Consider the following 57,671-nt stretch of genomic DNA (forward strand, 5'->3'; position numbering starts at 1 on the left):
AAGACTAAGTAGGGGTAACTTAGCCTTTTTAAAGGGGGATACATATTATTTAAGAGCAAGTTCTAGGAATCGAACCTAGACTAAACACCAGCACCTGCATGATGAGTGCGGTTACCAAGCCCCACTCTTTCAGACAATTGAATTAAATTCCGTTTTAATCCAATATATCTACATATAGTGTATTAATAAAACCTTTTGAACATAGTTAGAATTGAACTAACAGCGTCCTCACGCCCTGCCTAGTCTGTTCATAGTGACTAGGGCAATCCCTTAACCCTAGCCTAATATATATTTAGTTTTGAGAGGGAAATCTTTCATTTCCACAATATTATTATCTCATGTTTCAAGACTTCATGTCGGACATAAAACGGACATAACTTCTTATTGTATTTCTAATAAATTGAATATTGGTTCTTGCTCTGTAAGTGCTTGTCTGCCAAACATAGCTATTGAAATAGATGCTATAGCTATATCCCTTCTTCTTCTTAATTGTCTTTCTTCCATAAACAATTTATCTGATATTTGAAACCATTCAAATTTATTTATATATCTAAATTTTATTATTTCTCTTTCCACATATCTTAAATTATTTATAGCTATATCCAAAGTTTTTTTTATTGCCATCATTGTGTATAATTCAATTTCCTTTTCAGTTTTTTTATCTTCAATAGAAACTAATTTATCCTCAATTTTGTTATTTATATTATAAGTTTTACTTGTAGGAATGCTATCATAGCTTATTGCCTTAGTTAAATCTCCAACAGAACATTTATCTAAATTATAAATATCCCCTTTCAGTTTGTTTATATTAGCATCCATTTGATTATATTCTTCAAGAAACTTCTTAGTTGCATTAAAAAACTCTTTTTTAGTTTTAGACATACTCACACACTCCTATCAATTATTTATGTTATAATAATGTTGTAATGACAGTTTTAGATTTTTGACAACTGGAGTGTGGGAGCACTCCTTCTTCTTTTTTCTTAACTTACTATTGATAATTGACTGTTTAATAATCTTATTTCTTCCTCAAACACTATAGGTAATTTATAATTATCTACAATCTCTAATACTTTTTCTAACTGACAACGCTTTATAGCCTTATAACTATCTACCCCAAACTCTCGTTTAATTTGATGGTATATATCACTATAAACTTTACCTCTTAGAGACTTATTTTTATAAGCCCTACTGCCATGACCTCCAAGTGATTTTGTTGCTACTCTCTTAACTTCTTTAACAATACACTCACACTCAATGTTAAAAAGTGGTGCATCATCCATGAAATTCTCTAATTTCTCATTAACACTCTCTATTTTAGTTTCTAAGACTTCCTGTTTCTTATCTAGCATAAATATAGCTTGTAACTCCTTTGATGCACTTAAAAGAGGATTATTTAATTCTTTTCTCATAGAGAAGTCTCCATCAACTATTTTCTCGTATTGTTCCCAAGCCTTGTCGTCTTCCAGTATCTTTAGTAGTTTTGAATAACCTCTCTCAGATAACAAGTAAATGTTATTTGCATTTGCATAAGATTGATTAGAGTAACCCATTTCTAAACTCAGTGATTTTAAATCACTCACTTTTAAATCTAATATATCTATCATATCTTTAAATCTTTTTCTATTATTATTTATATTTTTATTTATCTCCTTCAGTTCTCTATTATGTATCTCAGCTATATTCTTTATTTAGCTTTTTCACATTTTTATGAAAAACTAAGGACCTAATCTAACAAACGAATTTTTCCATTGGTTAAATAACATCTTCCAATACAACTTCAATCCTTGGCTTATCACTATAATACTTACTAGCTACTACCTCAACTATCTGTGTATCATCCTTATACGCTATCTCATTAAGTGCATCAGCCACAATCTTAACAACATTATCAATATCTGGTTTCTTACTAGGTCTTAACACATTATTTCTTTTCTGCTCTTTAACCTTTTTACTGTTACTTTTAGCTATAGAATAACAGCACCTTAAAGTCATTTTTATATAACCTGTAAAATGATACTTAACTTTAGATTGATATAGCCACTTTATAAGATTCTCATAATTTTTAGTTTTCTGTGGAGTATGAGTTCTTTTAGTAGCCGAATTAAATCTTGGTCTCTCTTTGCCAACTGGTTCTCCATCTATTACAAGAAAAACTTTCATTACTCTCTCCTATTATTTAAATAAACTAAGTTGCTTATTAGTTTCAAAATTGGTCCACAATACTTCTTTTCTTAATCTGCCTTGTTCTGCGTATGCCCTAAATTCTAATTTGTTCCAACTTTTAAGCATACAATTATACAAGTTAGAATCATATCCACTTATTATTGCAGGACCAGCGTGATTTAAAAGCACTTTTAATAATTTTTCATGTTCTTCTGTTTCCATTTCGATATTGTACATTTTCTGACTTCTTGTTTTTAGCAGATAAGGAGGGTCTGCATATATTAAAGAATCGCTTTTGTTATATTTTTTTATTAAGTCTATAGCATCTCTGTTTTCTATTTCTGCATCTTTTAATCTTATAGCTGTATTTAAAATATAATCAGGTAAATCATTCCACTTACCTATAACTTTTTGAAAATTAGTTTTACTTAGTTTAGGTCCTGCATGTCTCCACCCAGTCTTATATTTTTGTAGCCCACCTCGAGACATATTAGTTCTTACTATAAATTTTCTAGCTTTTTCTATATCATTATCAGTTTCCTTAAAATTGCAATTGCTTATATACTCATCTCTTGCATATGGAGTAAAGTATATAGCATTTGCTAATTCAACTGGCTTATCTCTTATACATTTGAATAAGTTTACAATCTGTCCATCTGCATCATTCAATATCTCTGTGTTACATATTTCTTTATTAAAAAATACCGCTCCACTTCCAAAAAAAGGTTCTAAGTATATATTATGTTTTGGAAGTATACTTATTATGTTATGTGTCACACTCCATTTCCCACCTGGCCAATTCAAAACCTTATTCATTTTTTCACCTTCTTAGCCTTCTTCCTACATTCTTTACAACAATAAACACCCTTAGATTTTTCATCAAGATAAAATAACTTACCACACCAACTACATCTTATTCGTTTCATAAACTCACTCCCTAGTCACAAAACATTTATTTTATTCCTAAAACAACATATCCATTTTGAAGATAATCGCTATTATCAAGTACATAAGTAATTTCTTTTCGTGTCTCAAGACCTGTATATTCCTTTCCATCAAACTCCTGTAGTACCAACAAATCACCTTTTTTAAAGTTTCTATCATTCTTTCTAACCTCAAAAGTTTTGTTCCCATTTACAACTTCTTTAAAATATTGGGGTAGTATTTTTAATTCATGTATCATACAATCACCTCTTTATAAGTCAAAGTAAGTCTATAGACTTTTAGTTTCATTCACAAACTTACCTTGACTATTTATTTTACAATTATTTAGTTGGAACTGCATTATCCTCTATTTCCCAAAGATGAAAGCAATTTTCATGTAAATTTATATATTCTTCTTTTGGTGGTAATATCTGTACTATAGTCTTATTTGGTTTCATTAATTTATATCTAACATACTTAATTTCATTCCAATTAGGAAATCTTTTTTCATTTGATATAGTTAGATGCTCTTTTCCATTTTCAACTGAATATATAACATTGCTCCCAGTATCCATATTATATATTTTCACATTTTTAGCCCCTAATCTTTCAAGCGATTCTTTTGCAAGAATGGACCTATCATTTTTATTCTCAACTAATAACATTTTATTCCCTCCAAATTTTATAAATAATTTTCTGCTTCCTTCTTCAACCATATTTTATGTGCTGTATCACAATCTTTACTTTCACAATCTCTCTTATTATTTTTACAGCTTTTACAAATTTCTTTACTAAATTGCTGATAACTTTCTTTCTCTGTGATATTCTTTGACTGGCACATTTCTTTGCTACCATATGTGCAGTGAATTCTTTTATTTTCTAACAACAATCCCATTTGCCATCTTAGTATATATTCAGACATTTGTTCCACCCTCTATCTTAATAATTTTCTCTATTTGTCAAGTTATAATCATCCGAACTATTGCCTAAATCTAAAATTATTTTTGAACCATGAGCAAATATTTTAAATAATAAATCTCCAAAACCATCAAATCCACTTATTATATCCTTAGATGATATTTCTCTATTTTCGTGTCTATATGATGCAATAGTTCCGTCTTCTCTCAATAGTATGGAGTGCTCGCATCTGTATTTACTTTTATTTGGTTCTTTATCAATTTTAATCCACCCTGAACCATATTTATTTTCATCAAGAATAAATGTTATGCAATCTTCATCACCTTCATATTCATTAATATCATATTTATCCATTTTTAACATTTTCAACAATTCGCTCATTTTGTATTCTTTTTCAGCACCTACAAGCATGTTATCTAAATTTCTTTTTAAGTGTTCAATAGCTTCTACCTTCATTGTCATATCAATCTTTTCTTTTACTGTAGTTGCTACAAGCACATTATATTTTTGTATATCTAATTTATCTAAATTTATATTTATATTTTCACTTAGATGTTTTTCAATCTTTTTACTAAAATCACCCCAATTTCCAAAACCTCATTCACAACTCTTTTTATCGTTTCTTCTAATTGTTTTTTAACTGTTTCCTCTACAAATCCACTTTCTTCTAATTCCGCTAGTGCATCATTCATAATTTTATTTAAATCCATTATATTATTCCCCTCTCTATTTTCATTTTTAAGAGTCATAAAACACTTAAACAATATTTATATTAAGATAAATTTTGCAACTCTCTAAACTGTTTTTGTTAGATATTTTCACTTATATTTCTTCTAACATTTCCTCGAGTTTATTTTTTAATAAATCATATTTTTCTTTAGTTTCTAAATCTAATATTCTAACTCTTCCTTGCTCTGCTATAATAGCCATATTTGAACTTTCACATATCATCTGTATATAATTTACAGAAGCATTTATCATTTCTAATCTATCATTCATTATTAAACCCTCTCATGTTATCACAATTTTCACACTCTTTTAGATTCAATCTATACTCATAAATCCTGCCTACTACAATGCCTATCCCTAACAACATTAACCCTCCTAAGATATTCATTTTTCAACACCTTCTCTATTTTTATAATATTTTCTTCTTCTATCTAAAATGTTTTTGTAACACTTTTTATCACATGTATCAATTTCTTTTGAGCAATACTCGCATAACTCATTAGACTGTATAAATTTCCTCATACTTTCACATTTTTCACAGTTTTTAGCTCTCAGATGATTCTCATAAATCCTACCAGCTATAAAACTTCCTACTATAAGTATTAAACCACCTAAGATATTCATTTTTCTAACATCCCCTCATATTCGTATCTACTTAATATTTTTATAGCTATATCAATAGCTTTATTTACAGAACACTTTTTCTTTTTTATTATCTTTTCTGCTAATTTAATTACTTGTTCTACATTTGCTAATACCATCTGTCACTCCTATATTTCATTCCATCTTAGTTTTGCGTACTTAATATCATATTTACCTTCATATAACGTATTTTTATTCAAACAATAACTAATTGTAGTAGGTGAACATTTAAGTATTTTAGATAATTGAGACATATTCCCTAGTCCAATTCTTCTGTTTGTATTTATATCAACAATTTCTACATTCTTCTTTTTAATTCTTTCCTCTACAAAACTCAATACTGCATCTTCAAACTCAAAATAATGTTCATCATTTTTAAAACCTTTTCTTCTATAAACCTGTGATTTTATAAAATACTCTAAATCACTACCCCATACCATTCCTTCATTTACTAATTGATAAGCTATTTCAGAAGCTCTCTGTCTAGCTGTTTTACTCAACATTTCCTTAACCCCTATTCAACTGGCATTTCAAACACTTTTTCTTTGTAATACCTAACTCCATCTTTATTTATAATGTCAAACTTAGTTGCTGCAATAATAGCATCCTGTATTTCATTTAATACTTCAAAAGCCCTTTTTTCATCCTCATACTTGCCTATTTCTTTAAAATTATCTATATCTCCAAACATTGCATATATATATTCCTTATCAACATTTATCCAATTAGCTTTTACTAAATCAGTTTTATCTTGGCTTCTAATTATTATCATTCCCAATACCCCCATCATCACATTTTCTTAATAATTCTTCTAAGCAACTCTTACATATAGTAATTACAAATTCTCTGCCATACAAATCCATGACCTTAGCATTTGTAAATTTATCATCGTAACTGTCAACTAAAAACTCTCCACAAACGCTACATATAGCTGTTCTGCTCATTCCTATCCCTCCAACACTTTAGGCTTTCTTATCTTTTCTAACATCTCAGGATTTTCGTATATATTTCCAATAATCTTAAAATTAATGACGTGGCCAGCTAAGCTTTTTTTAGATAAAGAAATTTTTTCTTCCAATAAATCATTTGTAGCAATAAATCTACCATCTAAAAACTTAACCTCACATAAAAATTTAAATTCACGTATTAAATCATTACACAAAACAATATCACCCTCATACATTTTTCTTTCGCTGCAATCTTTCAAATCTGCATAATTATACATTTCCTTGCAATTTTTATTCCATTCTCTGAATTTTAATTCCATCTTTTATCCCTCCAATTTTTAACTTCTAGGAAGTTAATAGTTATATTAACTTCCTAATAATTTCTATATTTTTAATCGCAGAAAGTTTTATTGCAATGTGGGCATCCAGTTATAAGTTCTTTACCAGCTATATTAGCATATCCTTTTGAGTTTCTAGTTTCTTTAAAAAACCTTATCTCATAGTTTTGATAAATATTTCTCCCACATCTACAAATCCCATCCTTTGGTGCAAAATGAGGGTAATCTTTTTTCTTTGCAAGTTCTTTTTGTGACTTTATACATTTTGCTATTTCTTTATCCGTTATTTTTACTAATTCATTCATATTATTTACCTCCAATATTTTTAACTTCTAGGAAGTAATATTGTATAATTACTCCCTAGATTATTTAACTCAACTGAACTTCTCCTTCTGACTTTTCTTAATAATCTCGTCTAGCTCATCACTGGTATATTGAGTAAATGTTTCATCAAAGTTTCTAAATTTATTCTTATTAACTTGCTCGATATCCTTCTCTATAAAGTTTCTATTATCTCTATAAATTTTTTCTAGGAAACTGAATGCTTCACCCTTTTTCTCTATAAATATATCTACTGCTTTTGATAGTCTATTTTCATCCCAAACAGATACTTTCTTTTGCATATTATTACTTAACTTTAAATGTGTATTTTCTTCAATCATTTCTTTATTTTTATTCACTACAACACTTGTCTGTGTAGTATAGTTACAGGGTATAGTAGAAGGATATAGTAGATTAGTTTTTCGTTCCGGATTTATATCCGTTTGGGTCGGATTTATATCCGAAGGGTACGGATTTATATCCGAGCAGTCGGATTTATTTCCGACCTGTTGATAACTATCACTAATCAACTCTATGTACCTATATCCTAATTTGTAGTAACTCCATGTACCACCTTGCTTTAATGTAGCATGCTCTAATATACCTATTTTATCTAGCTTTTTGAGTACTCTATAAATAGTGTCATGCTTCTCTGTATAAAGAATTGGTAGCTCTTTAATAACTCCAGAATAATCAACCCAATAATATTCAATTCCATTAATAAGTTTTCTTGTCATCCTGCCACTACCTAGAAAATCTACAAACCATCTCAATATAAGTAAATCCTTTGTGTTTAATCCTAATTCTACTGCCTTTTTCTGACTGAATCCTAATATTGTATATTTCAAGGTGACTCACCTACTTAATCAACATTTATAGCCTCTTCTAAATTTACTTGACTACCTACATCTTCTATATCTTCTTTTACTTCAAAATCAACTTCTAAGTTATCACTTTCATCTATAACTAAGCTCATATCCTCATCTATTTCAGTTTTTATTGTCTCATCACCTACCATAGCCTTTTGCAACTCTATACTAAGTGGTGCATATTTTAATAACTGTTTTATAACTGTCTTTTTTGCCATTGAATCAAAATCGGTTTGCCATGGTCCACTACTGTAACTTTTACTTTTATTCTTAGCAAACTCTATGATTTCATCTTTAGTCATAAAAGAGAAACTATGTCCTCCTGTATCCAAATGATATACTGCATAATATCCAATTATTTCCCCTCTATCACCGTTTAGCTTAGGTTCATGAACTAAATCTTGATGAAGACCATATTTAATCTCAAACTTGTCATTCTCTCTTATTTTATGAGCATATATAGTTTTTATCTTTCCACTTCTTTGTGCTAATTCTAGAAGACCTTTGTATCCAATTTGGAATTGTACCTTCTTTCCGTATGGTATCAAATATGCTTGACCCAAAGGTGTATTAGGTTCAAGTCCTAATTGAGCTGATTCCATCATTGCTGCTATAAAACTCATAGGTTCACATGATTGTAATCTTGGATTGTTACTAAAAGCTGTTAGAGCAACTCTTTGAAATCTCTCACTTGAAATCATGCTAGGCAATGCTTTTTTTATCTGACCTGCCATCTTATTCATAAGTTGTTCCATACCTTTACTTGGGCTTGCCTTAACTGTGTTTGTTCCTGTAACTTTCTTTTCTAAAGCTCCTTTTGCTTTTTCACTAGCCATATGTATTACCCCCTATTTTATTTTGAATGTTCTGTATGAACTTATATTTGTATATTTTTCTGCTATATCAGGCATTTCTTCTTTTAATCTTTTTGTATCAATGGACCTTTTAGTGGTTCCTTTCCAAGTTATCATTCTTCCGTCTAATGTAGCTAACTCATACTCTTTCATTTCACTTTGTATCTCCTGCTCTATTAGTTGTTTCTCTCCTTTTAATTCCTTCATTTGAGAAACTATATCATCATATCTTTTTAACTTTGAAATACCATCTTCAAGTAGATTAAGTTCTATTTTCTCTTTAACTGAGTTTTTATATCTTGCCTTTAGAAATTCGCTATAAGCATCTGAACCATCAGGAATTGGTAAAATATCTTTTAATACATTCTTTTCCCAGAACTCAGACTCTATCTTCATTAGATTTTCAATTACTTCTTCATCTCTATTTATCTTGTGCCATACAAACTTTTCATTTCCAAGAAGTGCTGCTATATAACAATGTGTAGCTCCTGTGACAGCCATATAGTGTAAACATTGTATTTCATAATGAAGTGGAACTCCATTTTCCCATTCTTTTATAGAAAAACTATTTGTTGTCTTACATTCTAGAAAAGCTTTTTCTCCCACTATAGCTCTGTCTATATTAGCTATTGCAAAAGGATACTTTTCATTTTTCAACATTCCGTTTACATTACGGACCTTAAGACCAGTTTCTTCTGTAAAAAGTTCTGCAACTAATCCTTCTAATCTATTGCCTAATTCCATTCTGAAACTTTTAGTTTCTATTGGTATTTCTTCTTTCTTTTCTATATATACTTGAACAGAAGTTTTCCAGGGATTTAATCCTGCTACTGCTGACGCATCGCTACCTCCTATTCCTAATTGTCTATTTTTAAGCCAATCAGTTTTATCTATATTTTTAGTATCAGTTACTACAAAAGCATCTAAATATTTTCTACGACTTGAATTTTTATTCATTTTATGGTATCCTCCTAAGTAATCGTTTTTTAGTTGTGTTGGTTACTTCGACCAGCACTTTTTTTATTGAAATAATTCTACTAAATATATTGCAAATAAACCTACTATTGTTAAAGCTGTCATTTTATTTCCTCCTAAGGTAAAACTTTAATCTTATAATAGTTATCTTGAATATCTTCTACTGTTAATGCTTGATACTCAATACAACCCATCTCTTTATCAAGATAAGCTAAGTTTAATTCATTTTCAGTTGCTACAACTATAATGCAATCTCTTTCGCCTTCATATAATGAATTTATTCTTATTGTTTTACCTACTTCAAGATTTTCTAAATTAAAAGTAATTTTTAAAACTTCCATGTTTAATCCCCCTTAAAGTTCAAGTCCTCTTTGCTTACATTCTTCCATATATGCTACACACTCTGCATAAAATCGTGGTGTAGGCACTCTTTTATGTTTTTTACAGAATCTTAGAAACCATCTTAGAGTCAATTAAATCACCTCCTCTCTAGCTTTTTTATTTGATTGTTTCTTATATAAAAATCGTTCTTCTAAGTAAGTCTTTGGAACTTTTCCTGCAAAAGTATAGTATCCTTTTTTCTGTAATTCTTTGTTTAAATCTCTTATTATTCTATATGCTGTGCTTTCAGCTACATCTAAAAGTTGCATCACTTCTTCGACTCTGTAATATCCCGAATTATTTGCTTTTTTAGCCAACTATCTCACTCCTTTTTAAGAATATTCTGTATTTAATTTTTATCAAGAAAGTTATAAAATAGTGCATCAAGCATGTATAATAAGTGATTATCTTTATCTATTGTCAATACTTCCTTATCTTCTATGTAAAACTTAATTAAATCTTCATCTAAACAGTGAGTAATACAAGAATTATCTTCTCCATTTATTAACATTCCAACTTCTTTCAATATCCCTTGTTTATTTTTAATATGAACCTCTGCTATTTCATCAAGAGTACTTTTTATACCATAAAATATATCTTCGTTCATTGTCTTTACCTCCATAATTTTTAATTTTAAAAGTTCTAACTTAACATTGATATTTGTTTGCTACTTTTAAATTTATTAATGAAATAAACCTGACCCTTTCCAGTGATTTTTGGTGTTTTAGTTACACTTATGTATCCATTTGGATGAACTCTTGTACCTTCTTTAGTTTCTATAACTCCCAAATTCACGCTTTTTTGAGTTGGTGTATTATAATCCTCACCTTTGCGTTTTATTAAGTACCCATTATCTCTTAACCATGCAAACAATCTTTTTTCTCCTGTATTAATTCCGTTTTGTTTAAGTAACTTTGCTAGTTCTCCAACTAGGATTGAATTGTCAGAAGATGCTACCGAATCAGCAAAAAGTACTTTTGGTTGTTGTAACTGAATTACCTTATCTTTTTCCTCTATTTCTCTACTTTTCTTTTCTATTGTCTTTTGAGCTACTTGTAATGCTCTTGCCATTATTTCATCATCTGACATATCTTCTGTTGTATGTATATATCCACCAGTTTTACGTATTTCTTTTAATATCTTTTTAACTTCTTTTTTAAATTGTTTTGCGATTGGTTTTCTACTTTGCATTAAAACCTCATACAATCCATCTTCTGTTAAAAATAATTTATTTCCACCACTATTACTATTTGTAATAGTCATTTTTTCTTCTTCATCTATACTCATTAGCATTTTAGAAGTATTATAGTATCCTTCACTTGTCTTACTGTAATCTATCCATTCAGCTACATCCCTAGCTAAAAATAGCGGATTTTCTAAAGTTCCATAAACTCTAAATTCTTTACCTAATAATTCTTGTTCTTTAATTGTTTGTAAATTATTCATATCTAAAGCTCCTTTCTTGTAATCTGAGTCCTTTTATGCTATTATTCATTAAAGAGTTTTTCACAATCAGTGTTTAAAATTCTAGCTATCTTTAAAGCTGTACGAATGTTTGGGAGACGTTCGCCAGCTTCATAATATTGATAGCTTCTCTCTGTTATTTTAGCTTTTTTTGCAACCTCTAATTGAGTTAAGCCAACTTTTTCACGTTGTAATTTTAAATTATTATTTATTTTCACCCTCTCCTTTTTATTTAACACGCCAATATTGTTCGTGCTATGTTTTATATATTACACGCTAATATTGTTCGTGTCAAGAAATTTATTTATTTTTTTATTGGAGCGTGTAGTTATGACTAAATTCAAAGATAATATTAAGCTAGTAAGAAAGCAAATGAATATGACTCAAAAGCAATTTGCTAGTTTGTTTGGTATCTCAGAACGTGCATATCAGTATTATGAGTCTGGTTCAAGAGAACCAAATATAGAAACTTTAATATTAATTTCTAATAAACTTAATGTTTCTACAGATTTTTTGTTAGGTCTTTCACCTAACCAAAATAGAAATTAAGATTCAACTTCCGTCTGCTATATGGCAGGCGTATTGTTGTTTGCTCTATTTGCATCTAATCACCTCTTTTTGAATATTTATATAAGCACTTTCTATGAAAAAATATTGACTCCTCAAATTTGATGAGTCCTCTAAAATCTTCTTGTATTCTCTTATATCTCTTAACAAATTATCATGCTTCTTTTCTATTAATTCTGCAACTTCTCTACTCTCAACTAAAAATTGATTATTTTGATTAATTATTGTTAAATTATTCATGTTTATCTAACTCCTTTTTATTCACATTTTGCGAATTATTTATTTAAAAAAATATCTCTCAAATCTGTATTAAAAAAATCTGATATTTTTATTGCTTCACTTACTGTGAATCGCCTATCGCCATTTTCTTTACTTGAGTAAGTACTGGGATTCATTCCTAATATTTTTGCTAAATCTCTTTGTCTCAATCCTTGTCTTACTCTAAGAGATTTCAATATATAATTTTTCAATATATATCACTCCTTTTATTCTCAATTTGAAGTTTCTATATTTATATAATATACTCCGTTTTGTGAATTGTCAACACGTTTTTTGTTTTTTTCTTCCTTTTTGCGAATTAAAATCACAAAACGCGTATTTTGTAGTAGAATAAGAGTAATTACATTCGTTATAGTTTTTAAGAGGGGGACAATTGCAATGTATAAAGATGAAAGCAATATATTTTCTAAAAGATTAAGAGAAGAGAGAGAAGAACTCGGATTAATGCAAAAAGAGATGGCTAATAAATTAAGTTTACCAGCAAATACTTATAACGGATATGAAACTGGTAAAAGAAGCCCAGCGCTTGATGTTGTGAGACATATAGCTGATACTTTAGATATATCAACTGACTATTTATTAGGTAGAACTAATATCAAGATTAATATTTCTAATATCACAGAAAAGGAACTTATTCAAAAATTAAATCCATCTGATGATATGAGAGAAATACTTAATATTTTTAGTGAACTTGATGATGATTCTAAAAATAAAGCTTTAAAGATAGCAAAACTTTTTTTGGAGGAGCAAAATACTAAAAATAAAGAATAAGCATAAAAATATATAAAAAAAGAGGATTCAATCCTCTTTTTTTATATGCTTAAACTCTGACTTTATTTCTTCTTTACAATTATAAAATTTAGCTTCATCAATAGTCTCTAACATTTTCATAATTTCATAAAATGCCAACATTTTAGAACAATCTGAATCTCCCACTTGCGTCACCCTCTTATAATTTATAATATTTATTCCTTACCCCTTAAATATGTAAAATATTTAGCCAATCACCTTCTTTTTATAATATTATATTTTATATCCCTTTTCAGAACTTATGTTCGTAAAAAATGGTATAAAAATTCCTTAACTTATAGACTTGATGTATTTATTTCAACAAATATAATATTTAAAATTTCTAAAATTTTCTTTGTAAATATATTATATATAAATTTATATTATCTTGCAACTTGACTAATATAGAGATTTTAGTTTTGATTTTAAAAATTCACTTCTATTTTTTTATTTCTAGTATTTTAGACTATCTGTATATTTCTATTTTTAGTTAGTCACCTAGCTTTATTTTTCATAACTTTAATTTTTATTTTTTTATTGCATTTTTTACATTATTCTTAGATTTAATTTACAAATTATTTACTTTATACTTATAAGCTTTTAAATAAAATTTATTCTTTCTTTAAATTCTAGCATCTCAGCACTATTCTTATAGTGCTTTTAATGTGCTTTTCTTACTTACATTTTAACACATTTTTCCACCAAAAAATGTTCTAATGAGGAACATTTATTACAATAAATTACACAAACTATTAATTATAAAAATAATCAAAAAATAATTAAAAGGTGGATTTTAATAAATGTTGAAAAAATTAAGAAAAAAGAAAAGAATGACGCAATTAGAACTAGCAGAAAGAATGGGTCGTAATAGAAGTTATATATCAAAATTGGAAAATGGAGAATATAAGGATATAGGAATATCTACAATATTAGATTTATCTATAGCACTAGAAGAAGATTTTACTGAATTATGTAAATATTATAAACTTCAAGAAATAAAAAGAAGAAAAAAACAAAACAACTAGTTAGAATATATATATATAGCATGTTATAATTGTAATATTAAGATAACATAATTGAGGGGGTGTCTAAAATTCCTGCTTACAAAGATGAAGAAAGAAAAACGTGGTTTGTTAGCTTTTACTTTACAGACTTTCATGGGGAAAAGAGGAAAAAAACTAAACGGGGTTTTAAAACAAAAAAAGAAGCTCTAGAGTTTGAAAGGGAATTTTTAAATAAATCTAAAATGAGTACTGATATGACTTTCAAGAGTCTTACAGAGGAATACATGCACGATATGTCTTCAAGGTTGAAACTCTCTACGCTAGATAATAAAAAGTATTTAATAAACCTAAAAATTTTACCTTTTTTTGAAAAAGTAAAAATAAATGAGATTACTCCTGCTCATGTGAGAAAGTGGCAAAATGAATTATTAAAAAGCGATTATAGCCAAACGTACATAAAAACAATAAATAATCAGCTCGTTGCTATACTAAATTATGCAGTTAAATATTATAATTTACCTTCCAACCCTGCTCACCTTGCAGGAAGCGTTGGCAAAAAAAATGCTGATGAAATGCAGTTTTGGACTTTGGACGAATTTAGAAAATTTATGGAATTTGAAAATAAATCAGAACCTCGATTGGCTTTTGAAATTTTATTTTGGACAGGACTGAGGCTAGGCGAATTAATGGCTCTTACTCCAAAAGATGTGTTTGAAAACAAAATAAATATTGATAAAAGTTATATAAAATTAAATGGAGAGGAAATTATTTCTTATCCTAAAACACCTAAAAGCAAACGCATTGTCCCTATCCCACATTTCTTATATAATAATATAAAAGACTATTTATCTAAACTATATGATTTAAAAGAAGATGAAAGAATATTTAAATTTGCTAAAAGCTATCTTTCTAAAGAATTAGATAGATGTTGTAAGTTGTCTAACATAAAAAGAATTAGAGTGCATGACTTGCGACACTCTCATGCTTCACTATTAGTAAACATGGATATAAATATATTAACTATAGCTGAGCGACTTGGACATGAAAAAGCAGAAACAACTTGGAATACATATTCTCATTTATATCCGAATAAACAGCTTGAAGTTGCACAAAAACTAGATAATTTAAATATATAGTATCATTTTAGTATCACAATCAAATTTCAAAAAGTCACAAACCTTGAAAATACAAGGTTTATGACTTTTTTGTTTACTATTCCCATTCTATTGTTCCAGGTGGTTTAGAAGTTATATCATAAACTACTCTATTTACTCCATCAACTTCATTAATTATTCTATTAGAAATTTTTTCTAACACATCATAAGGCATCTTATACCAGTCAGAAGTCATTCCATCAGAAGAAGTAACTGCTCTTAAACCAACTAAATAAGCATATGTTCTTTCATCTCCCATAACTCCAACAGTCTTAACATCTGGTAATGTTGCAAAAGCTTGCCATATTTCTCTATATAAACCAGCTTTTCTAAGCTCGTCCATATAAACAGCATCTGCTTCTCTTAATATATCACATTTTTCTTTAGTTACATCACCTATAACTCTTATTCCAAGACCTGGCCCTGGGAAAGGATGTCTAAATATTAATCCTTCTTCTATACCAAGTTCTAATCCTATTTTTCTAACTTCATCCTTAAATAGTTCTCTTAATGGCTCAACTATTTCTTGGAAATCCACATCTTCAGGAATTCCACCAACATTATGGTGAGATTTTATAGTAGCAGCACCATTTCCATGTCCACTTTCTATAACATCTGGATAAATTGTTCCTTGAACTAAGAAATCCATTTTTCCTAATTTATTTGATTCTTCTTCAAATACTCTTATAAATTCTTCACCAATTATCTTTCTCTTAGCTTCTGGCTCAGAAATTCCTTTTAGTTTAGATAAGAATCTATCTTCTGCATTAACTCTTATTAAATTTATATCGAATTTCTCTCTAAATATTCTTTCTACATCGTCACCTTCATTTTTTCTAAGTAAACCATGGTCAACAAATATACAAGTCAAGTTATCTCCAATTGCTCTATGAATAAGAACTGCAGCAACAGAAGAGTCAACACCTCCACTTAAAGCACATAAAGCTTTTTTGTCACCTATTTTTTCTTTTAATTCTTTTATTTTATCTTCTATGAATGAATCTGTAGTCCAGTCACCTTTTACTTCACATACATTGTATAAGAAATTTTTAAGTATCTTATCTCCCTCTAAACAATGTTCTACTTCTGGATGGAATTGAACTCCATATAGTTTTTGTTCTACATTTTCCATAGCCGCTACTGGACAATCTTTAGTATTTGCAACTATAGTAAATCCTTCTGGAGCCTTTTCTATTAAATCAGTATGACTCATCCAAACACTATTTGTAGTAATCCCTTCAAATAATGATGATTTTCCATAAGTTATAGATGTTTTTCCATATTCTTTTTCTTGTTTATTGCCTTTTCTTACAACTCCACCTAATACATGAGACATTATTTGAACTCCATAACATATACCAAGTATTGGTACTCCTAGTTCAAATATTTCTTTTGATATTGTTGGAGAATCTTCTAAGTATGCACTATTTGGCCCACCTGTAAATATTATCCCTTTAGGATTTTTTGCTTTTATTCTTTCTATGCTTGCAGTACATGGAAGTATTTCACAATATACGTTGTTTTCTCTAACTCTTCTAGCTATTAACTGATTATATTGACCTCCAAAATCTATTACAAGTACTAATTCATGTTTCATAAATTTCCATCTCTCCTTGTATAATATAGTTTTTATATATATTTATTTTAACACAATACAGTCTAAATTATATTAAATCTTTTTACACAAAAAACCTGTATAGTAACTTCCATAATTTCTAGCAAAAGTGAAATTACTATACAGGCTTCCAAAATGCCCCTTATCTTATAGCCAACATATAGGGAGTATAACTCAGCCTACACATTTACTTAACTAGGTCTTTTGGTATAATAATTTCACTCATAGTCAAGATATTTACGGTATCTTGGTAGAGACTCTCAGACCATATCTCTGAGCATATACGAGTGAGTTTATATTTTATATATTTTTTTCTGTTTGCTTTTATTTATTAAAGCTGAGTATTAATTTATCAAAATTTATTACTTATGTCAATAAGTTTTCACTAAATTCTTCTTTTATTCTAAAATTTATATCAGCAAACACTTTTTTTATAGGAATATCTTCATTTTTTGCTATAGTTTTACATTCATCATATTCTGGAGTAGCTTTAACTAATTTATCTTTGTAATACCCTAGTTTTATTGTAACTAATCCATATTTTGTGTCTAATTTTACAAACTTTCTATCTAAAATTTCTCTGTTGTAAGAATTATATCGTACTCCAAAAGTGCTAGTTTCTAAAAGCAATATTTCAATAAATTTTTCTAAATCTACTTTATTACATAAAATCGATATTTTTGTTGCAGGTCTATTCTTTTTCATATAAATGCTTTCTGTATAAATATCTAACGCTTTCTCGTCTAATATTTTTTCATACAAATAAGAATATACTTCTGAAGACATATCATCGATATTTGCACTAATTTCATAGATTAATTCTTCTTTTTTTTTTCTCCTAATACTGTTCTTAACATATTAGGTACTTCAAATTTCTTATGACCTATTCCATATCCAATTTTTATTGGAGAAAACTCAAAATCCTCTACAAATTCATCACACAGAACTTTTATTATTGCAGCTCCTGTTGGAGTCGTACATTCTCCTTTTACATTATTTAATTTGATTGGTACACCTTTTAATATTTCCATAGTTGCAGGTGCAGGTACAGGCATGACTCCATGGTCACATTTTACAAATCCTGAACCAACAGATACTGTACTAGAATAAATCTTATCTATACAAAGTAAATCAACTAATATAGATGCTCCTACAATATCTACAATTGAATCTATAGCTCCTACCTCATGGAAGTGTATCTTATCTATTGTAGTTCCATGAACCTTTGCTTCTGCTTCTCCAATTACCATAAATATTTTTTTAGCATTAGATTTTACATTTTCATTTAAATCACTTTCATCTATAATTTCAAATATATCCACTAAATTCCTGTGCATATGTGTTTCTTTCGTAATTACTTTTACTGTTATACCTGATATTCCACTTTCATTTTTTGAGCTTATATTTATATTAAATTCATCGCTCATTTTTAGTTTATGAATTTCCTCCAAAAAAATTTCCTCAGGTACACCTAAATTTAATAAGCTTGCAAGGGTCATATCCCCTGATATACCACTTACTATATCAAAATAAAGTATTTTTTCACTCATATATTTCTCCTCAGTTTTAATAATGAAAAATCTAATAAACATTAGATTAACATCGTATAATTTATGTTTAATTTATATCAATATACCTATTATAATTTATTTATCATAGCTGCCAAATATCCTGCTCCAAAACCATTATCAATATTTACAACAGATATTCCAGATGCACAACTATTTAACATAGCCAATAATGCTGCTAATCCTCCAAAATTGGCTCCATATCCAACAGATGTTGGTACAGCTATTACTGGAACATCAACTAGGCCTCCAATTACACTTGCAAGTGCACCTTCCATTCCTGCAACAGCTACTACTACTCTAGCACTATCTATTTTGTGTCTTTTATTTAAAAGTCTATGTATACCAGCCACTCCAACATCATATATTCTATCAACATCATTACCTAAAAATTTAGCTGTATAATATGCTTCATCTGCTACTGGTATATCAGAAGTTCCTCCTGTTGCAATTACAATTTTGCCTTTTCCAATATTCTCTATAGCATGATTTTGAATTTTAAGAATTTTAGATAATTCTTCGTATTCAGCATGACTATAAATTTCTTTAACTTTTAAAAATGTTTCTTTTCTACATCTTGTCCCCAATATATTAGAACCTTTTTGATTCATTTTATCAATAATTCCTAAAATATGTTCATCACTTTTACCTTCACAATAAATTACTTCTGGATATCCATTTCTTAATTCTCTATGATGGTCTATATTGGCATATCCAAGGTCTTCATAGGGTAAATCTTTTAATTGTTCTAATGCAACATCTATATCAATGTTTTCATTTTTAACCTGTTCAAGCAATTTTCTTAAGTCCATATTATCGCATCCTTTTAAACTTTGATTTATTCTCTATCAACAATTATACCTTAATTAATATATATCTAACATCATAACCTAAAAAATAACAATACAACTTCAAAGATATTATTATAATCCAGATACTAATTATCCAGATATATATATTAAAATTGTAAATACACAAAAAAATTAAATATATACAAAAGAACTATTTCAACTTAGATACTAAAATCTAAGTCAAAATAGTTCTATATCTTAAAATTTATATTTTTAAATATTTTAAGATTACATCATTCCTGGCATACCGCCACCCATTCCTGGCATTCCTACATCTTCTTTTTCAGGAAGGTCAGCAACAGCAGCTTCAGTAGTTAAGAAAGTACTTGCTATTGATGCAGCATTTTGTAGAGCACTTCTACTAACTTTAGTTGGGTCAACTATACCAGCTTCTATCATATTTACATATTTTTCATTTAAAGCATCAAATCCAGTTTCTGCTTCAGCGTTAACAACATTTTGTACAATTACAGCACCTTCAAGACCAGCATTTATAGCTATTTGTCTTAATGGTTCTTCTAATGCTTTTTTAACTATTTGAGCACCTAGTTTAACTTCTCCAGTTAAACTCTCAACTAGTGTTCCTATTGCTGGTATAACACTAACAAAAGCAGTTCCTCCACCAGCTACTATTCCTTCTTCTACAGCAGCTCTAGTTGCATTAAGAGCATCTTCTATTCTTAATTTTCTTTCTTTTAACTCAACCTCTGTAGCAGCACCAACTTTTACAACAGCTACTCCACCAGCAAGCTTAGCTAATCTTTCCATTAATTTTTCTTTATCAAAATCTGAAGTAGTTTGCTCTACTTGATGTTTGATTTGATTTACTCTATCTTCTATAGCTTTTTTATCTCCAGAACCATCTACTATTGTAGTATTTTCTTTAGTTACTTTAACAGATGAAGCTCTACCTAACATAGATAAATCAGCTTCTTTTAAATCATATCCTAATTCTTCTGATATTACTTGACCACCTGTAAGTATAGCTATATCTTGAAGCATTTCTTTTCTTCTATCTCCAAATCCTGGAGCTTTAACTGCTACTACATCAAATGTTCCTCTTAATTTATTAACAACTAATGTAGATAATGCTTCACCTTCTACATCTTCAGCAATTATTAGTAGCTTTTTACCTTGTTGAACTATTTGTTCAAGAACTGGTAATAGCTCTTGTATGTTAGATATTTTTTTATCAGTAATTAATATATATGGGTCATTTAAAACTGCTTCCATCTTGTCTACATCTGTAACCATATATGCAGAAACAAATCCTCTGTCAAATTGCATACCTTCAACAGCATCCAATTCAGTATTCATAGTTTGAGATTCTTCAACAGTTATAACTCCATCTTTACCTACTATTTCCATAGCTTCTGCTATTAATTTTCCAACTTCTTCATCACCAGCAGATATAGAAGCAACTTGAGATATAGCTTCTTGTGTTTCTACTATTCTTGATTGATTTTTTAATTCTTCTACTGCTACTGTTACTGCTTTTTGTATTCCTTTTCTTAAAAGTATTGGGTTAGCACCTGCTGTTACATTTTTTAAACCTTCTCTGATTATAGCTTGTGCTAAAACTGTAGCAGTTGTAGTACCATCTCCAGCTACATCATTAGTTTTAGTTGCTACTTCTTTAACCAACTGAGCACCCATATTTTCAAATCTATCTTCTAATTCTATTTCTTTTGCTATAGTTACACCATCATTAGTTATAAGTGGAGAACCAAATTTTTTATCTAATATAACATTTCTTCCTTTAGGTCCTAATGTTACTTTTACTGTATCTGCTAATTTATTTACACCAGCTTCTAAAGCTCTTCTTGTTTCCTCTGAAAATTTAATTTCTTTAGCCATTTTAAACCCCTCCTAATAAATTTATTCTATATTTATTCAATAACAGCTAATACATCACTTTGTCTTAGTATTGTATACTCTTGTCCTTCTATTTTAACTTCTGTTCCAGAATATTTTTGGAATATAACCTTGTCTCCAACTGCTAATTCCATTTTTACTTCTTTTCCTTCAACTATCCCACCTGGTCCAACTTCTACAACTTCAGCTATTTGAGGTTGCTCTTTAGCTGCTCCTGGTAAAACTATTCCACTTGCAGTTTTTTCTTCTGCTTCCACTTTTTTAATTACTACTCTGTCAGCTAATGGTCTTATTTTCATTATTCACGCCTCCTAAAATATTAAGTATAGACTAGTTTGCCTATGTTTTTAGTTATTTTTAAATTAATACTACTTTTATATGTAGATTTATATATATACTTTTTATTTATTATCACTCTATCTACTAGAGTGCTAACAATTATTATAATATACCAATCACACATAATTTTCAATACCTTTTTTAATAATTTTTTATAATATTGGTGAAAACAATCTGGCTACAGATTCTTTAATTTTTTGTACAATATTTCTGTTCTTAAATACCTCTAAATTAAGTTCTTCACAATGACTTAAATCTTCATAGAAATCATCTGTCATTACTTTAATAACATCTTCATCATAGATAAAAGCATTTACTTCAAAATTAAGCATGAAACTTCTTAGGTCCATATTTGCTGTACCTGCAGAAGCAATTTTATCATCTATTATTACGACTTTGGAATGTATAAATCCTTTTTTATACAAATAAACTTTACCACCTGCTCTTAATATTTCTTCAAAATATGAATAAGATGCTATATTAACTATTTTGTGGTCTGCAATTTTAGGAAATATTATTCTTACATCTACACCACTAAGCGCAGCACTTTTTATAGCTTTCAGCAGACTCTCATCTGGAATAAAATATGGAGTCTCTATATAAACACTTTGTTTAGCTTGACATATAGCAGAAAAATAAGCATAATGAATGTCTTCCCAATCACTATCTGGTCCACTAGCTACAACTTGTATCATACTCTCACCTATATTTCCGACACTTGGAAAGTAATTTTTAGTAACTAAAACCTCTTTTGTTGTATAGTACCAATCAATCAAAAATGTCATTTGAAGCATATATACAGAAATTCCTTTAATTCTAATATGAGTATCTCTCCAATACCCAAACTTCTCATTTTTTCCTAAATATTCATCTCCTATATTTATTCCACCTGTATATCCAATTATTCCATCAATAACAACAATTTTTCTATGATTCCTATAGTTTAACTTTCCTCCTATTATAGGGAATTTTGTAGGTAAAAAAGCTGCTATTTCTATACCTACTTCTCTCATTTCTCGGAAAAATTTTCTATTAAACCAAAATCTCCAACACCCTACATCATCATATAAAATTCTTATTTTAATACCTTCCTTAGCTTTTTTTATAAGCTCTTCTTTTAACACCCTACCTATTTCACTGTCTTTGATTATAAAGTACTCTAAATGAATATGGTCTTTAGCTTCTCTTATATCTTCTATAAGTCTCTTGAATTTTTCATTTCCATCTACAAAAACATCTACTTTATTGTTCTTAGTAAATGGAAACATCCCAGTCTTTAGTAGCATACTTATGACTCTTTTTCTATAGCTACCATCTTCCTCATCTCTTAAAAGCTTATTTTGCCTTATAGATTCTTTTTCTAGTTCAACAATTTCTGTTATCTTTTCTAATGTATCAAAAAGTTTCTTTTCTTTTATATTATTAGCTAGTTTTTGAGTTTTAAATAATTTTCGTTTTCTAATATTTCTACCCGAAATAGCATATATAATTAACCCTATCCCAGGAAATATGATAAACATCAATAACCAAGACATGGTTTTTGCAGGATCTCTATTTTCAAGTAATATAATTACAGAAATTATGGCTCCAGCTAGATATGATATAATTAAATAGAACAGAAATATTGTGCCTATCACTCCCATAATTCCTTCCCCCTTAAGTCTATTTTCCTATACCCAACTCTCTTGCATAGTAAAATAGATATTGTTGTGCAAACCCAGACATTTCTCCAAATTTATCAATCCCATAAGTTCTCATTTTAGGTAAACTCATATCTTCATTTATGTAGAACTCTTGCATAACTCTCTTAACCCACACATCAACTGGAAAAGAATCATATTTTTGCATACCAAATAACGCAATACAATCACATACCTTTGGACCTACTCCATTAAATTTTAAAAGCTCTTTTCTACAATCATCTGTACTTAAATTTACATATTCAGATACCTTATAATTATTTTCTATAACTGCCTGTGTAGTACTCTTTATGTACTTGTCTCTAAAACCTGTTTGACATGCTCTTATTTCCTCTTGTGAGGCTTTATTTAACTCTTCTGGTGTTGGAAATGCATAGTATTCTTTACCTTCATACTCACCTATGTATTTACCAAAACTTTTTGATAAGTTTTCTATAGCTCTTTGTATCATAGGAATTCTATTATTAGAAGAAATTATGAATGATATAAGCATTTCCCATCCATCTTGTCTCAAAATTCTTATTCCCCATCCAAATTCAGTAGCTTTATTTAAATATTCATCCATACTTTTTAGATTGTTTTTTATTTCTGTATAATCAGTCCCTAAATCAAAGTAATTATACCAAATGCTATTAAACTCCTCTAAATTTGTATTATTTAAATATACTTTATCATCTTCTTTTTTTACATTTAATATTCTACCTTTTGCAACTCCTGTGTATGAGCCATCTTCTTGCTTATGCCATCTAAAACATTGACCACACTCAAATATATGTTTTGGATCAAAATCTGTTACTCCTTCTAGTATAACTACATTATTCTTTTCATAAACATTCATATAAAAAATCTCCTTAATATTTATATTTTTATTTTATTTATCTACTTAAATACTTAACTGTGATATGTGCATTTTTCTTATTTTAACACAAAGATAAGTAATTTCAAAATTTATAATGTTATTATTATGTAAAATAATATTTTACTTTAAATTTTCACTATAAATAAAAAATGAACTCCAATAAGCTTATACCCATCTACACTTATTAGAATTCATTTTTTATTTATATTATCAGTTATTAATAACATATTATTTTGATTAAGTAAATTGATATTATAATCAATACTTCTATTCTATATAAATATTTTTATCAAAACTATCGCTGATATAACTTGTATTATTCCTACAAATAGACCATATAAAGAAACTGCTTTACCTTGTCTTACTAAGTCTTTTACATTAACTTTTAATCCAATTGCTGCTAGTGCTATTATTTCAAATTTATTACTTATTTCTTTGCACAATACAGATACTTCTTTTGGTATAATATTAATTGAAAAAAGTGCACAAGTTATGAAAAAACCAATTACATACCATGGTATATTTATTTTTTTCTTTTTTATTTCATCTTTTTCTTCTTCAATAATTTCACTGTTAGACTTATTTTTCAAATGTCCAAATACTAAAACAACTACAACTAAGAATATTACTCTAACTATTTTGAAAATAGTTGCTAAATCCTTTACATTTTCCCCAACTATAGCTCCACTTGCCACAACTTGACCAATTGATTGTAATGTTCCACCTATCATTGCTGATGTTTTTACAAGCTCATGACTATATAAGAATTGAGATATTATTGGAAGTAAAAACATAAGAAATATACCAGTAACATTGACAATAGTTATTGCTATTCCTTTTTCTTTGTCTGTAGCATTAACTACTGGAACTGTTGCTGCTATAGCAGAAGAACCACATACTGCATTCCCACTTGCCATAAGAAATCTAAAGTTTTCACCAAAACCTAGCTTTTTACCTATATAAAGTGCTGATACTATTGTTATTGTCATTTGTAATATTATAAACAATATACCTGAAATTTTTAAATCTATTAGAGTAGATATACTAAGGGTTGCTCCTAATAATACTATTGAATATGATAGCAAATCTGTTTCTGAAAATTTATAGCCCCTTTGAAAGACTTTCTGATTTAAAAATAAATTTCCTACAAACATACCTAAAAATATAGAAATTGATGCTGCTCCTACTTTAGGTATTAATGTTGAAATAAATATACTAATATAACCTACTAATACAGATACAACCAACCCAGGTAATATTTCTTTTATATTCTTTAATGTAAAACTGCTTTTATTCTTTAACATAATATACCTACCTTCTAATTAATATAGTTTTCTTTACAATAATAGTATATAATTGTAATAACCATAAGTAAAATAAATATATAATATCGTAATGATTAATAATTTTAATGATTAATGTATATATTACAATTATCTGTAAGTAACTGATAAAAAATACAAAATTTTTATTATGCAAAGGAGATGTAAAAAATTGTTTGAAGAATTAAAAACATTTGTTGCTGTTGTTGAATATAAAAACTTCACCAAAGCTGGTGAATACCTAAATTTATCACAACCAAGTGTAAGTAAACATATTAAAAACTTAGAAAATTACTTTAAGGTTGTACTTATAAATAGATCTATTAAACAGAAAACTATTTTTATTACAGAAAGTGGACAAATATTATATAAAAGAGCCAAGGAAATACTAAATCTTTTAAGTGTTACATATCACGATGTAAATCAGGTTTCAGATGCTATAACTGGGCGTTTAAAGATTGGCGCAAGTTTAACTATTGGAGAATATATTCTTCCTAATTTTCTTGCACTATTTTCTCAAAAGTATCCTGATATAGATGTAGAAATTTTCATAGAAAATACATCCATTGTATCTTCTCATGTTAAGGATTATATTTTAGATATTGGACTTATTGAAGGGACTTGTTCTTCTCCCTCATTTATGCAAGAATATTTTTTTGAAGATAAGATGGTTTTAGCACTTCCGTATAATAGCCCTTTATTAAAAGATTTTAGTTTTGATAAGCTTCAAAATCAAAAATGGATAGTTAGAGAAGATGGTTCTGGAACTAGAGATTATTTAGATATGTTTTTAAGCATTAAGGAAATTATTCCAAAAAGTATGATGGTCTTTGGAAGTAATTATGCTGTCAAAGAATCAGTTAGAAATAATTTAGGAATTACAATAGTATCTAATCTCGTAACAAGCTTACCTGTTTTAAACAACGAACTGTCTGTCATAGAACTTGGAAGCAACTATAACAGACATTTTTCATATATCTTTCCAAAAGATATAACTTTATCAAAAGCAGCAAGTATTTTCATTGAAGAGTTAAAAGTATTTAGTAATTTAAATAGCATAAAAGATTAATATAATTTAAAGCTAACAATAAATTATAAGTTTTTTGAGAATGTTTATAGATTTGTGTAAATATATTTTTTCTTACTCAATATTACTGGAAATTTCTAATTCCAGTAATATTTTTATTCTCAAAATATTAAGTAAGTAATTATTTATAAATTTTTTGTTTCTTTCCTATTCATATTTAATTATTGTTTAAATAAACTTTTCATAAAGAACTGGATAGTATTTTCAATCATGTAACATTATTCAATAACTATATTTTTTAATGTTTCCATTATGTTTTTTTTATATAATCCACCATGACTAAAAACTATTTCCTCTATATCATAGTTACTTAATTTTTTAATAGCTTTTATCAATTCTTGCTTATCACTATGCATTACATCAACTGGTCTAAGTTTACCATCTCTTATATCTAATAAATCTCCAGCAATAAGTACTTTAGATTTTTTTAAATAAAGACATATATGACCCCTAGTATGACCTCCTGTGTGTATAACCTCTACTTCTTCACTTAAATTTAAAACTTCATGATTGTTTAAAGATACATCTACTGTAGTATATGATGACTTAAATCCAAATTTCATAGCATTTAACATATCAAGCATTTTATCATTAAGACTATCTATTTCTTGTTCTAACATGCAAAGTTTAAATGGGGTTTCTTCCCCTGTTATATAGTTGACTTCACTTTTGTATGCATATACCTTTATATCATTTTTAGATTTTTCTCTTAAATATTTTATATTTCCTATATGGTCTATATCATGGTGAGTTATTACTATATTTTTTAATTTATTAAAACTTGTATTACTATTATTAAGAGCATCAATTATTAAATCTCCTTGACCAGGAAGTCCAGTATCAACAAGAGTTACCTCATCTTCTGTATAGATTACTGGAATATATATAACTTTATCTTTGCCTAATATACTTGATGGAATTTCTAAAATATCTAATCCTTTTTTTAAATTCATAATATTTCTCCTTATAAGTATTGAGCTAGAGGTAAATTTAATCAAAAAAATTAAAAAACATAGATTGTCCTCTAGTTACATTATATTTATAAAAAACTATTAAAACCTAGTATATCACTGAAATAGAGAGATTACTCGACTTGATTTTTTTGTTATTTTATGATATAGTATTTAATATAAAAATAAGTAATCCCAATAGTTGTAGCTATTAAAAATATTTTTTAATTCGCATTTGATATATTATAAGATGGATAGTTCTAAAATTAAATTAACATTGAATTTCAAACCACTCTTAGTCATATTTGGGTGTTTTTTATTTTAGATAAAAGATAATTTTTATTTTAGACATCAAATATGTTGTTGGGAATCCTAACATCTGACAGAACCCTACTCCAAAAGCAATAGGTTTAGAACCAATGATTTTCCAACCTGGAAGCACCTTCATCATAATGAATATATCAATAATAGAAACTGCAAACATACCTACAATTGGTACAAAAAGACTGATTAAACCTGTCAAAGAAACTTTTGCTAAAGAAGGAATAACAGCTGCGAACACAACCATGTTGATAAAACCTTTGATTTTTACTTTTGCTTCATGATACTCTACTAAAAGACAGTTTGCTTCCATTTTTATCAATTATGTCTACTAAAAAAGCTGTAGATAAATTTGTTTTGCACAGATTTACTTACAGCCTCAATTTTTTCTAAAAATTTTCTAAAATCTACTTTCAATTACTTTTATCATATAAAAAAAAGTCTGATTTATAGGAGTTGGTATGTTATACTTTCTTCCAAGCTCACAAATATTCTTAGAGAACATATCTACTTCTGTAAGTCTATGAGCCTCTACATCCTGAAGCATTGATGTTCTACCTTCTCTTGAATGTTCTAGTATTCTATGTAATGAATTTTCTACATCATCTTCCGTAAGGCATATACCTTTTACTTGAGCTATATCAACCACTTCTCTCATTGCAGATTTTGCTAACTCTCTTAGATATTCAGAATCTTGAAATACTCCATAAGAAGCGCCAAGTATAGCTGAAGTTTGATTCACCCCAATATTAACCATGTATTTCCACCACATGTCTCGTTGAATATTTTTTGATAATACATATTCTATATTTACACTATCAAAAACTTCAGTTATTATATCTGTTTTTCTATCTTCACTATTATCTTTATTTCCAAATACAATTATTCCATCTGTAGTATGTATAATATTATTTTCTATTTTTTTTGCATCTATATTTGTTACATATGAATATACCATTTTTTCAATTCCAAATCTTTCTCCTATTATCTCTTCACTATTAACTCCATTTAGTAAAGACATTAGTACTGTATCTTTTCCAACTAATCCATCTAACTCTTCTATATTTTCTTTTAGGTTATTATATTTTAAACCTATAATTATAAAATCAGCTTCTTGTTTATATTCATCTTTAGTTATATAATCGAAGTCATATCTTTTTCCATTTATTATAAAACCCTCTTCTAAATATCTTTTTTTTCTTTTTTGGTCACAAAGAATTTTAAAATCATATTTAGAATTTAAAAATTGTTCTGCAAAGGTAGCTCCAACAGCACCAACACCAAAAAATACAACCTTTTTTTGATTTTTCTTTAATTGATTACTCATACCGAAACCCTCCCCAATATATATAATAATTTTTTATCTTATAATTATATTGTACTGCTACCAGCTACTGTTTTGTAAATATATTTTTAACAAAAAACAGCTAGCTTTTTAAATGAAAGCTAGCTGTTTATTATATCTTATTTATATATTTAAATTGATATTTATTTAGTAAAAAAATTTGTATTTACTAAAATAATGTTAAATTTAATTAATTGGTTATTACATTCCTAATTCTTTAAATTCTCTACTTCCAGGTTTAACAACTGGTAATTTTCCTTCTTTACATAAAGGACATTCATCAGCTTCATAAACTTGAATATCAAGTTTTATTGCACTATATATAGGCATACCTATGTCATGATTAGTTCTATCAGCTATACAAGCGACACCTATAACTTCGCCACCTAACGCTTCTAATACTCTTTTTGTTTCCATAGTTGACTTACCAGTAGTAACAACATCTTCAGCAATTATTATCTTTGCACCTTTTTTAACTTCAAATCCTCTTCTTAACTCCATTGTATTATCTTTTCTCTCAGTGAATATAGCTTCTTTTCCTAATTGTCTTCCTAGCTCATAAGAAACTACTACTCCACCCATAGCTGGACCAACTACTAAGTCTATATCTAAATCTTTTATTTGTTCAACAACTGTATTTAATACCTCAGCTGCATACTCTGGAAATCTTAATAGCTTTGCACATTGCACATATCTGTTACTGTGCTTTCCTGAAGATAATAAAAAATGTCCTTCTAATAATGCATCACTTTTCTTTAATATATCTACTACATCTACTTTACTCATATTATTTTTTCCTCCATGTTAAATATTATAAAATTATATTTATTTTAATTTATATTCTTTGCTTTAATTGTACTTATTTGTCATACCTGTAACCTATATAATTCCTCTTATTTCTTCTAAATTCTTTATTCCTTCTCTATCCATAAATTCATTGATTCCATCTATTATCTCAAGCCCAATTTTAGGATTCATGAAATTTGCAGTTCCAACTTGAATACAAGTAGCTCCTGCCATTATAAATTCTATCGCATCTGTAGCTTTAGTTATTCCACCCATTCCCATTACTGGTATATTTACATTTTTACAAACTTCATGTACCATTCTAAGAGCTATAGGCTTTATAGCTGGTCCAGATAATCCAGCATATACATTTTCAAATACTGGCTTTCTATTTTTTATATCAATTGCCATTGCTTTAAAAGTATTAACTAAAGATACTCCATCAGCACCTTCTTCTTCACAAACTTTTGCCATACCCACAATATCTTCAGCATTAGGTGATAATTTTATTACTAGAGGTAGTTTAGTTGCGTTTCTTACCTCACGAACAACTTCTCTTGCCACTTCATTTTTTATACCAAAAGCCATTCCTCCTGCTTTGACATTTGGACAAGATATGTTCAATTCAATAATATCTATAGGTTTATCATTTAACAGCTTAACCCCAAGTAGATAATCTTCTAATGTTCCACCTCCAACATTAGCAATTCTAACTAAATCTAACTCACTGAAGAAAGGAAGTTCACTGTCTATAAATCCTTGAACTCCAGGATTTTCAAGTCCAACACTGTTCATCATACCTGATGGCGTCTCATGAACTCTCATACCATTGTTACCAGGTTTTTTATTTAAAGTAAGACCTTTACTACTTATACCACCAAGTTTTTGTATATCATAAATTTCATTATATTCTCTTCCAAATCCAAAAGTCCCAGACGCCATTATTACTGGATTTTTAAAATCAATATTTCCAAATTTTACGTTTAAATTAGCCATTAAAAATCACGTCCTCTCCCCAAAATACTGGACCGTCTTTGCAAGTTTTTTTATTTCCTTTAGTAGTCTTACATGTACATACTAAACACGCTCCTACTCCACATGCCATATGATTTTCAAGTGACACCATAATCCTTGTTTTAGTACCTTCTACCATTTTAACCAATTTTTCCATCATTGGAGTTGGCCCACATGTTAATATATAGTCATATTTTTCTACATCAATTATGTCTGTTACAAACTTATTTCCTACTGTTGTATATACCTCATTGCAAACTTCTCTATATTCATTTTCTAATATAACATCTTCTCTAAATCCAAGATAAGCATCGCAGTCTTTTATGTTTTTAGCAACTAAATATAATGGTGCTATACCGATTCCACCACCTACTAGAGCTACTTTTCCATCAACTTTACTATATCCATTTCCATAAGGACCCTCTAGTTTTATAGTATCGTTTACTTTTAAATTACTAATAATTTGAGTTCCTTCTCCTACTACTTTATAAAGAAAAGTTATACCTTCTTCATCTATATCATGTATACTTATAGGTCTTGAAAGGACTGGATAAGTATCCCATGCTCTTAGCATATAAAATTGCCCCATCTTACCTTCAAAAGCGCCTTTTACTTTCATTCTATACATATCTTCACCTATGTATATATTTTCTAGAATTTTATACATCCCAAAATCTCCTTTACTTCACTATTATATAATGTAACTACTAACCTTCATTTACACCTAGAAGCTTTATTATTAATGCCATTCTAACGAACATTCCATATTTAGCTTGCTTAAAATAAACAGCTCTATCATCTGTATCTACATCAACATCTATTTCATTTACTCTTGGTAGTGGATGCATTACTAACATACTTTCAGATGCTTTTTCTAATTTAGCTTTATTTAAAATATAATAGTTTTTTAGTCTTTCGTATTCTGATTTATCTTCAAATCTTTCTTGTTGAATTCTAGTCATATATAAAACATCCAAACTTCCTATAACATCATCTAAATTATTAGTTTCATAGTAAGCATGTCCCTTTATAGCTTCTTTTATATAGTCTGGCATTTTTAGTTCTTCAGGTGCTATAAATACAAACTTAGTATTTTTGTATCTCGCCATAGCCTTAACTAAAGAATGTACAGTTCTTCCATATTTTAAATCACCACATAATCCTATTGTGTGATTTTCTAAAGTTCCTTTTAATGATTTTATAGTAAGTAAATCTGTAAGTGTTTGGGTTGGATGCTGATTTCCGCCATCTCCTGCATTTATAAATGGTACTTCTGTAAATTTTGATGCTTCTGTAGCTGCACCTGATTGAGGGTGTCTCATAGCTATTATATCAACATAACTAGATACTATCCTCATCGTATCACCTAAAGTTTCACCCTTTGATGCAGATGATGAATTTGGCTCTGAAAAACCTACGACACGACCTCCTAGTCTGTTCATAGCAGATTCAAAACTTAATCTTGTTCTTGTTGATGGTTCATAAAATAATGTAGCTAATAGTTTACCTTCACATATATGAGAATATTTTGACGGATTGTCAATTATTTTTTGAGCTAATTCTAATATTTCATCTATTTCTTCTATAGAAAAGTCTTCTGGTTGGATTAAATTTCTTGATTTTAACATCTTTCGTCCTCCTTTTTTAGCCTCTCTGAACTAAAATTAAAAGTATTTTTGTACTGTTAGTAGCTTATCACCTTTACCTTATCCTGTCAAGGTATTGCGCAAATAATCATTATCTGGAAAGAATACTATTTAATAGTAATATTAATATAAGTCCACATCAAAATTTAAGATAATACAAAAACACTCTATATTGCATTTAACATATAATCATTTTATATTTCCTGATTAAATTAAATATAATATAGAGCATTTGTATTTATGTATTTATCAATTTGTTATAGTACAAATCGATTATAAGATTCTTTTTGCTGTAACAAATCTCGCTGTATAGTATGCTGAATTTATACTAGTTACACGGACTGTTTTTCCTGTTGATGGTGAATGTATCATATTACCTCCACCTACATATATACCAACATGACTAACAGAACCAGAACCATTAGTTGTAAAGAATACTAAGTCTCCTGGCTGTAAATTTGCCTTACTTACAGTTTGTCCATAATTAGATTGTGCCTTAGATGTTCTTGGTATCTTCTTTCCTACTGCATTTCTGTATACATATTGTGTGAATCCTGAACAGTCAAAAGTATTTGGCCCTTCTGCTCCCCAAACATATGGGCAACCTTGCTTAGAATAAGCCAAATTAAGTACAGCTTGAACTGCATTAGAGTTAGCTGTTGGCACATTTGAATTATTATTTTGTTGATTATTATTTGTGTTGTTTTGTTGAGTGTTATTTGTGTTTGTAGAATCTCCATTTTGAGTAACATTTTGGTCTACTTGCGGTTCTTCTATTACTGGAGCTTTATCAGTTACATAAGATGATTTTACATATCCTTCTGTTTCTCCATCTTTAACTTTCAACCAATCTCCATTTTCCTCTAAAACCAATAAAGAGCTTCCTTTTTCTAGCTCTCCAATTACTTCTGAATTTTCACTTTTATCTTTTCTTAAGTTTACTTTATCAGCGTTAGTATATCCTACCCCTTCAGATATATCTACATATCTAGTAGCTAACCAACCTTCGCCATCTTCAACTTTAACTTTAACCCATTCTCCTTGAATTCCTAGAACTGTAAATTCGTCTCCAGAATAAGCTATATTTTGAACTTGACCTTCTTCTCTTATCTTTATAGCTACTCCATCTTTTATTCTTGCAACTTTATATTTTACTTCTTTATATTCGCCTAAATTTAATTCAGTATTTGTTTTATCATCTTTATTTTGAGATGAATCATTTATTTCATCTGCATTTACAATTGAACTTACTGATAATGCCATAACTGATGCAAATACTGGTATTAATATCTTTTTCTTCACGATAAACCTCCTAAAATTTTCCCATAATTATCTTATGATTCTATTTTGTAGGTGAAGAGTACCTAAGGATAAAATACTAATACACAATACATTAATAAAAGCTCTATCTGTAACTTTTTTGTAAACCTCTTTATATAACTTTTATAGTATCATTATATTAATAAATAATAATTAATTAGTTTATCCAATATGTCACCTAAATATACATTATTTACTTCATTATATAATATGAGTTTGTAAAAGTAAAGAATTTTGTACCTTTTGAAGCTAAAGTACGCATAAATATTGTTTTATGTGTTTTTTTGTGCGTTTTTATGCATCGTATATTTTTTAATAAAACTTCTATAAAGTTAGAAATATAGTGAATTTTTTAACTTATTCTAAGTAAAAAGTCACCTTTATAAAAGTGACTTTTAGATTATAATTTTTTTAAATTTGATTATGGTTCTACTAGTATATCATAAAATTCTACAACAATCTCCATTCTGTCAGAATCTTTAGGAGTTAATCCTATACTTTCACAGTTTTCTTTATGTTCTCTTCTCATACTTTCAGGAGCATCTGCATATGTAAATGGTATGGTTGAAACTGTCATAGAAAAAATGTTTCCTGTAACTTTTACATCTTTAGGCAATATATTCAAATCAATGATACTAGTTAAGCTAATCTTTAAAAAAGTAATAGAAGATAATAAGCATAAAATTAATGCTATTAAAATACCATTTTTATATTTTTCATTAAACATATTCATTACTCTTTTTCTAATATCAGATTGTTTATGTAATCCAGCCACAAATTTATTTGAAGTATTTGAACCTCTTCTCATTGCATTTATAATTGTTAAAGCATAGTCTTGTTTTTCTTCTTCACTACGGTTCTTTAAAACTCTCTCATCACAATAAAGTTCACAGTCTAAATCTATATGTTTATCCATTATATATACAAATGGATTAAACCAATATACTATTTTCAAAAATATCATTACATACTTTAGACAAAGGTCTTTACTCTTAAAATGCATAAGCTCATGCCTAAAAATCCAGTCGAGTTCTTTTAAATTATAGTCATGTGGTGGTAAAAGTACACATGAATCAAAAAATGCTGGTGTTTCAACTTCATAAGAATATTTTAATTTTATATCTTTTGTTATATCAAATTCTTTTAATATATCTTTATAAAGATTTATTATTTCTTTATCCTCAACATCATAGGATAAATCATTTATTAAATTTTTAAGTTTTATGTATTTAAATATAGTATAAATTAAATATATTACTACAGTTATAAGCCAAGTATATAATAAAATATTATTCTTTAAATTTGAAATATTATTAAAGCCTTCTAAATTTATATTATTAATATTGATATTTTCTTTGTTTCTCAAGATGTTTATTGTAAATGTATAGTATGTAAAAGGTAACAACAACTTAATAACTATTATCATCCATATGTAATAATTAAATTTTTTACTAAATCTTTTGAATACATTTTTCTTAAAAATCAATATCAGAAAAATACTTAAGCTACTTACTATAGTAGTTCTAAAAATCCCATTTAGAATTAAGTTAGTCATTAATTCTCACCCATCTTATTTTTTAATATTTTATATTTAAGTTTAATTATTTGTTAAATTTTTCATAAAATGTTTTTAAATTTTCAATTTAAATGTTTATTTAATAAAATTATTTTAATATTTATATACATTTAATAGCATATTAAATATATATTATTTCTTGTTTTTATTAGATATTCTTTACTCTTTAATATATCTATTTCTTATTGTTTTGAATTATCATAAGTTATAATAATAAATAATCTTTGTTTAATTATAACTTAGCAAGAATTAGCTCACAATTTTCATTAGTTAATTAAAATAATTATCTATAAATTTTATTTTTAATATTTTATCATAATATTATAAATAACAGTTGAAAAATGTCTTAAATAATTTTGATTCATCTAATTTTTAATGCTTGTACACAATACAATTTTTTTATACCTTGGATAATTATATTTTATTATTTGATATGGATAAATTCCTATACCCATATCATAATTGAGTATCTATAAGAAGGTTTAATTGATGACTCTAGACAATTTAACTATTGCATTAATACATCATTATATTGTATGGGAGTATCTATAATATCAGAATCTTTAGGAATCATGCCCAATGCTTCACAATTTTTTTTATATCTTTCTCTAACTTTTTCAGGAGCATCTGCATATGTAAATGGTAAAGTTAAAACTACTGTACTACCAATAATTTGTGTTTCTTCCATATTTTTAGGTAATACATTTAAATTAACAATACTGGTTGAACTAATTTTCAGAAAAGTAATAGAAGATAATAAGCATAAAGTTAATGCCATTAGAATACCATTTTTATATTTTTCATTAAACATATTCATTACTCTTTTTCTAATATCAGATTGTTTATGTAATCCAGCCACAAATTTATTTGAAATGTTTGAACCTCTTCTCATTGCATTTATAATTGTTAGAGCATAATCTTGTTTTTCTTCTTCACTACGATTCTTTAAAACTCTTTCATCACAATAAAGTTCACAATCTAAATCTATATGTTTGTCCATTATATATACAAATGGATTAAACCAATATACTATTTTCAAAAATATCATTACATACTTTAGACAAAGGTCTTTACTCCTGAAATGCATAAGTTCATGCCTAAAAATCCAATCAAGTTCTTTTAGCTTATAGTCATGTGGTGGTAAAAGTACACATGAATCAAAAAATGCTGGTGTTTCAACTTCATAAGAATATTTTAATTTTATATCTTTTGTTATATTAAATTCTTTTAATATATCTTTATAAAGATTTATTACTTCTTCATCCTCAACATCATAGGATAAATCATTTATTAAGTTTTTAAGTTTTATGTATTTAAAGATATTATAAATTAAATATATTACTACAGTTATAAGCCAAGCATACAATAAAATGCTATTCTTTAAAGTTGAAATATTATTGAATCCCTCTAAATTAATATTATTAATATTGATATTTTCTTTGCTTCTCAAGATGTTTATTGTAAAGGTATAGTATGTAAAAGGCAACAACAGCTTAATAACAACTATCATCCATATGTAATAATTAAATTTTTTACTAAATCTTTTAAATACATTTTTCTTGAAAATCAATATCAGAAGAATACTTAAACTACTTACTATAACAGTTCTAAAAATCCCATTTAGAATTGAATTAACCATATATCTTCACCTAACTTATTTATTAGTATTTTGTATTTGAATTTAATTATCTCTCTAACTTCTTTCTATGACATTTTATGTAATAATAAATGTCCATCTTACTTCAATGTGTATTGATTCTATATAAACATGGAGATTTAACTAAAGTTAAACTAGTTTTTGATTTCCTTTACAAAACCTCTTTTATTTAAATCATATTTATTTTAGAAATATATTTATTTTTATTTAATATTTTTTCAATTAAGTTTATAAAACTATTTTTATTTAATTATAGCTTATTCATAATTAGCACGTCAATTGACAAGAATTAGTTTAAGTCATAAATATAGACTCTATCTAAAACCCATTAATATTACATTATAAATGTTTTGAAAGTAAATAATTTTAATTGCATCAACTTTAGTTTATTGCTTCTAATTATATTTAATTTTTTTCATAAGTTACATTAATATGTTCTACAAAATAAAAAATGACCCAAATCACTTTGAGTCATATAACTTTTAAGGACTGTACATAGTACAGCCCTTTTTATATATTAAATAATTATATCCTATTATTTATTAAGAGTAAATTCTAGTACCATCCTCTTAATTTCATAGCTTCAGCAACTCTCTTAATTGAATGCATATAAGCAGCTTCTCTCATTGTAACATTGTACTCTTCTTTGATTTTCCAAATAGATTCAAATGCTTTAACCATAGCTACTTCTTCTTTTTGCTCTACTTCTTCTTCTGACCAGTAGTATCCATATAAGTTTTGTACCCACTCGAAGTAAGAAACTGTAACTCCACCAGCATTAGTTAATATGTCTGGAGTAAGAACTATTCCTCTTTCAGCAAATACTTCATCAGCCTCTGGAGTAGTTGGTCCATTAGCAGCTTCACAAACTAATTTAGCTTTTATAGATTCAGCAACTTCTTTAGTTATAGAGTTTTCTAATGCAGCTGGGATTACTATATCAACATCTGAAGCCCAGAACTCTTCTAAAGATATTCTCTTAGCTCCTGGGAAGTTTAATAAGTTACCATGCTCTTTCATATGATCTAACATAGCTTGACCATCTAACCCATTTTCATTGTATATAGCATAAGAACCTTCTGATTTACACCATTCAGCCATAGCTACGACAGTACCACCAAGTTTTTCACAGTTAAGAACTGTGTAAGAACCAACGTTTCCTATACCTTGAACAGCTAATTTAGCTTTTTTCATATCTATTCCTAATTTAGCAGCAGCTTCTCTTGCAGTTACAGCAACACCAAATCCAGTAGCAGCTGTTCTTCCTAAAGAACCACCAAATTCAACTGGTTTACCAGTTAAAACACCTATAGCACTTTGTCCAGTTAATTTATTATATTCATCAACCATCCAAGACATTATTTGTCCATTAGTGTTTACGTCTGGTGCAGGAACGTCAACTTTTTCACCTATTAATTTATATATTCCATCTATGTATCCTCTACTTAATCTTTCTAATTCACCTTGAGATAAAGTTGATGGATCTACTATTATTCCACCTTTACCTCCACCATATGGTATACCTGTTACAGAACATTTGAAAGTCATCCATATAGATAAAGCTTTTACTTCGTCTCTTGAAACATTTGGATGGAATCTTATTCCACCTTTTGTTGGCCCTACTGCATCATTATGTTGTGATCTAAATCCTTTAAAAGTTTTTATAGAACCGTCATCCATTTTTACTGGAATTGAAACCTCAATAACTCTCATAGGTTCTTTTAATAATTCATAAACTGCTGGTTCCATACCTAATTTATCACATGCATTTTTTACTTGAGATTGCGCCATCTCGAAGACATTTACATCTTTTCCTGACATTTGAAAGCCCCCTTATAAATACGTTATAATTATGTATACTCCATTTAGAAAAACCATTTCCTAAATTTACAGTTTAATTATAGCACACTTTATTGCAAATTAGTATATCATTTTTTCAGTTTATTTTTTAACATGGGAGGAAGTTTATTTTTTTAATTTTATGAATGTTAATATCTATTTTTTGTACATTAACTAAAGTCATTCTCTCAATAGACTTTTTTATTATCTGTTGCATACTTTCAATTTTTTTTATAATTTCTAAATCATTGATATTTATACTTACAAAAATATTCATAAAATTATTGCAATTCTCTATATTGATTTTATTTATTCTATCAATGCTTCCAAAGTTGTACACTTCATATTCAATTATTTGTTTAATTACATCTGCATCAATATAAACTTTGCCAATATAACTAAAAGTAGGTCTTATAATTGTCTTTTCTAAAACGACCATATTTATATTATTTCCTTTTCTAAAAAGCCTTTTTAATGGATTTATACTAAGACCACTTGTCATATTTTTTATTTCAACTGCTGGAACAGGAATTACATGATTTCCTTCTTTTCTAGATTGTTTTGCTATTTCTATTTCATATTTAGTACTTATATCTTGAATATTTATAAATTTATAAACTTTTCCGATTGATAATCTATCTACAATCTGATTAATCATTTTTTTTGAAGTTCCTATAACAAGAATCTTATTTATATTTTCCTTCTCTATTACCTCTCTAACCTTCTGCCGATGTTCTAAATTATAAAAAATAGCTCTTTTAACTGCCTCAACAGTAGTCTTTGCTTGTTTTGCTGATATACCTGCTAAAACTTTATTTCTATATATTAAAATACCATCATCAATTATATAATCTATGTCATTTTCATATGCAAACTCTAGTGCCTTATAACTTTTTCCTGTACCACTTGACCCAACTAAAGCATATACTTCCATTTGATATCTCCTTTATTAAATAGTTTCAGACTAATTGCTTCAAAACTTTATTATTAATTAAAGTTATTATATCACTACTAATTGAATATTATATCCAATACTAAAATTTATAAAATAAATAAAATACTAAAAGATAAGATTCCTTTATAAAGTAAAAAGTTGATTCAACGAAAAATCAACAAAAAAAATTTTACTTTTTAAAAAAAAGGAATATAATATACTTTAAAGCAAGGAAAACTTACTGGATTTACATTAAAAGGAGCTGGTAATATGAACATTACAAAAAATTTTTTAAAAGACTATTTAGAAAAATTTAATGAAACACCATTTCTAGTTAGGCTTAAAGATGGGGAAGAATTTCTAGTTGGAGATAGCTCTCCTCAATTTAAAGTTATTGTAAATAATGATATTAGCAAATCTGAATTATTAAAAAGTACATCTTTAGCACTTGGAGAGGCCTATATAAATAGAGACATTGAAATTGAAGGAGATTTATTTTTAACCTTAAACCTACTTCTAAAACAAATAGACAAATTTAGTATTGATAACTCAGCTGTAAAACATTTGCTACATTCATCTAATTCGATGAGACATCAAAAGAAGGAAATACACGCTCATTATGACATTGGAAATGATTTTTATAGTTTATGGCTAGACAAAACACTTAGTTATTCTTGTGCATATTTTAAATATGATAATGATAATCTTTACGAGGCTCAGGTTAATAAAGTTCATCACATATTAACTAAACTAAATTTAGAAGAAGGTATGAGTCTTCTTGATATTGGTTGTGGATGGGGATTTCTATTAATAGAAGCTGCAAAAAAATATAAAATTCATGGTGTGGGAATTACACTTAGCGAAGAACAATTTAAAGAGTTTAATACTAGAATTAAAGAAGAGAATCTTCAAGATTACCTTGAAGTAAAACTTATGGACTATCGAGAACTTAAAGAATCAAACCTTACATTTGATAGAGTTGTTAGCGTTGGTATGCTTGAACATGTTGGCAGAGAAAACTATGAACTTTTTATTAAAAATGTAAATGCTGTCCTAAAAGATAGTGGATTATTTTTGCTTCACTATATAAGTGGCTTAAAAGAATCTTATGGAGACCCTTGGATAAAAAAATATATTTTCCCAGGTGGAGTTATCCCTAGCTTAAGAGAAATGATACATATTTGTAGCGATTATAACTATCATACTATAGATGTTGAAAGTTTAAGATTACATTATGTAAAAACTTTATTATCTTGGCATGAAAATTTCTATGATAATCTTCCTAAGATTAAAGAAATGTTTGATGATAAATTTATAAGAATGTGGGATTTATATCTTTGTTCTTGTGCTGCTGCTTTTAATACTGGCATTATAGATATACATCAAATACTTTTCACTAAAGGCATAAAAAATGATTTACCTCTAACTAGAGATTACATGTATTCTTGTTCAAAATAGATATTTTTATAAATTAATCAAATTTTGAACTTAATTATAAAAATAGAGCTATCTTTAAGTAAAGATTTTTATAAAGTAAAAATTCTCTATATTAAAATAGCTCTATTTATTATATTCTTATAAGCTTCTATTCAGCTATGTATTATACACTATAACAAAACTCTCCATTTTCTTTTATGTTAAAGAAGTCTGCATAACACACATCAAATATCCTATTTTCTAAATCAGATATTTCAACCTTATTTTTTATCAAATAAGTTAATACACCTACATATGAAATATCTCCTTGTATAACTGCTCCATAGATTATATTATCTTTAAAAATAAACTTTTTATAACAATCATTTCCATGTCTAGTTAATACTTTATAACTATCATCTACAGGTGTATTCATGCCTATAGAAATGGTTGGTATATCCATAAAATTCATACTATTTTTAAAAGCAAATTCATCTTCTACCTTTTTATCTTTTCCAACCATATTGTGTGCAGCTATAATTCCTTGTTTTACAGCTATAGGCCAGATAGCATTTTTACCTACAACATCCCCTGCTGCATAGATATCTTTTTGCGTTGTTTGGCATCTATCATCTATTATTATGCCTCTATCATATTCTATTCCTGTTTCATCTAAAAAGTCAGCATTAGGTTTCACTCCTGTAGCTACGATTACCATGTCTGCATCAAGAATTTCTCCATTTGAAAATGCAACGCCTTTAACATCTTTACTATCATCTAAAACAATTTCTTGTATTGATGCACTTGGATAAAATTTTACGCCTTTTTCTTTAAATTTATTTTCGTATACTGATGCTGTATATTCATCTAATTGTCTATCTAGAATATATTTTTCCATAAAGGCCACTGAAATATCCAGCTGTTCATATTTAAATAGACCAATTAAAGCATCTATTCCAACTAATCCTGCCCCTATTATAACAACTTTCTTTGATTTTTCTGCCTTCTCTTTTATTTTATAAATATCATCTATGTTTCTTACAGAGTATACAAAATTTCCTTCTCTTAAATTCTTTATAGGAGGAATAGCAGAAGATGCACCTGTAGCTATTAAAAGCTTATCATAATTTACAGCGATGTCTTCCATTTGAACTAGTTTTTTATCTGTATCTATTCCTTTAACCGTTTTACCTGAAATCCAGTTTATGTTGTTTTTCTCCATAAAGTCTTCATCAACAAAGTTTATTTGCTTTAAAGTTCTGTGTTCAGATATAACATGATGTAGCATACATCTTGAGTATATATTTTCATCTTTAGAAATTACCACTATATTAGAATCTTTATCTAATTCTCTCAATGTTTTTGCTGCATTTATACCAGCAGCACTAGCCCCTAACACTACATAATTCATCATTTTCCTCCTTCTGTAATTCAATTGCACCACTTGGACAATTAGCTACACATCTAGGATATTCTTCATCTTTACATAAATCACATTTAAGTATGTTTTGCTTGCTTCTATCATCTGGTTTTAATAATCCATATGGACAAGACATTACACACATATAACATGAACCACATTTTTCTTCATCATATGAAACGATTCCACTCTGACTATCTTTATGCATTGCACCACTCATACATGCTAAAGCACATTCTGGCTCATCACAGTGTCTGCAAAGAATTGGAACTGGATTATTATGTTTGCTATCTAGTTCTATATGCCCTCTACTATCATTATCTACATTTTCTAAATCAAGAGTATACATGTTATAATCTTTATTATGCTTTAACATACAAGCTAATACACAACTTTTACAGCCTGTACATAAATCTTTATTTATAAAAATTCTATGCATTACATTCCACATCCTTTAACCCTAAATTTTTTCTTCTGTCTATTATTATTTGTTCTAATTGATCAGCTGAAGATTTAGGATCTGGATTCACTATAACATGTCCTCCTGTTAAGTCTTTTAATTTTTCTGTTAATACCTCTGTTACTAACTTTCCTCCTGTTATAAATGGAGGTAATGCTAAATGAAGAGGTAAACCAAGAGCAAGTCCAAAAGCTCCATCAGCTAATGCTTGTTCTTCCAACCATTGTGGAGCTGAAAGCACTAATGGTAATTGTGGTAAATCTATTCCAAGCTCAGCCGCTAACTCTGTTGCTACTATTTCAAGTCTACCTATAGCTAAACATGGCCCGAAATTTAATACTGGTGGTATTCCTAAAGTCTTACATACTTCTTTTAAGTTTTCCCCTGCTAATTCTTCTGCTCCAGGTGACATAAGACCAACATTTTCTAATCCTCCAGTAGAACATCCTGCTGAAAGTACTATAATATCTTTTTTAATTAACTCCTTAGTCAATTCAACAGTATTTATATCATGACCTCCTGCTGTCATATTTGAACATCCTACAACAGCTGCAACCCCTTTAATTTTTCCTTCTGCAATTAAATTAATAAGAGGTTTCCATGAATCTCCTAAAAATGCTTTTAAATTCTTTTCACTTACACCAGTTAAAGACTGCTCAAATCCATGGTCTTTTGGTATATCTATTTCAACACTTCCTCTTCTCTCCTTATAAGATTCTAGTGATTTTTGTATTAATGAATTACTAAGTTCATCTAAATTACTTCTATCTAATTCTATATATTCTGCATTTGCTTTTTTAGCAACATCATCTAAGCAAACCATTTTTACTTTATACTTATCTGCTATTGGCTCAAGTCCAGGTATAGTACAGTTAAATTCAGAAAGAACTATATCTATTGCTCCAGTTGATAAAACAGCTTCACTTGTAAAGTTATTACCCGCATGACCAGCAAATACTTCTTGATAATGTTCTCCTCTTAATTGTAAGTCTTGACCAACACATGTACATCCTACTAACTTAAATCCTTTTGCCCCAACAGATTGAGCTAACTTTATAACATCTTCATCTTTTAATCTATCTTGGAAATTTGCAAATGTTGAATGTTGATGACCTGTTATCATTATATTTATGTAGTCTGGATCTATTACATTAAATCCTACAGGAGCCATTCTTATAACTGGTTCTCCTAACATAACATCATTTAAAAGATTCGTTAGAGTAAGACCATATAACCCTGTTGATATTCCTAAATTTAAACAGTTAACTAACATGTCTACTGGGTCACTGTTTAAGTTTGTTGATGATTTTACTATTGCATCAAATACTTCTGATTTTGCACCACCAGGCATTATGCCTAACTCTTTCCATTTTTTTACTCTAGGTGCATAAGCTATTTTTTCTACTAATTCCATCTTGTCATCTCTTGATTTATATAAATCATTTATAACTTTATCAGCTACTTTTATACATTTATCGTATTTTTCATCACTTTCTATTCCAAACATCTCTGCTAATTGATTTAATGTTTTTTCTCCCTTAATAACACCTTTAGTTATTCCAACATTTTTTAAATTCTTAGCTGTATTTTCTACCACATGTAAATAACAAGCTGCTCCTGATGCTACTGCTCTTAAAAAGTTTCTTGCTACTATAGTATCTGCATCTGCTCCACATACACCTCTTGGTGATTTTGGAGTTACTCTACATGGTCCATTTGAACAGAGTCTACAACAGACTCCTTGAAGTCCAAAACCACATTTAACCTTTTGATCTTCTGTTCTATGAAATGCTGTTTCAACATCCTTTGAAGCTACAAAACTTTCTAATTTCTTGTCCGCACTTTCGCACATTTTACAAGTGTTACAAGCCATTACAAATTCCCCCTTATATTTTTATATTAAAAAAGTAGATTTGATAGTATTATAGCAATTGACTATAATTTAACTATTAAAATCTACTTATTTAATACCACGTTTTCCCAACTTTAAAACAAAATATAAATTATTAAAATAAATATATATATTTATTTTTTTTTACACTTTTAATTATTTAAATCTTTACTTATTTTTTCTAGCTTATTTAAAACTCTATCTTTCTCACTTCCATCTAGTACTTTTGGTTGATAATTATTCCTAGAGCTGCTAGATGTTATTGCTGTTGGTATTATATTTGGCTCTTTAATTGAAGATAGTTTATTATCTGAGAAGGTAAAGGTTTGTTGATATATATAGCTATCTGTATCAGAAGGATTCTTATTTCCTCCAAAACAAAAATTTCCTAAACTGTAAGCTATATACTTATCTTTATACTTTTCTATACCTTGAACTACATGAGGATGAGAGCCTATAACCAGGTCTGCACCATTATCTATTGCATAATGAGCAAAATCTTTTTGTTTTTTATCTGGAGAATATTCCAGTTCTATTCCCCAGTGAAAATAAACCATAACAACATCTGACTTCTCCTTTATGGCTTTAATATCATCTTCCATTTGTTTTAAGTTTTTTTCATTGTATTCAGTTGACAATCCATTATATCCCAATAAACCTACTTTAATTCCATTAACATCTATTACTGCGTCTTTACCTAAACCAAAATAATTTATCTTATTTTCATCCAGTATGAACTTTGTATCTTTCATACCTTCTTCAAAATAATCCTCTGAATGGTTATTTGCAACACTTACTGCCTCTACACTTCCAGACTTCAAAATGTTTATATATTCTGGTTTGCCTTTAAATGCAAACTTCTTCTCTTTCGCCTTTGATGCATTAGTAAGAGGACCTTCTAAGTTAACTACTGTTAAATCATCTTTTTCAAATATAGATTTTACATTTTTAAGAAAATAATCATAATCTTTTCCTTGTCTTTCAAATTCATGGTTGAAACTACCATAGTATGATGAACCCTTATAGTTTCCCATAGTTACATCACCAGTAAAACTTATAGTTATATCTTGTTTTACAGGCTCTCTTTTTTGTTCTTCAACCTGACTTTGATTATTATTAGAATCTTTTTTAATGTTATTTTCCTTCTCAGAATTATTAGAACACCCTACTACAAATAACAATAAACTCATAATACATATGTAAACTAACTTATTTTTCATGTTAAATCTCCTTTAAAGCAATAAATTCTTAATAAAATATACTCTTTTAAAAGTATAACATTTTTAAATGTACTCCATACATAACTTTTAAACTTTAATTTTATTTTTAAGGTAAACTTCTCTAAGATAAATAAAAATATAAGCAGATTAAACTTTATTGTAAAACTTTAAAATAAGAATATCATAATAAAGTTTTTGTTGTAGAATTAATTTAATTGTTATATTCAATAATATTTGTTATAATGTTATTGAATTACAATACATATAAAAGGGAGGATTTCAAAATGGCATATAAAATTACTGACGCTTGTATAAGCTGTGGTGCTTGTGAGGCTGAATGCCCTGTTAGCTGTATATCAGCTGGAGACGACGCATATGTTATAGATGCTGGTTCTTGTATAGACTGTGGTTCTTGTGCAGGAGCTTGTCCTGTAGATGCACCTCAACCAGAATAATAATTGGTTATTCATAAAGAGACTGGCTTAATTTGATTTTATCAATATTAATCAGTCTCTTTTATTTATAGCTTAATTGTATTTTATATTTTAGAATGATACTCTGATATATAAATAAATCAGTTTTAAATTATTCGTTAAATATGACTCATTTCTAAGCTATTAATTTTAATATCACCTATATACCATATTCTATTTTCACAAGTTATATCTTGTTTTGCATCAAAAAAATTCAAATATAATCTATGAATATTACTATAAGTTTCTTTACATATGTTTATTTCTCAAGTCCACAGGATTCTTATTTTCTACTTTTCTATAAATAGCATATAATATGGAGTTAAATATAAATCTAATATTTTTAAAAACTATTTTATATATTCAATACTCTTATACTTTACTTCTAAAAATATACACAATACTCTCATTACTCAAAACCTGATTTTTTATTATTTTAAAATATTTTTTAGTTTATTTGTTTTAGTTTTTTCAATAAAAAGGCATTGAACAGATATGTTATTATTTAAATATGTGTATTATCACAAGCTTATCTATTACAGGATGCTTATTTTGTATACTAAAAAGAGAGGCTCTATTGCATGATCTTTAAAACCATTTTGGAGCACTCTCTTCTCTATCCAATACCACATTCATATTCTTGTTCATTTAAAAAACTATAATAATATTTTCCAGTATTTATAAGTTCCTCATGAGTTCCCTCCTCTACAGATTTTCCGTCCTTGATGACATATATCTTGTCTACATTTTTTATTGTCGATAGTCTATGTGCTATAATTATAGTTGTTTTATTTTTCAAAAACTCATTTATATTTTTTAATATATCTCTTTGTGATATATTGTCCAATGCTGATGTTGCTTCATCAAATATCAATATTTTAGAATTGCTTAGCAACGCTCTTGCAATAGATATTTTCTGTTTCTGTCCTCCAGATAGTTTTACACCTTTCTCTCCAACTATAGTTTCAAAACTATTCTCAAGGTTACTTATAAAATCATACACATCGATTTTTTTACAGATATACTCTACATCGTTTTTAGATATATTTTTATTCCCTAAAGTTAAATTGTTGAAAATTGTATCATCAAATAATAGTAAGTCTTGAGTTATAACAGATATCTGTTTTCTTATATCCACTAAATTATAATCCTTTAAATCAACATCATCTACTTTTATACTTCCTTTATCAATATCCCAAAGTCTAAATATCAACCTAGCTATTGTAGATTTACCACATCCGCTAGATCCAACTAATGCAGTTGTTTTTCCATTTTTAAACTCTAAAGTTAGATTATCTATAGTCTTAATCTCATTATCATAGGAAAATTCAACATTCTTAAATTCGATATTGCCTACAAAATTTTCTTTACACCTATTTCCATTATTATTTTGTTTTATAATTACTGGTTCATCCAATGCATTAAATATCCTATCTATGGAGACTGATGCCTGTTGAATTCTAGTATTAGACTTAATTATACTTGTGCAAGGCATAATCAGCATACTTGTATATTGTTGAAATGCAATAAGTTCCCCTATACTCATTTCCCCCTTTATTATTTTTATTCCTCCATAACAATAAATTGATATTGTTATTAAACTGCTCAATATCATTGCTATTGAAATATTTGTTGAAATTATTGTATTGAGCCTTATCCATTTATCTACTATTCCTTTTTCTTTTTTTACATATGTTCTAAAAAACTTTAATACTGATTTTGATATCACTATATTCATCATATTAGAAACATATTCTTGAACTAAGTTTGACACATCTCCTGAATCTGTTCTTATTTCTTTTGTCTTAAGTGCTATTTTTTTTGTAAATTTCGATTGACTAAATATTATTACTATCTGAATTACTAAAACTATAAGTAATAAATCAAATCTAATATTAACTAAAAATACTAATGCCGAAAAAGCTGTTATAACATTTACAATCAAAGAAAATATCATTTCTATCCCAAAATTCTCAACTATAAATATGTCATTTTCTAATATGGTTAATATATTTCCAGATTTTATATTTGTGTAATAGTTGCCAGATAGTTTTGATAGATGTTTTAGTAGCTTTAATTTTAGATTTATTGTTATTCTTTTTTTCATCTTTGAATATATATATTGTAGAGCTATTTCAGATAATGCCACGGTTATCTTTATTACAGAAAATACTATAACAAGCTTTATCAGCAATTCTACATTCCCTAGTTGTATAGCATCATCTAATATAATTTTTATCACTTGAGGAATTACTAAATCCAAAGCAGATATTGTCAATACGATAATAAATGCCATCATAATAACAACTCTATTATTTTTAAAAACCATTCTTAGAAATTTCTTTATATTTTTTTTATTTTTCAAAAGTTTACCTCCCAAGCATCTAAACATAACAAAACTTCATAAATAAAATATTATTCACACTTGTCCATTTATATTTAACTCAACAAGTTTTGTTAGAGTATGTACTGACACAAAGTCATATCTTGAGACATTTATGTATTCAATTTTTATATTAAATTTCTCTTCCATTTTTCTTATTACACTGAAACAATTATGATCATTTAAACCAACTCTATTACTAAACAAATTATAATCATATATATCTTCACTCTTATTATCTATTTTTAATACTTCTTTCAAAGTTTCCTTTACACTTTTTAAAATATAATTATTACTGTCATATGGTTCAACTTTATTATCATAATATCTTTTACTTGATAATAAGTCACTCTCAGACCATCTATTTTTTAATGCTAAAGATTCAAGTTCTTCATTCAAACCTTCCAATTCTATTTTGGGATATTTTGACATAACCTTAGCTATTTTTCCTGTTAATCTAGCTGTAGCTTGGCTGTTGCTTTTCCCAAATAATTGATATGAGTTATTTAAACTACAACTTAAATAAGAATTGTTGTCTATTACACATTGTATGTCATAATCCTTATTGTACCAAAATGAATCCTTATTCTCTAAGATAAATCCTTTTACTCCTATTACATTATCAAATATACATGGATAACTTGATTTATATCTATTTGCAAGTGAGCTTACTATTATTTTCCCATTTAAAAATAATTCTTTACATATACTATATAAATCACTTTGAAATTTATTTTCCTTTATTGATAAGCTTAAATTTATCAACCTTATATCTGTTTTCAATATAAATTTTAATGCTTCTTCAAGAACTTGTATATTGCTTCTTCCTTGACTATCCAATATTTTAATTGCAAATATATCTATATCTTTAAATTCTTTTTTTATTAGAGATGCACAAGCACTCCCATGACCATTATCATCACTGTATTCATCTCCAATTAATATATTTTTATCATTTAATATAAATGACCTTCCTCCAATTATATTTTCTTTTAAATAGTCATGTTTAATATCTATTCCAGTATCTAATATTGCTACTTTCACTCTGCTCATTGTAAAATCACCTATTCTTTTATTTTCCCATCAATTATAGAAATAACTCTATCTGAAATTTTGGCAATATTATTATCATGAGTTACAAGAAGTAATGTTTTATTAAGCCTTTTAGTAGACATCTTTAAAAGATCTATAACTATATCGCTATTTTTACTGTCTAGATTTCCTGTAGGTTCATCTGCTAATATAATGCTTGGAGATGTAGATAATGCTCGTCCTATAGCAACTCTTTGCTGTTGACCCCCAGATAACTGACTTGGAAGGGATTTCCTCTTATCTTTAAGCCCAAGCATATCTATTAATTCGTTTATATAATTCTCATCAATTTTTTCTTTTCCCATTAACAGTGGAAGTTTAATATTTTCTTCAACTGTAAGTATTGGGATTAGATTATACTGTTGAAATACAAAACCAATTTTTTTCCTTCTATATTCTGACATAGTTATATCTGAAAATATATTTATATCCTTATTATCAACAATTATTTTTCCAGAAGTAGCTCTCTCAATACCTCCTAATAAATAAAGCAATGTGCTTTTTCCACTTCCACTTGGACCCATTATTGATACAAATTCGCCTTTATCAATTTCAATATTTATATTTCTTAGAACTTCAACTCTTGATTCCTTTCTCCCATATATCTTGCACAAGTCTATTGTTTTTAATATATTCATTTTTCCTCCTGTAACTTTATTCTACTCCATTTATACATTCAACCACACGTTTGCTTTTAATTTGCTTGAATTGCAAATGAGCAGTTACAGCTCCTATAATTATATTTACTGCTGTAATTAATATATAATCCCAATATAGTAGGCTAAATTCTATTCCTAAACTTGATACTCCACTATTGAGATATATTCTTTTCTGCAAAATACATGATAATATAACGGTAACTAAACTTGACAATACTCCATAAGATATACCTTCATATACTATCATTTTATTTAAAATCTTTTGATTTGCTCCTATTGCTATTAATATTCCAAATTCATTGATTCTTGAGATTATGCTATATCCTATATTATTTATCACATTTATAATAGTAATTATAAAAATTATAAATACTATTCCTGTATTATAAATTTTGATTTTTTTATTTAATATCTCAACATCTTGTTTCTGCTTCACTATATTTGTCAATATTATTCTTTTAGCATTTGATTTTGATATGATTTTTGATATTTTATCTTCTATATTTTTATCATCTGCGCCTCTATCTAAGTTGATATTAACAGAATAATAATCATTTATACCTGTGCTAGCTTTAAATGTTTCCTGGTCGACAATAACATCCACGCTATTACTAGTTGTATTATACGCTTCATGCATATAATCATATGATACTATAGCTCCAACTTTAAATTGTTTATATACATATTCTGAATCGTAATCAGTTAATTTATAATACTTATCATCTATAATATTATCTTTCCTAAATTTTATACTAATTTCGTCACCAGGTTTTATATCTACAACACTTTTTCCATTTACTTGTGGAACAGGATTTTTTCCATTTATTTGAGGGATATATACAATAGCCAAATTATTTTCTTTAATTTTATTTATATCTATATTTCCTTCTATAATATAATCTTTCAATCTATTAAGAGCATTATCATTATATCCTCTAAAGTTGTTCTTTAAAATAGTCTCTTTTATTAATTTATCATTCATCAAATACTCTTTTTTAGGAGTATCTTTATTATAATAATTTAAATCATTAAAATAATCTTTATTCAAAATTTTTATATTATTCATTATTAACTTTGAATATGTAACTTGAGATGACTCTATATTTTTTACACCTTCAATTTTTTCTATCTCTTCTAAAATACTTTCATTTATTCCACTACTCTTATTATCATTGTATATATTCATCATAAAATCAGAATTCATATGTAAATTAGAAAAATAAACTGGATATCTCTTCTCTTTTAGATACCCATTATAGTTCAATAGAACAAACATAGTTCCACAAATACACATAGAAAGGATTATCATAAAAAAAGTTTTTTTATTTCTAAATATATTTTTAAGAGAAATTGCCTTAGAAAATTCTACAAACCTATTAAAGAAACTAAAACTAACAAAATTTCTTTCAAATACATTATCATTGCTTCTTTTTATCAAACTTATAATAGTATTGTTCATAATATTCCTACAAGTTAAAAAAGCTATTAATATTATAATAACTCCAATTGATAAGATTGATAAAATTATTATGTCTGCTGGAAAAATCAAACCTATTTTTATGATTTCACCATTTAATATAAATTTTGTATTTATATTTTCACCTAATTTATAAAAAATTTTAGCTCCTAAATATCCTGTTATTATACCTATAGGTATCGAAATAAAATATAAAATTCTTAGTTCTTGTAATATAACTTTAAACATGCCATTTCTATTAGTTCCTATTGCTCTTAATACACCATATTCTCCCATTCTGTTATATATAGATATATTGAATATTCCATATATAACAATTCCACATATTAAACTTACTACTAAAACTATTTTAAACTTATTATAAATTTCTTTATTTTCTGATGTTTCTAAACCTATTAAATCATTATGAGGTCTGATATTTTCCTTAGGGATGGAATTTTCTTTTGCTATTTTATTTATTTCATTGTTTATATCAATATTATTTTTAAATGCTATATATGTATTTATTTTATCCATATTATACAAATCAAGTGGTAACATTAGTTCCATATTAGCAATTGCCTTATGACTCTCTCTATCTTTAATAATACCAACTATCTTGAATTTTTCTTTTTTAAATCCTTTTTTATCATCTTTAACTTTCAACTCAATTTCTTGATTAATGTCAGGTTTAATACTTAAATTTTTCAATACCCAACTTTCAGCAATCATTTCATTTTTTTTATTTGGAAATCTTCCTTTTATTATTTCGGAGTCGCTTTTTATATAATCTTCGTTTACTAAAGTGAGCTCAACTAATTGCTTTTCTTCTTTTGATGTTGAAGCATTGTATACTTTCAAACCCATGTTAGCTATATTAGCTTTATCTTCAATCCTTTTAATCTGTTTTTTATTCAAATCACTAAATATTACATGATAAATTCCTTGAGTATACCTCATATTTTGTATTTCTGCATATCTTGTTGTCTCTAATAAACTTCCGATACCAACAATGAGAGCTATAGAAAGTATCATGCTTAGTACTATTGATATAGATCTTTTTCTATACATTTTTATATATTTTTTACTTAAATTAAAACAATCTTTATTCATTCAGCATCATGTCCTCCTTATGTCTCATATAATTAATATCATTTTGCATTTGATAAAAGTAATCATCTTATATAAAGATGATTACTTTTGTCATTTAAAATTTAATTTTACCAATATTGACTTCCAAAATATGCTGGTTTATCGTCAGCTGTACAGTCATCCCAACAAGGTGCATAATAATTACCATCTGGATCTGCTTGTGTTGAGCAATCTCTACTTTGAGATAAAACTTCTACCTCTTGTTTGTCCTGTATTTTTTCTACCTTTAACATATACATTTCCCCCTTTTATAAATTTATAATTTATCTTAAAATACTATGTGTATTTCAAAATCATAGCTATCAAATTTATCTATATAAAGATATTTTTTATATTAAATTTATATCTCATTTTCTCCATAGCACATTGCATAGGAGGTGGTAAAAGATAATCTCCTGTAATTATTTTATTAATTATCTTACATCTAGCTCCATCACAGTACTGGTATAAATCGCATCCATTACACTCTGGATTTATCTTTTTAGAATAGCTCAATATTTTTTCTAGTTTATTTTCGTCCATCCCATCCTTCAAATTCCCTATACAAAATTCATTAATACCAACTGATAAAATACAAGGATATAAGTTTCCATCAGGATCTATATCAAAGCCTGACCTTCCTCCAACACAACAGCTTTTTTTAAAGTGTAAATCTTTATCAAGTATACTGACCACTACATTTTCTTTGTGTTCTAAATATTCTTTCAATTTTTTAACTTGAGCTTGTAATATATATAATGATTCCTCATCCCAATTTTTATCAAATAAATTTGGAGCTGGCACTATACATTTAAAGCCACCTTCAATCAGAAATTTAACATCTTCATATAAAGTTCTAACACTTTTACTATCAAATGTAGTTCTTATTCTCATATTAGGAATATATTTAAGTATTTCATTTGCATTTCTTAATACTATATGATGAGTTCCATTCCCATTTTTAAACTGTCTGTTCATATCATGTGTTTCCCTAGCTCCATCAATGCTGAAAGTTATATTTTTAATATCTTTTATAATAAACTCTTTTATTTTTCTATTCATAATTGTTCCATTTGTAGTAGTTGCAAATGAAATATTTATACGGTTTTCATCCACTTGTCTTCTAAAACAATTTACTATATATTCAATTATTTCAAATGCTAAAAATGGTTCTCCTCCATGTATTGAAACTATTAATTCATTTGTATTTAATTTTTTAATGTAGTTCAACGTATAATTTATAGCCTTATCAATAACATTTTTAGACATGTATTTTTTAGCTTTATCCTGGCCCTCATAGCAATAATTACACTTCAAATTACAGTCATTAGTTACCCAAAATTTAACTATCACAACAAACCTTCTCTCCCCAAATTTCTTCAAATAATATTGGTCTGATTTTTTTACACCTTTTTTCAAAAACTCTTTCATTCTTAATTATTCTTTTAAATTCAGACATACAAGACCAGCAAAATAAACTAACTTCACAATTAATACAGTTTGATTGACTAATGTTATACAATTTGCTATTATCATATTTATTAGTTGTATCTTCTAAATTTTTGATTTCATTTAAATTACCTAGTCTATATTCTGACTTCATAAAAGATGGACAAGGATATATATCTCCATTGTATGTTATGAAAACTTCTCTTTTAGCTGCAGCGCAACTGAAAAATTTAATAGGTCTTCTGCTTTCTCTCTTTAAAAATTTGTCTGGAATCTTAAATTCTGAATCATTAGTTGTCAAAAATATTTCCTTACTATCTTTACCTCTTCCAATACTCATAAATCTTCTTATAATAGCTTTTGTTTTTAGTTTATCGCTTAATTCTCTGAACTTCTCTTCTATGTATTCATTTTTATCACCTGTTACTATAGATAAACTTATTTGATGAAATCCATTGTTTTGTAGAAGTTTTACACTTTCAATAACCTTGTTAAAAATACCTTTTCCTCTTATAATTGAACATGTTTTTTCATCATATCCATCTAAACTTATATCAATTTGAGATGCACATTCAGCTAATATTTCTACATTTTCATTATTTATAAGAGTCCCATTAGTTGATATTATTATTTTTCCTTTGTAATGATCTTTTAAATATTTTAATAGTTCTATGAAATCATTTCTAATCATAGGCTCCCCACCACTTAACATTATTCTTTCTGGATTCCATAAAATTAATTTGTCTAATATATCTTTCAATTCAGAAGTTGTTAAGTCTTCCTTTGTACTATTTTTCATACTATCTGCATCTATTCCACAATGGATACAATTTAAATTACATTTATGTGTCATCTCAACTGAAGCTATTTTATTAGTGAACTCTGGTTTATTTTTTCCATCATCAAGTATTCCCATAAAAATTAGCTTTTTATATAGATTTTCAATATAATTCTTGTCCTCATCATCATACAGATTTAATTTTAATTCTTCTAATGAGATTTTATTCTCTATAGATGAATCCAATATATTGAAAACTTCTTGTGATATCCTTATCCATTGACCAGTTTTTGTATTCCCTAATACAACTTTATTGTTATATATAATTTTTTTACTATACTGACTAAATTCATATGTCATAATATCACCCTTTCAATAATTTAAAATTTTTTAAACTTATAAATGTTTGTTGGTACTTTTGATTGATATAATGTCTAAGCACAAGTTGAATTTGCTGATAGAAATATAATTTTGCCACTGCTAATTTACCAATATTTCTTATATATCATATTTGATAATTTTTTCATACTTTAAAATTCTCCACATTACTTTAAATGCCTAAGATTAACATTATAAAAATCCACATTATTGCTGATGATATATAAAAAGAATATTTATAAATTCGCTTTATATTTATACCTACAATAATAAAAAATAAAGATACAACCAATACATAAGTGCAAATTTTACAATTCTCATCGTTTATTGAGTTATTATAAAGCAAAATAGATGTTATCTTTTCAGCACATAATTTAATATTTTTTCTTCTCAATTAAATTATTTTTATGCTTAAAAGATAACATCTATTATTAACTATTTCAATATCTATGCCCTAACAGGTCAATTTAAAGCCCCAACAGGTATTTTTCTACATATTTTTTAACAGATTTTTCTACACTGTTTATACCTATTCCATGTGCAAACTCTTTTTTTTATTTCTTTTTGTATACTATCATCATCTATTTTTTTACATGCTTCTATTGCATTGTCACTTATATTAGAAATATTAAACTAACAATAATTCTCATAAATAATTTTATATTTATAGAAGTACTTATAACATTTGACATGTTCACATAATTAAAAATAGCGCACAAAGACATAAGTATTAAAAAGGAAATTAGTACAAACATTTTGTTTTTCTAATGTAAAAAATTTCATCTAATAAAAATTTAAATACCAAACATTCTATTACTATTGTCAAAATATCTATTGTATTGTCAGAATAAGTCATTCTCTAACATAGCGTCTCCTCCAATACATAAGATAACTTATCTTTTAATTTCTTTAATTATGCTTACTTACAGGTATATTATCACTATAAATTGAAATCACACCTTTTTTTAAATACTCAATCTGCTTTAGATTGACTAAAAAGCTTTTATGACATCTAAAAAAATTATGAGTTTCTAATTCTAGCTCCATTTTCCAATACTTTTCCTAATCTTGTAGTCCTTATATCTAGTATGTATTGTTAAATTTTTTCTATCAATTTCTATGTATGTGTTATATCATTAATAAAAATTTTATTTATTTCTCCATTATTTGTAACTACTATAAATTTTTGCAAATTCTCTCTTATCTTTTTAAGACAATTTAAAAGATAAGTCTCTAGTTCATCATCACATATAACTATTTTATACATAAAAAGTTTCTCTCCCCTTATTTCAATCTATAAACTAATCTTAATAATAATTATGCACAAATTATATATACTTTTTTAAATTTAAGTTATTCTATATCATAAATATTTTTCAAAACAAAAATGCTATCTAATAACGTTAAAAATTTAAGTATCCATTTAAATTTTTTGCTTAATGTTAAAAATATAGCATCTTATCTTTTATACATAATTTTAAATTTTTTTATTAATCTTCTTCATAAAACCTTTCATATTTACTAAAACAATCAAGACATA

65 protein-coding genes, 4 pseudogenes and 1 riboswitch (1 of these 70 only partly in view) are annotated in these 57,671 nt (G+C 27.4%); of the genes and pseudogenes, 7 read left to right on the forward strand and 62 right to left on the reverse strand.

Annotated features, from left to right (window positions below; translation table 11 throughout):
• Positions 1-381: 381 nt before the first annotated feature.
• The 24 genes and pseudogenes from JJC01_19210 to JJC01_19325 form a co-directional block, all read right to left on the reverse strand.
• Positions 382-882 (reverse strand): hypothetical protein, encoded by a 501-nt coding sequence (locus JJC01_19210; protein UDN58257.1) that lies wholly within the window; start codon positions 880-882, stop codon positions 382-384.
• Between the two features lie 101 nt (positions 883-983).
• Positions 984-1,691: an ORF6C domain-containing protein gene (locus JJC01_19215; protein UDN60220.1), complete on the reverse strand. Its 708-nt coding sequence runs from the start codon at positions 1,689-1,691 to the stop codon at positions 984-986.
• Positions 1,692-1,755: 64 nt separating this feature from the next.
• Entirely contained in the window at positions 1,756-2,163 is a 408-nt protein-coding gene (locus JJC01_19220; protein UDN58258.1) for a RusA family crossover junction endodeoxyribonuclease, read from the reverse strand.
• 12 nt (positions 2,164-2,175) lie between these two features.
• Complete coding sequence (locus JJC01_19225) at positions 2,176-2,982, reverse strand: DNA adenine methylase (protein ID UDN58259.1); 807 nt, start codon at positions 2,980-2,982, stop codon at positions 2,176-2,178.
• Between the two features lie 136 nt (positions 2,983-3,118).
• A complete protein-coding gene (locus tag JJC01_19230) occupies positions 3,119-3,349 on the reverse strand; it encodes a DUF3850 domain-containing protein (protein UDN58260.1) in 231 nt (76 codons plus the stop codon).
• Between the two features lie 82 nt (positions 3,350-3,431).
• Complete coding sequence (locus tag JJC01_19235; GenBank protein UDN58261.1) at positions 3,432-3,755, reverse strand: DUF1827 family protein; 324 nt, start codon at positions 3,753-3,755, stop codon at positions 3,432-3,434.
• Positions 3,756-3,772: 17 nt separating this feature from the next.
• A complete protein-coding gene (locus tag JJC01_19240) occupies positions 3,773-3,985 on the reverse strand; it encodes a hypothetical protein (GenBank protein ID UDN60221.1) in 213 nt (70 codons plus the stop codon).
• A 44-nt stretch (positions 3,986-4,029) separates the two neighbouring features.
• Positions 4,030-4,718 (reverse strand): annotated as a pseudogene (locus JJC01_19245) (hypothetical protein).
• Positions 4,719-4,830: 112 nt separating this feature from the next.
• Complete coding sequence (locus tag JJC01_19250) at positions 4,831-5,007, reverse strand: hypothetical protein (GenBank protein ID UDN58262.1); 177 nt, start codon at positions 5,005-5,007, stop codon at positions 4,831-4,833.
• 114 nt (positions 5,008-5,121) lie between these two features.
• On the reverse strand, positions 5,122-5,361 hold the full coding sequence (locus JJC01_19255) for a hypothetical protein (protein UDN60231.1): 240 nt from the start codon (positions 5,359-5,361) through the stop codon (positions 5,122-5,124).
• Positions 5,358-5,498, reverse strand: a complete 141-nt coding sequence (locus tag JJC01_19260) for a hypothetical protein (protein UDN58263.1) — start codon at positions 5,496-5,498, stop codon at positions 5,358-5,360. The genes JJC01_19255 and JJC01_19260 overlap by 4 nt, the downstream gene beginning before the upstream one ends.
• A 9-nt stretch (positions 5,499-5,507) precedes the next feature.
• On the reverse strand, positions 5,508-5,882 hold the full coding sequence (locus JJC01_19265; GenBank protein UDN58264.1) for a hypothetical protein: 375 nt from the start codon (positions 5,880-5,882) through the stop codon (positions 5,508-5,510).
• Between the two features lie 11 nt (positions 5,883-5,893).
• Positions 5,894-6,151, reverse strand: a complete 258-nt coding sequence (locus JJC01_19270) for a hypothetical protein (protein UDN58265.1) — start codon at positions 6,149-6,151, stop codon at positions 5,894-5,896.
• Positions 6,138-6,323, reverse strand: coding sequence for a hypothetical protein (locus JJC01_19275; protein UDN58266.1), 186 nt, complete (start codon positions 6,321-6,323; stop codon positions 6,138-6,140). The genes JJC01_19270 and JJC01_19275 overlap by 14 nt, the downstream gene beginning before the upstream one ends.
• Positions 6,324-6,325: 2 nt before the next feature.
• Positions 6,326-6,646, reverse strand: coding sequence for a hypothetical protein (locus JJC01_19280; GenBank protein UDN58267.1), 321 nt, complete (start codon positions 6,644-6,646; stop codon positions 6,326-6,328).
• Between the two features lie 71 nt (positions 6,647-6,717).
• Positions 6,718-6,969: a hypothetical protein gene (locus JJC01_19285; protein UDN58268.1), complete on the reverse strand. Its 252-nt coding sequence runs from the start codon at positions 6,967-6,969 to the stop codon at positions 6,718-6,720.
• Between the two features lie 69 nt (positions 6,970-7,038).
• Positions 7,039-7,137: pseudogene (locus JJC01_19290) on the reverse strand (replication protein).
• A gap of 710 nt (positions 7,138-7,847) precedes the next feature.
• On the reverse strand, positions 7,848-8,690 hold the full coding sequence (locus JJC01_19295) for a recombinase RecT (GenBank protein ID UDN58269.1): 843 nt from the start codon (positions 8,688-8,690) through the stop codon (positions 7,848-7,850).
• A gap of 12 nt (positions 8,691-8,702) precedes the next feature.
• Positions 8,703-9,665 carry a YqaJ viral recombinase family protein gene (locus JJC01_19300; GenBank protein ID UDN58270.1) on the reverse strand — a complete coding sequence of 321 codons (963 nt, stop codon included), beginning with the start codon at positions 9,663-9,665 and terminating at the stop codon, positions 8,703-8,705.
• Positions 9,666-9,799: 134 nt separating this feature from the next.
• The gene (locus JJC01_19305) at positions 9,800-10,024 is read right to left on the reverse strand and encodes a hypothetical protein (protein UDN58271.1); all 225 of its coding nucleotides are present in this window, start codon (positions 10,022-10,024) and stop codon (positions 9,800-9,802) included.
• Between the two features lie 132 nt (positions 10,025-10,156).
• Complete coding sequence (locus JJC01_19310; GenBank protein ID UDN58272.1) at positions 10,157-10,381, reverse strand: DeoR family transcriptional regulator; 225 nt, start codon at positions 10,379-10,381, stop codon at positions 10,157-10,159.
• A gap of 32 nt (positions 10,382-10,413) precedes the next feature.
• Positions 10,414-10,671 carry a hypothetical protein gene (locus tag JJC01_19315; GenBank protein UDN58273.1) on the reverse strand — a complete coding sequence of 86 codons (258 nt, stop codon included), beginning with the start codon at positions 10,669-10,671 and terminating at the stop codon, positions 10,414-10,416.
• A gap of 35 nt (positions 10,672-10,706) precedes the next feature.
• Positions 10,707-11,510: a phage antirepressor KilAC domain-containing protein gene (locus JJC01_19320; protein ID UDN58274.1), complete on the reverse strand. Its 804-nt coding sequence runs from the start codon at positions 11,508-11,510 to the stop codon at positions 10,707-10,709.
• Positions 11,511-11,551: 41 nt separating this feature from the next.
• The gene (locus JJC01_19325) at positions 11,552-11,746 is read right to left on the reverse strand and encodes a helix-turn-helix transcriptional regulator (protein UDN58275.1); all 195 of its coding nucleotides are present in this window, start codon (positions 11,744-11,746) and stop codon (positions 11,552-11,554) included.
• Positions 11,747-11,858: 112 nt separating this feature from the next.
• Here JJC01_19325 and JJC01_19330 point away from each other — a divergent pair, with 112 nt between their 5' ends.
• Positions 11,859-12,077: a helix-turn-helix transcriptional regulator gene (locus tag JJC01_19330; GenBank protein UDN58276.1), complete on the forward strand. Its 219-nt coding sequence runs from the start codon at positions 11,859-11,861 to the stop codon at positions 12,075-12,077.
• Between the two features lie 60 nt (positions 12,078-12,137).
• On the opposite strand, the pseudogene JJC01_19335 reads toward JJC01_19330, so the two are convergent.
• Positions 12,138-12,335, reverse strand: a pseudogene (locus tag JJC01_19335) (Rha family transcriptional regulator).
• A 35-nt stretch (positions 12,336-12,370) separates the two neighbouring features.
• Positions 12,371-12,565 (reverse strand): helix-turn-helix transcriptional regulator, encoded by a 195-nt coding sequence (locus tag JJC01_19340; protein UDN58277.1) that lies wholly within the window; start codon positions 12,563-12,565, stop codon positions 12,371-12,373.
• 187 nt (positions 12,566-12,752) lie between these two features.
• On the opposite strand from JJC01_19340, the gene JJC01_19345 reads away from it, so the two are divergent.
• Positions 12,753-13,145, forward strand: coding sequence for a helix-turn-helix transcriptional regulator (locus JJC01_19345; GenBank protein ID UDN58278.1), 393 nt, complete (start codon positions 12,753-12,755; stop codon positions 13,143-13,145).
• Positions 13,146-13,172: 27 nt separating this feature from the next.
• On the opposite strand, the gene JJC01_19350 is transcribed toward JJC01_19345, so the two are convergent.
• Positions 13,173-13,310 (reverse strand): hypothetical protein, encoded by a 138-nt coding sequence (locus JJC01_19350; protein UDN58279.1) that lies wholly within the window; start codon positions 13,308-13,310, stop codon positions 13,173-13,175.
• Between the two features lie 653 nt (positions 13,311-13,963).
• On the opposite strand from JJC01_19350, the gene JJC01_19355 reads away from it, so the two are divergent.
• Together JJC01_19355 and JJC01_19360 are read left to right on the forward strand one after the other, a co-directional pair.
• Positions 13,964-14,188, forward strand: coding sequence for a helix-turn-helix transcriptional regulator (locus tag JJC01_19355; GenBank protein ID UDN58280.1), 225 nt, complete (start codon positions 13,964-13,966; stop codon positions 14,186-14,188).
• Positions 14,189-14,256: 68 nt separating this feature from the next.
• Positions 14,257-15,303, forward strand: coding sequence for a site-specific integrase (locus tag JJC01_19360; protein UDN60222.1), 1,047 nt, complete (start codon positions 14,257-14,259; stop codon positions 15,301-15,303).
• Positions 15,304-15,379: 76 nt separating this feature from the next.
• Here the strand turns inward: JJC01_19360 and guaA are convergent, their stop codons facing one another.
• From guaA to JJC01_19405, 9 genes are all read right to left on the reverse strand, one after another.
• Entirely contained in the window at positions 15,380-16,918 is a 1,539-nt protein-coding gene (guaA, locus tag JJC01_19365) for a glutamine-hydrolyzing GMP synthase (GenBank protein UDN58281.1), read from the reverse strand.
• Positions 16,919-17,141: 223 nt separating this feature from the next.
• Positions 17,142-17,243: riboswitch (purine riboswitch) on the reverse strand.
• Between the two features lie 59 nt (positions 17,244-17,302).
• Positions 17,303-17,722, reverse strand: coding sequence for a DUF111 family protein (locus JJC01_19370; GenBank protein ID UDN58282.1), 420 nt, complete (start codon positions 17,720-17,722; stop codon positions 17,303-17,305).
• Between the two features lie 29 nt (positions 17,723-17,751).
• Complete coding sequence (larC, locus tag JJC01_19375) at positions 17,752-18,486, reverse strand: nickel pincer cofactor biosynthesis protein LarC (protein UDN58283.1); 735 nt, start codon at positions 18,484-18,486, stop codon at positions 17,752-17,754.
• An 89-nt stretch (positions 18,487-18,575) separates the two neighbouring features.
• Positions 18,576-19,316, reverse strand: coding sequence for a nickel pincer cofactor biosynthesis protein LarB (gene larB / locus JJC01_19380; protein ID UDN58284.1), 741 nt, complete (start codon positions 19,314-19,316; stop codon positions 18,576-18,578).
• Between the two features lie 267 nt (positions 19,317-19,583).
• Entirely contained in the window at positions 19,584-21,212 is a 1,629-nt protein-coding gene (gene groL / locus JJC01_19385; GenBank protein UDN58285.1) for a chaperonin GroEL, read from the reverse strand.
• 32 nt (positions 21,213-21,244) lie between these two features.
• Positions 21,245-21,529 carry a co-chaperone GroES gene (locus tag JJC01_19390; protein UDN58286.1) on the reverse strand — a complete coding sequence of 95 codons (285 nt, stop codon included), beginning with the start codon at positions 21,527-21,529 and terminating at the stop codon, positions 21,245-21,247.
• A gap of 192 nt (positions 21,530-21,721) precedes the next feature.
• Complete coding sequence (cls, locus tag JJC01_19395; GenBank protein UDN58287.1) at positions 21,722-23,212, reverse strand: cardiolipin synthase; 1,491 nt, start codon at positions 23,210-23,212, stop codon at positions 21,722-21,724.
• 19 nt (positions 23,213-23,231) lie between these two features.
• On the reverse strand, positions 23,232-24,107 hold the full coding sequence (locus tag JJC01_19400) for an 8-oxoguanine DNA glycosylase (GenBank protein ID UDN58288.1): 876 nt from the start codon (positions 24,105-24,107) through the stop codon (positions 23,232-23,234).
• Between the two features lie 293 nt (positions 24,108-24,400).
• A complete protein-coding gene (locus JJC01_19405) occupies positions 24,401-25,432 on the reverse strand; it encodes a putative sulfate exporter family transporter (GenBank protein ID UDN58289.1) in 1,032 nt (343 codons plus the stop codon).
• A gap of 190 nt (positions 25,433-25,622) precedes the next feature.
• Here JJC01_19405 and JJC01_19410 point away from each other — a divergent pair, with 190 nt between their 5' ends.
• Positions 25,623-26,519, forward strand: a complete 897-nt coding sequence (locus JJC01_19410) for a LysR family transcriptional regulator (GenBank protein ID UDN58290.1) — start codon at positions 25,623-25,625, stop codon at positions 26,517-26,519.
• 236 nt (positions 26,520-26,755) lie between these two features.
• On the opposite strand, the gene JJC01_19415 is transcribed toward JJC01_19410, so the two are convergent.
• The 12 genes and pseudogenes from JJC01_19415 to JJC01_19470 all read right to left on the reverse strand — a co-directional run bounded on the left by JJC01_19415 (position 26,756) and on the right by JJC01_19470 (position 39,925).
• Complete coding sequence (locus JJC01_19415; GenBank protein UDN58291.1) at positions 26,756-27,490, reverse strand: MBL fold metallo-hydrolase; 735 nt, start codon at positions 27,488-27,490, stop codon at positions 26,756-26,758.
• 343 nt (positions 27,491-27,833) lie between these two features.
• Positions 27,834-28,076, reverse strand: a pseudogene (locus JJC01_19420) (permease).
• Positions 28,077-28,208: 132 nt separating this feature from the next.
• The gene (locus tag JJC01_19425; protein ID UDN58292.1) at positions 28,209-29,135 is read right to left on the reverse strand and encodes a ketopantoate reductase family protein; all 927 of its coding nucleotides are present in this window, start codon (positions 29,133-29,135) and stop codon (positions 28,209-28,211) included.
• A gap of 219 nt (positions 29,136-29,354) precedes the next feature.
• The gene (locus tag JJC01_19430; GenBank protein ID UDN58293.1) at positions 29,355-29,939 is read right to left on the reverse strand and encodes an orotate phosphoribosyltransferase; all 585 of its coding nucleotides are present in this window, start codon (positions 29,937-29,939) and stop codon (positions 29,355-29,357) included.
• Between the two features lie 93 nt (positions 29,940-30,032).
• Positions 30,033-30,935 carry a dihydroorotate dehydrogenase gene (locus JJC01_19435; GenBank protein ID UDN58294.1) on the reverse strand — a complete coding sequence of 301 codons (903 nt, stop codon included), beginning with the start codon at positions 30,933-30,935 and terminating at the stop codon, positions 30,033-30,035.
• A complete protein-coding gene (locus JJC01_19440; GenBank protein UDN58295.1) occupies positions 30,928-31,620 on the reverse strand; it encodes a dihydroorotate dehydrogenase electron transfer subunit in 693 nt (230 codons plus the stop codon). Before JJC01_19440 ends, JJC01_19435 begins: the two co-directional genes overlap by 8 nt.
• A 40-nt stretch (positions 31,621-31,660) precedes the next feature.
• Positions 31,661-32,581: an aspartate carbamoyltransferase gene (pyrB, locus tag JJC01_19445; protein UDN58296.1), complete on the reverse strand. Its 921-nt coding sequence runs from the start codon at positions 32,579-32,581 to the stop codon at positions 31,661-31,663.
• 291 nt (positions 32,582-32,872) lie between these two features.
• Positions 32,873-33,901 (reverse strand): C40 family peptidase, encoded by a 1,029-nt coding sequence (locus tag JJC01_19450; GenBank protein ID UDN58297.1) that lies wholly within the window; start codon positions 33,899-33,901, stop codon positions 32,873-32,875.
• A gap of 439 nt (positions 33,902-34,340) precedes the next feature.
• Positions 34,341-35,474 (reverse strand): peptidase M56, encoded by a 1,134-nt coding sequence (locus JJC01_19455; protein UDN58298.1) that lies wholly within the window; start codon positions 35,472-35,474, stop codon positions 34,341-34,343.
• A gap of 529 nt (positions 35,475-36,003) precedes the next feature.
• Positions 36,004-37,134: a peptidase M56 gene (locus JJC01_19460; GenBank protein UDN58299.1), complete on the reverse strand. Its 1,131-nt coding sequence runs from the start codon at positions 37,132-37,134 to the stop codon at positions 36,004-36,006.
• 573 nt (positions 37,135-37,707) lie between these two features.
• The gene (gluD, locus tag JJC01_19465) at positions 37,708-38,973 is read right to left on the reverse strand and encodes an NAD-specific glutamate dehydrogenase (GenBank protein ID UDN58300.1); all 1,266 of its coding nucleotides are present in this window, start codon (positions 38,971-38,973) and stop codon (positions 37,708-37,710) included.
• A 127-nt stretch (positions 38,974-39,100) separates the two neighbouring features.
• Positions 39,101-39,925: an ATP-binding protein gene (locus tag JJC01_19470; GenBank protein ID UDN58301.1), complete on the reverse strand. Its 825-nt coding sequence runs from the start codon at positions 39,923-39,925 to the stop codon at positions 39,101-39,103.
• A gap of 270 nt (positions 39,926-40,195) precedes the next feature.
• Here JJC01_19470 and JJC01_19475 point away from each other — a divergent pair, with 270 nt between their 5' ends.
• Entirely contained in the window at positions 40,196-41,383 is a 1,188-nt protein-coding gene (locus JJC01_19475; protein ID UDN58302.1) for a class I SAM-dependent methyltransferase, read from the forward strand.
• Positions 41,384-41,525: 142 nt separating this feature from the next.
• Here JJC01_19475 and JJC01_19480 read toward each other — a convergent pair whose 3' ends face one another.
• The 4 genes from JJC01_19480 to JJC01_19495 all read right to left on the reverse strand — a co-directional run bounded on the left by JJC01_19480 (position 41,526) and on the right by JJC01_19495 (position 46,332).
• The gene (locus tag JJC01_19480) at positions 41,526-42,752 is read right to left on the reverse strand and encodes an NAD(P)/FAD-dependent oxidoreductase (GenBank protein ID UDN58303.1); all 1,227 of its coding nucleotides are present in this window, start codon (positions 42,750-42,752) and stop codon (positions 41,526-41,528) included.
• Positions 42,727-43,200 (reverse strand): 4Fe-4S dicluster domain-containing protein, encoded by a 474-nt coding sequence (locus JJC01_19485; GenBank protein ID UDN58304.1) that lies wholly within the window; start codon positions 43,198-43,200, stop codon positions 42,727-42,729. The genes JJC01_19480 and JJC01_19485 overlap by 26 nt, the downstream gene beginning before the upstream one ends.
• Entirely contained in the window at positions 43,193-45,094 is a 1,902-nt protein-coding gene (gene cooS / locus JJC01_19490; protein UDN58305.1) for an anaerobic carbon-monoxide dehydrogenase catalytic subunit, read from the reverse strand. Before cooS ends, JJC01_19485 begins: the two co-directional genes overlap by 8 nt.
• A 170-nt stretch (positions 45,095-45,264) precedes the next feature.
• Positions 45,265-46,332 carry a CapA family protein gene (locus tag JJC01_19495; GenBank protein ID UDN58306.1) on the reverse strand — a complete coding sequence of 356 codons (1,068 nt, stop codon included), beginning with the start codon at positions 46,330-46,332 and terminating at the stop codon, positions 45,265-45,267.
• Positions 46,333-46,616: 284 nt separating this feature from the next.
• Here JJC01_19495 and JJC01_19500 point away from each other — a divergent pair, with 284 nt between their 5' ends.
• Positions 46,617-46,787: a 4Fe-4S binding protein gene (locus tag JJC01_19500; GenBank protein UDN58307.1), complete on the forward strand. Its 171-nt coding sequence runs from the start codon at positions 46,617-46,619 to the stop codon at positions 46,785-46,787.
• A gap of 634 nt (positions 46,788-47,421) precedes the next feature.
• On the opposite strand, the gene JJC01_19505 is transcribed toward JJC01_19500, so the two are convergent.
• The 10 genes from JJC01_19505 to JJC01_19550 all read right to left on the reverse strand — a co-directional run.
• The gene (locus JJC01_19505; GenBank protein ID UDN58308.1) at positions 47,422-49,197 is read right to left on the reverse strand and encodes an ABC transporter ATP-binding protein; all 1,776 of its coding nucleotides are present in this window, start codon (positions 49,195-49,197) and stop codon (positions 47,422-47,424) included.
• A gap of 27 nt (positions 49,198-49,224) precedes the next feature.
• Complete coding sequence (locus tag JJC01_19510) at positions 49,225-50,241, reverse strand: S8 family serine peptidase (GenBank protein UDN58309.1); 1,017 nt, start codon at positions 50,239-50,241, stop codon at positions 49,225-49,227.
• Between the two features lie 11 nt (positions 50,242-50,252).
• Positions 50,253-50,918: an ABC transporter ATP-binding protein gene (locus tag JJC01_19515; GenBank protein UDN58310.1), complete on the reverse strand. Its 666-nt coding sequence runs from the start codon at positions 50,916-50,918 to the stop codon at positions 50,253-50,255.
• A gap of 16 nt (positions 50,919-50,934) precedes the next feature.
• Positions 50,935-53,508, reverse strand: a complete 2,574-nt coding sequence (locus JJC01_19520) for an ABC transporter permease (GenBank protein UDN58311.1) — start codon at positions 53,506-53,508, stop codon at positions 50,935-50,937.
• Positions 53,509-53,615: 107 nt separating this feature from the next.
• On the reverse strand, positions 53,616-53,780 hold the full coding sequence (locus JJC01_19525; GenBank protein ID UDN58312.1) for a hypothetical protein: 165 nt from the start codon (positions 53,778-53,780) through the stop codon (positions 53,616-53,618).
• A 79-nt stretch (positions 53,781-53,859) separates the two neighbouring features.
• Entirely contained in the window at positions 53,860-54,879 is a 1,020-nt protein-coding gene (locus JJC01_19530; protein ID UDN58313.1) for a 4Fe-4S cluster-binding domain-containing protein, read from the reverse strand.
• Positions 54,869-56,113 (reverse strand): radical SAM protein, encoded by a 1,245-nt coding sequence (locus JJC01_19535; GenBank protein UDN58314.1) that lies wholly within the window; start codon positions 56,111-56,113, stop codon positions 54,869-54,871. The genes JJC01_19530 and JJC01_19535 overlap by 11 nt, the downstream gene beginning before the upstream one ends.
• 927 nt (positions 56,114-57,040) lie before the next feature.
• Positions 57,041-57,178: a LytTR family transcriptional regulator gene (locus JJC01_19540; GenBank protein ID UDN58315.1), complete on the reverse strand. Its 138-nt coding sequence runs from the start codon at positions 57,176-57,178 to the stop codon at positions 57,041-57,043.
• Between the two features lie 70 nt (positions 57,179-57,248).
• Positions 57,249-57,398, reverse strand: coding sequence for a hypothetical protein (locus tag JJC01_19545; GenBank protein ID UDN58316.1), 150 nt, complete (start codon positions 57,396-57,398; stop codon positions 57,249-57,251).
• A gap of 223 nt (positions 57,399-57,621) precedes the next feature.
• Positions 57,622-57,671 carry the end of a TraR/DksA C4-type zinc finger protein gene (locus tag JJC01_19550; GenBank protein ID UDN58317.1) on the reverse strand. It continues 490 nt past the right edge of the window, so only the last 50 of its 540 coding nucleotides appear in the window; its start codon lies off the right edge, out of view — the gene reads right to left on this strand; it ends in the stop codon at positions 57,622-57,624.

The organism is Clostridioides sp. ES-S-0010-02 (genome assembly GCA_020641055.1).
In the GTDB taxonomy this organism is placed as follows: domain Bacteria; phylum Bacillota; class Clostridia; order Peptostreptococcales; family Peptostreptococcaceae; genus Clostridioides.

Bases quoted from the DNA above. Each gene is read 5' to 3' on its own strand.
- JJC01_19210 (UDN58257.1), bottom strand. From the start codon at position 882: ATGTCTAAAACTAAAAAAGAGTTTTTTAATGCAACTAAGAAGTTTCTT.
- JJC01_19220 (UDN58258.1), bottom strand. From the start codon at position 2,163: ATGAAAGTTTTTCTTGTAATAGATGGAGAACCAGTTGGCAAAGAGAGA.
- JJC01_19225 (UDN58259.1), bottom strand. From the start codon at position 2,982: ATGAATAAGGTTTTGAATTGGCCAGGTGGGAAATGGAGTGTGACACAT.
- JJC01_19230 (UDN58260.1), bottom strand. From the start codon at position 3,349: ATGATACATGAATTAAAAATACTACCCCAATATTTTAAAGAAGTTGTA.
- JJC01_19235 (UDN58261.1), bottom strand. From the start codon at position 3,755: ATGTTATTAGTTGAGAATAAAAATGATAGGTCCATTCTTGCAAAAGAA.
- JJC01_19240 (UDN60221.1), bottom strand. From the start codon at position 3,985: ATGGGATTGTTGTTAGAAAATAAAAGAATTCACTGCACATATGGTAGC.
- JJC01_19250 (UDN58262.1), bottom strand. From the start codon at position 5,007: ATGAATGATAGATTAGAAATGATAAATGCTTCTGTAAATTATATACAG.
- JJC01_19255 (UDN60231.1), bottom strand. From the start codon at position 5,361: ATGAATATCTTAGGTGGTTTAATACTTATAGTAGGAAGTTTTATAGCT.
- JJC01_19260 (UDN58263.1), bottom strand. From the start codon at position 5,498: ATGGTATTAGCAAATGTAGAACAAGTAATTAAATTAGCAGAAAAGATA.
- JJC01_19265 (UDN58264.1), bottom strand. From the start codon at position 5,882: ATGTTGAGTAAAACAGCTAGACAGAGAGCTTCTGAAATAGCTTATCAA.
- JJC01_19270 (UDN58265.1), bottom strand. From the start codon at position 6,151: ATGATAATAATTAGAAGCCAAGATAAAACTGATTTAGTAAAAGCTAAT.
- JJC01_19275 (UDN58266.1), bottom strand. From the start codon at position 6,323: ATGAGCAGAACAGCTATATGTAGCGTTTGTGGAGAGTTTTTAGTTGAC.
- JJC01_19280 (UDN58267.1), bottom strand. From the start codon at position 6,646: ATGGAATTAAAATTCAGAGAATGGAATAAAAATTGCAAGGAAATGTAT.
- JJC01_19285 (UDN58268.1), bottom strand. From the start codon at position 6,969: ATGAATGAATTAGTAAAAATAACGGATAAAGAAATAGCAAAATGTATA.
- JJC01_19295 (UDN58269.1), bottom strand. From the start codon at position 8,690: ATGGCTAGTGAAAAAGCAAAAGGAGCTTTAGAAAAGAAAGTTACAGGA.
- JJC01_19300 (UDN58270.1), bottom strand. From the start codon at position 9,665: ATGAATAAAAATTCAAGTCGTAGAAAATATTTAGATGCTTTTGTAGTA.
- JJC01_19305 (UDN58271.1), bottom strand. From the start codon at position 10,024: ATGGAAGTTTTAAAAATTACTTTTAATTTAGAAAATCTTGAAGTAGGT.
- JJC01_19315 (UDN58273.1), bottom strand. From the start codon at position 10,671: ATGAACGAAGATATATTTTATGGTATAAAAAGTACTCTTGATGAAATA.
- JJC01_19320 (UDN58274.1), bottom strand. From the start codon at position 11,510: ATGAATAATTTACAAACAATTAAAGAACAAGAATTATTAGGTAAAGAA.
- JJC01_19330 (UDN58276.1), top strand. From the start codon at position 11,859: ATGACTAAATTCAAAGATAATATTAAGCTAGTAAGAAAGCAAATGAAT.
- JJC01_19345 (UDN58278.1), top strand. From the start codon at position 12,753: ATGTATAAAGATGAAAGCAATATATTTTCTAAAAGATTAAGAGAAGAG.
- JJC01_19355 (UDN58280.1), top strand. From the start codon at position 13,964: ATGTTGAAAAAATTAAGAAAAAAGAAAAGAATGACGCAATTAGAACTA.
- guaA (UDN58281.1), bottom strand. From the start codon at position 16,918: ATGAAACATGAATTAGTACTTGTAATAGATTTTGGAGGTCAATATAAT.
- JJC01_19370 (UDN58282.1), bottom strand. From the start codon at position 17,722: ATGTCTTCAGAAGTATATTCTTATTTGTATGAAAAAATATTAGACGAG.
- larC (UDN58283.1), bottom strand. From the start codon at position 18,486: ATGAGTGAAAAAATACTTTATTTTGATATAGTAAGTGGTATATCAGGG.
- larB (UDN58284.1), bottom strand. From the start codon at position 19,316: ATGGACTTAAGAAAATTGCTTGAACAGGTTAAAAATGAAAACATTGAT.
- groL (UDN58285.1), bottom strand. From the start codon at position 21,212: ATGGCTAAAGAAATTAAATTTTCAGAGGAAACAAGAAGAGCTTTAGAA.
- JJC01_19390 (UDN58286.1), bottom strand. From the start codon at position 21,529: ATGAAAATAAGACCATTAGCTGACAGAGTAGTAATTAAAAAAGTGGAA.
- cls (UDN58287.1), bottom strand. From the start codon at position 23,212: ATGGGAGTGATAGGCACAATATTTCTGTTCTATTTAATTATATCATAT.
- JJC01_19400 (UDN58288.1), bottom strand. From the start codon at position 24,107: ATGAATGTTTATGAAAAGAATAATGTAGTTATACTAGAAGGAGTAACA.
- JJC01_19405 (UDN58289.1), bottom strand. From the start codon at position 25,432: ATGTTAAAGAATAAAAGCAGTTTTACATTAAAGAATATAAAAGAAATA.
- JJC01_19415 (UDN58291.1), bottom strand. From the start codon at position 27,490: ATGAATTTAAAAAAAGGATTAGATATTTTAGAAATTCCATCAAGTATA.
- JJC01_19425 (UDN58292.1), bottom strand. From the start codon at position 29,135: ATGAGTAATCAATTAAAGAAAAATCAAAAAAAGGTTGTATTTTTTGGT.
- JJC01_19430 (UDN58293.1), bottom strand. From the start codon at position 29,939: ATGAGTAAAGTAGATGTAGTAGATATATTAAAGAAAAGTGATGCATTA.
- JJC01_19435 (UDN58294.1), bottom strand. From the start codon at position 30,935: ATGGCTAATTTAAACGTAAAATTTGGAAATATTGATTTTAAAAATCCA.
- JJC01_19440 (UDN58295.1), bottom strand. From the start codon at position 31,620: ATGTATAAAATTCTAGAAAATATATACATAGGTGAAGATATGTATAGA.
- pyrB (UDN58296.1), bottom strand. From the start codon at position 32,581: ATGTTAAAATCAAGAAATTTAATCCAACCAGAAGACTTTTCTATAGAA.
- JJC01_19455 (UDN58298.1), bottom strand. From the start codon at position 35,474: ATGACTAACTTAATTCTAAATGGGATTTTTAGAACTACTATAGTAAGT.
- JJC01_19460 (UDN58299.1), bottom strand. From the start codon at position 37,134: ATGGTTAATTCAATTCTAAATGGGATTTTTAGAACTGTTATAGTAAGT.
- gluD (UDN58300.1), bottom strand. From the start codon at position 38,973: ATGTCAGGAAAAGATGTAAATGTCTTCGAGATGGCGCAATCTCAAGTA.
- JJC01_19470 (UDN58301.1), bottom strand. From the start codon at position 39,925: ATGGAAGTATATGCTTTAGTTGGGTCAAGTGGTACAGGAAAAAGTTAT.
- JJC01_19475 (UDN58302.1), top strand. From the start codon at position 40,196: ATGAACATTACAAAAAATTTTTTAAAAGACTATTTAGAAAAATTTAAT.
- JJC01_19480 (UDN58303.1), bottom strand. From the start codon at position 42,752: ATGAATTATGTAGTGTTAGGGGCTAGTGCTGCTGGTATAAATGCAGCA.
- JJC01_19485 (UDN58304.1), bottom strand. From the start codon at position 43,200: ATGCATAGAATTTTTATAAATAAAGATTTATGTACAGGCTGTAAAAGT.
- cooS (UDN58305.1), bottom strand. From the start codon at position 45,094: ATGGCTTGTAACACTTGTAAAATGTGCGAAAGTGCGGACAAGAAATTA.
- JJC01_19495 (UDN58306.1), bottom strand. From the start codon at position 46,332: ATGAAAAATAAGTTAGTTTACATATGTATTATGAGTTTATTGTTATTT.
- JJC01_19500 (UDN58307.1), top strand. From the start codon at position 46,617: ATGGCATATAAAATTACTGACGCTTGTATAAGCTGTGGTGCTTGTGAG.
- JJC01_19505 (UDN58308.1), bottom strand. From the start codon at position 49,197: ATGTTTAGATGCTTGGGAGGTAAACTTTTGAAAAATAAAAAAAATATA.
- JJC01_19510 (UDN58309.1), bottom strand. From the start codon at position 50,241: ATGAGCAGAGTGAAAGTAGCAATATTAGATACTGGAATAGATATTAAA.
- JJC01_19515 (UDN58310.1), bottom strand. From the start codon at position 50,918: ATGAATATATTAAAAACAATAGACTTGTGCAAGATATATGGGAGAAAG.
- JJC01_19520 (UDN58311.1), bottom strand. From the start codon at position 53,508: ATGAATAAAGATTGTTTTAATTTAAGTAAAAAATATATAAAAATGTAT.
- JJC01_19525 (UDN58312.1), bottom strand. From the start codon at position 53,780: ATGTTAAAGGTAGAAAAAATACAGGACAAACAAGAGGTAGAAGTTTTA.
- JJC01_19535 (UDN58314.1), bottom strand. From the start codon at position 56,113: ATGACATATGAATTTAGTCAGTATAGTAAAAAAATTATATATAACAAT.
- JJC01_19540 (UDN58315.1), bottom strand. From the start codon at position 57,178: ATGGAGCTAGAATTAGAAACTCATAATTTTTTTAGATGTCATAAAAGC.
- JJC01_19545 (UDN58316.1), bottom strand. From the start codon at position 57,398: ATGTATAAAATAGTTATATGTGATGATGAACTAGAGACTTATCTTTTA.